Here is a 55,920-nt window from a genome sequence, read left to right on the forward strand (position 1 = left end):
CCCTCCGCCACCGACATCGAACCTACATTCGACAATACCCGCGCCGGCGCACTAGCACAAGGGTTCGATCACGTTCGATCATTCACCCCAACCTGTAACCCACCCACTGCGCCAGGATCCGCGCGCAGGCGTCGACGCCCTCGACCCACGTGGTGCCCGCGGACTCGTCGGCGGCATCCGAGACGTGCTTGACCAGCCGCGTGGGCACGCCCACCATCGCGCCCGCCGCGGCCACCGCATACCCCTCCATGTCCACCAGGTCGGCGATCCCGGCCAGGCGGTCCCGCACCGGGCCGCCCGCGACGAAACTGTCGCCGGTCGCGAGCAATGGCGCTGCCGATCCCCCGGGCCCCGACGGCGCGGCGGCGTGCTCGGGGGTCACCGCACGCAGGGCGGACAGCGCCAGCGGCGGGCCGTCGTGCCGGCCGGTGACGGCGTGCAGGGCGGGGTCGTCGAAGTCGTGCTGGAACACGGTCGCGATCTCGTGCGTGCCCTCCATGCCCGGGTGCAACCCGCCCGCGGTGCCCACGTTGACCAGCTCACGCGGCCGTGCCCCGCCACCGAGCGCGTGCGCGACGGCCACGGCCGCGCGCACCTTGCCGACGCCGGTGACGAGCACTGGGAAGTCGGTGACGAAGTGCCGTGCCTCCTGCTCCAGCGCGACGACGACGAGAGGGTGAGCCGGATCGACGGTCCCGATGAGTTCCACGCGCCATACGGTAGCCGTCGCGGGGCCCACCCGAGTCCGCCGCCGGGCCTACGGTGGAGTCGAACCACCCCGAGGGAAGAGGTCGTCCGCGATGTCCGTCCATGCCGCGCCCGTCACCACAGCACCCGTCACTACAGCGACCGCCGACCGGCGCCGCGCCCTGCTCGCCCTGCCCGCCGCGGCACTGCTCGCCGCCGCCGGCTGCTCGAACGGCACCGAGGACGCGCAGGCGCCCGAGACCGTCACGGCCACGGTCAGTGCCCCCGTCGAGGTCAGCTCCCCGGCCACCGAGCAACCCGCCGGCGACCGCCGGGACCAGGCCACCGACTTCGACCGCGCCAACTGCGACACCGAAGTCTCCGGGCAGGACGTCACCGGCGATGTCACCGTCCGCGACGGGCAGACGTGCGTACTGTCCGACCTCACCGTCACCGGCGACATCGACGTCCTCGGCGGCGGTCGACTCGAGGCGACCACCATCCGCGTCACCGGGGACATCGAGGCCGAGGGGCACGCCTTCGTCCTGGTATCCGGCGGCGAGGTAGCCGGGTCGATCGAGCTGGACCGCGGTGGCGAGGCGATCGTGGAGAACGTCCGCATCGGTGGCGACCTGGAGTCGGAGGAGAACACCGATTCGCAGCGGTTCGAGGGCAACACGATCGGCGGCGATCTCGAGTGCGAGGCCAACGCCCAGACCCCGACAGGTGGCGCGAACCAGGTCGGCGGCGGGCGCGAAGGCCAGTGCGCGATGCTCTGACCGGCTGCCCGATTCACCCCACGGGCGGGTCCCACCAGCGTCGCTCGCCCGCACCCAGCGGCAATCGGGCGACGACCTCGTGGCGGGCCCGGCCCCGCGGCCCCTCGCCGAGGAACGAGTCGACGAGTGCGATCTCGGAGACCTCCCACCGGCTGCTCGTGAAGGTGTCGAGCACCCGCAGCCAGGCGGTCGCATCGTCACGGCCGCCGAGCCGGGCGAGCGTGAGGTGGGGACGGAACCGGGCGCCGTCCGGGGCGCAGCCCGCCGCGTTGACGGCCGAACGGGCGCCCGCGGCGAGCGCGTGGAGCGGCCGCCCCTCGGGCTGGTCGATCCCCGCCCACAACACCTTGGCCCGCTCGACGGACGGGAACGCCCCCGCGCCGGCCAGGCGTAGCGTGAACGGCTCGTGCTTCCGGGCGACCGCCTCCACACGCTCGGTCAGCTCGTCGAGGCGCCAGTCGTCGACGTCGGGACAGAACGTCAGGGTGAGGTGCCACTGGGCGGGGTTGGTCCACGCCAGACCCGGCCGCGGTTCGAGGAACCGTTCCAGTTCCTCGCGAACCTCGTCGGGCGGCGCGACCGCGACGAACATCCGATGCCCCATCACTACACCGTGCCCATCACTACACAGTGGCCCACCACTCGCCCAGCCACAAGCCCGACGCGGCCGCGGCGATCGTCGCGGCCATCGTGCCCACCGCGTAGGCCAGCGCCATGACGACCCGCCCCTCGCGGCCGAGGCGGAGCGTGTCGTAGCTCGCGGTGGAGAACGTCGTGTACCCGCCGAGGAGACCTGTGCCGATCACGGAGACGGCCAGTGACCACCCCGGCTTCGCGGCGCCGGCGTAGAACCACCCCACGAGCAGGCCGAGGGCCAGTGAACCCGACACGTTGATGAGGAACGTCGCCAGCGGGAACGGGCGCCGCCAGCGCGACGACACCGCCACGTCCAGCACGTACCGCAGTGCCGCGCCGGCGCCCCCTCCCAGCGCGAGCCACCCGGCCAGGACGGCGTCGTCCCACGTCATGGGCACCACGGTGATGTTCACGAGGTCGCCCGCGCCCGGTCTTGTCGCCCCCGGGACGCCAGCACGATCCCGAGCATCGTCGCCACCGCGCCCAGCGCCAGCGTGGTGGCGCCGTAGAGGACGGCCACGGGGACATCGCCCCGGTCCATGAGCCTCGCGGCCTGCAGGGCGATGAGGGAGTAGGTGGTGAATCCCCCGCAAAAGCCGGTCCCGAGCAGTAGTCGCACACCTCGTCGTCGTTCCCGGCCGGGGCGAGCACCATCCCGGTCAGCACCGTCGGCGAGCCGGGTCGCCAGGTACCCGAGCGCGAACGCGCCCACCAGGTTCACGGCGAGGGTCGCCACCAGCGCCGGATCGGGGACCGCCAGTGACACCAAGACGCGCGCGTAGGTCCCGGCCGCGCCACCGAGCGCGACCAGTGCCACCGCGGCGGGGAACCTCACTGCGTCGGTCCGCTCACGTGGACAGTCCGGCCTCCAGGGCGGCGTCGAGGCCGTTGCGATCACCGGTGATCTCCAGGCCCGCGGCATCGGGGCCGACGCGGCCCCACAGCAGCAAGGCGAGCGTCTCCGGCGGCCCCGCCACCTCGACCACGCCCGTGGAGTCGGGGCCCGCACCGTCCGTACCGGGCAGCTCCCACTCCAGCGCGCCGAGGGCGCTCGCCCCGACCGGCTCGGCGCCCGCGGCGAGGCCCACCGCGGCCGGGCCCTCCGGGGCGTGGGGGACGCCGCGGAGGCGGATCGTCACCGCGAGCGGCGGGACGTGGGCGGCCATGTGCGGGCGCATGACGGTACAGAACTCGTCGACCGTGTCGACGGCGACGTCCTCCGGCACGGGCGTCGTCGCGGTGGCACCGTGCAGGGCGTTCTCGACGTCCCAGCGGTGGACGAGGGTCTCGTGGAGCTGGCGCCGCGGCCAGAAGTCGGCGCGGCCCGGGCCGGAGAAGGTCCAGACCAGGGCGTCGGGGGCCGTGTCGGTGAACGTCGCGATCATCTCGGCGGTGAGACCGGAGTACCAGTCGGCGAGCGCGGCGGCGCCCTCGGTCACCGGCGGCGCGGACTCCATGACCGCTCCCCTTCCCCCGGTCCGGGTGTCGGGCGTGGCCTCGCGGACCGTGGCGGCGCCCCACCAGTTGACCGCGCCCAGGTGGACCACCAGGTCGTGCACGGACCAGCCCGGGCACGAGGCCACCGGGGCGGTGACGTCCGCACCGGTCCCGAGCCCGTCCCCGGCCAGGGCGTACCGCACCAGCCCGACCTGCGCCTCGAGCGCGTCGAGCATCCTGGAGTAGGCGAGCCGGGAGGTCATACGCGGGTCGCCTCGTCGGACCCGGGGCGGTCGTTGCCGTCCGCCCGGCGGCGGGTGAAGTCGATCTGTCGCCCCGCGTTCGACACCGCCACCACGGTGCCGGTGCCGAAGATCCCGTCGCGGTCGAACAGCGAGGCGGTGCCCACGGCCACGCCGTCCGCGCTGACGTGCTCGTCGGCCTCGATCCCGATGTCCCCCGACCGGGGCAGCCGGGCCAGCGCCACGGTGAGGTCGGCGTTGATGAAGCCGATCCCCTCGTCGCCCCAGTGCGTCATGAGGCTCGTGGACTCGGACACGATCACGGCCCGCTGGAACGGGGAGGCCGGCTCGCCCTCCACCACGTCCAGCGGGTGGATCCAGAAGCGCTTCCGCTGGTCGTTCTGGTGCACGCCCATGTCGCGGTCCCACGAGGGGCCGGGCTGGCCGCTGCCGAAGAACACGTTGGTCCCCGGCCCGGTCTCCCCCGGATCCGCGTCGGCCGGCGCCGCGAGCTCCCGGCCGGACCGCCACACCGTCCCCGGTGGCTGTTCACCGCGGCGCAGCTGGACGAACGTGGCGCGGGCGACGGCCTTGCCCCCCTGGATCAGCCGCGCGTCGGCCACGCGGATGCGGTTGCCGCTGCGGATCTCCTCGGTCTGGACGACCAGGGGTTCGTTGCGCACCGGCGCGAACAGGTCCACCGTGAGGCGGGCGGGTTGGAACTCCTCGGCACCGAACTCGTGCTCGAGCGACCGGGCGGCCGCCACCACGACGGCCGGGCCGTTGACCATACTGTCCGACCAGGCGCTGCGGGCGTACCGGGTGGGCAGGTACGCCCCGCTGTCGTCCAGGGTGAAGAAGGCGCGTTCGCTCATCGGGCCACCCCGTCCGTGCCGGTGGCGCCGGCGTACGCGCCGAACCCGGCCGAGCCGCCCGCCGACCCCGCCGCCCACGACCGCAGGATCGCCGCGAGCTGCGTCTCGAAGTACTGCTCGGCGCTGGGCGAGGACCGCCACACACTCAGCTCCAGCGACACGACCCCGTGCAGCGACGCCCAGATCGCGGTGGCGGTCTCGTGCACGTCGGCCGACCGGAACACGCCCTCGTCGACGGCCGCGTCGACCACCTCGAGCAGCGGTTCGCGCCACAGCGCGTCGACGGCACTGTCCCCACCCCTGCCGTCCCCGGCCCCGGCGATCCCGGCTCGCGGCGACCGCACCGGCTCGCCCACGACCAGCCCGTACAGGCCCTGGTTCTCCAGTGCCCATCGCCGGTACGCGCGGCACAGCGACCGCATGTCGCCCTCGACGCTGTCGTGCCGCAGCGACTCGCGCAGGGCGGCCGCCAGTTGCCGGTCGGCCTCGTGCGCGACGGCCGCGAGCAGGCCGGACTTGCCGCCGAACATCGTGTAGATCGCCGTGGTGGAGGTGCCCTGGGAGGCGGCGAGCGGCCGCAGTCCCAGCGTCTCCGGCGCCGCGTCCCGGAGCCGTCGCGTGGCCTCGTCGAGGATCCCCCGGCGCAGCGCCTCGTCGTACTGAGCGTGGTGTGGGGCGCGGGTCGCGGCCTGGGTCGAGGCGCGGGTGGCCGCGCGCGGCGAGGAAGGGGTCACCCCGGCAGGGTACGACGACGACGACGACATCGGCGTCATAGCGGCGTGGCGTGTCGCGGCGGACGCCGTGATGCCGATGTCGTGGCACCGCCATCACGCCCGCGCCCCGCGCCGGGCCGGCGCCGCCGAGCACGCCGTGGCAACGGTGTCCCACCTGCTGTGACGGTGTTCCGATCCACGCATGGCTGCGCGCCGTCTTCGGTCCGTTCCGGACGCACGACCCGGCTGAACCAGGACAAGGGAATTCGGCGCCGGGCCGGGCAACTCGAGAGAGTCGGCGGGCCCCGAGCGGTCAGCGTGCGAAAAGGTCAGCGTGCGAAAAGAAAGGCCCGCAGCCCCTCGCGGGGACTGCGGGCCTTACCTTTGTGCGCGATTCCAGCTCGCCGCCTCGTCGAGTGGCGACAGGGTTAGTCCGCGTCCGGGTGTTGTTCGTACAGACCGGTGTCCGTATCAGTTGGCCGCGGCGTAGGCGTCCATGATGTCGGACGGAATTCGGCCGCGGTCGGAGACCTCGTAACCGTTGCTGCGGGCCCATTCGCGAATCGCCTTGGTATCGCCCGACGACGACGACTTGGCCGCGGCCCGGCGTGCAGGCTTGGCCTTGCCACTGGACGAGACACGATGGCCGTTCTCCACGTACGGAGCCATTACCTCGCGGAATTTCTCAGCATTCTCGTCGCTGAGGTCGATCGTGTATTCCTTACCGTCAAATGCGAACGTGATCGTATTGGCGTCGCTGCCGAGATCCGTTCCGTCGAGGTCGTCGATGTACTGCACCTGGAACTGCTGTGCCATGTGTTCTTCTCCCTTGGCCGACTCTGCTCTCTATATGAAGACATTATGCACAGGGAAGTCGACATACGCACACGTATGTTTTGGATAACGCTTCTCGACAATGTTTTCAGTGCTGAACTTTTCGGGGATATTCCACAGTTGTTCAGTGGCCGAAAGAGTCGGAATTCTCGCGATATCTCCGCACGATGAGATCGACGATCTCCGGGTGTGCGCCGAGTGGCGGAGAGACGATATCCCCGCCTGCCGCGGCCATTCGATCGGCGAAGAAACCGGGGGCGAGAAGGTGGGTCGCGACCGCCACCCGACGTCGCCCCCCGGTGCGGAACTGTTCGACCGCCTCGGCGACGGTCGGGACCGCCGCGGAGGCGAAACCCGAGGTCACCGGCACGCCCATGAGGTCGGAGAGCCTGTCGGCGAGCGCCCTCGTCTCCGCGATCGACGACGCGTTCTTACTCCCCGCCGCGCCCAGGACCACGGCGTCCGCGCCGAACGCGCCCACCGCGCCGGCCTCGGCGAGCCGCTGCATCAGCGCCCGCACGACCTCCGGTTCCGCACCGAGGTGCGGCGTCTGGACGACCGGGCCGGGGGCGTCGCGGCAGGCCTGCCCGACGTCGTGGGTGACGTGGTAACCGCGGGCAAGGAAGGCCGGGACCACGACCGTCGGTGCGCCGTCGGTGAGGATCCGGCCCGGGCCGGGTGACTGGACGTCCACCCAGGAGAGTCGGCAGTCCACGCCGGCCAGCTGCTTACGCGCTTCCAGCAGGACCCGACCCAGCACGCGGCGGCCGGCCGCCGCCCGGGTGCCGTGGGCGACCAGCAGGAGGCGGGGGCTCATGACGTCATCCCGGGAGCGTTCACCCTTCGAGCATGCCGCAATCCGGGTGCGGGGCGGCAGCTGCTCGGCGACACTGGGGGGATGAACGCAGGCGGCAGGCGGGGTGCGCGGCCAGAGGTGACCGTGGCCAACTGGGAGGCCGTGTACGACTTCTACGGCCCCGGTCGGCGGCGCGACGGCTTCACCCACCCGCTGCTGGCCCTCGTCGGGGCCGTTTATGCCCCCGAGCTGCGGATCGCGCCGGAGACCGTGTCCGAGCTGGACCGTCTCCACGACGCCGGGGTGGGGATCGTCGTCGCCGCCAACCACCCGTCCAAGCACGACCCGTTCGTCCTGGCCTCGGGCGTGTTCGACAAGCGGGTCCGGTTCCTGTCGAGCGGCACCGGCCTGACCAAGGACCCGCTCTTCCGGGGCCCGCTGCGCCCGGTCTTCGAGTACACGGGGACGGTCCCGGTGTTCCGGGCCAAGAACTACCAGGGCACGGCTCGCGAGGTGCACGACGCGGCGGCGGCCCGGCTCATCGGTCTCTGCGTGGATCGTCTCACCTCGGGCGGCGTGGTCCTGACTTTCGTCGAGGGGACCAACTCCTCGGCCGACGACCTCCGCACGCTCCGTCTCGACTCGGTCAAGAAGGGGGTGGGCCAGATGGTCCGCGGTGTCCGCGAGGGGGGCGGCCGGGTGGCGGTCCTACCGGTCGGGATCGTCTACCACGGGCGGGAGCACGCCAGGACACCTCCGCGACGCCCCGTGCTGGCCGCGGGCCGGCCCATCGTGTGGGAGGACCCGGGGGCCCCGCCGGCGATCGACGAGGTGCGAAGCGCGGTGCGGGACGGCATCGACGACGCCCTCACCGCCGCCTGGGGCTAGACGGCCGCCCTGCCCGGACTGCCCTGCTCAGACCACGCCGGGGACGACCTCGAACTCCACCCCGACGGCGTCGAGTTCGCGGGCCCGCGCGGCCAGGCTGGCCGCCGCCGCGATCCGCACGACCCCGTGTCCCGCGGCGAACCGCGTCGCCACCAGTTCGGCGACGCGGGCGGCGGGCAGGCCGGGTCCGGTCTCGAGCACCTCGACGTCGTCGTCGAGTTCCGTCAGCAGCGCGGCGTCGGCCGCGCCGTCGGTGACCAGGACGTCCGCGGCGTGGACGAGGCGTCGGGCGCGCACGGTGAGCAGGTCACCGTCGCCGGAGCCACCCACGAGCGCGACCCACCCGGTGGCCGGGCGGCGCCGGGCGCGGAGGCCGGCCGGCGCGGTGGCCAGCGAGCGCGCCACGTGGCGTCCCACGCGCACCGACCGCCGGGGGTCGCCGGAGTCGACCGCGATGCGCACGAGGCCGGCGGGCGTCGCGACGGCCGTCCGCGCGGGTACCCGCGCCGAGCCGAGCCCGGCGTCCCCCGCGGTGACACACCAGATGCGGCGCTGCTCGCACAGGGCGGCGATCTCCGCGTCGACAAGGGGGTCGCCGGTGGCGACGTGCACCATCCAGGGACTGTCCAGGTCGGATGGGGTGAACGACCTGGTGACGACGACGAGGTGGTCGGATGCCCGCTCCGCGAGGTCGGCCATGGCCGGGTCGACGCGCGGGGCCACCACGCGCAGGACCGCGCCGGCCTCGAGGAAGGTCTCCGCCCGGCGGGCCGAGACGGGCCCGGCACCGACGAGCAGCACCTCGCGACCGGCGAGGCCGACGGTGAGCGGGAGCCCGTCCAGCGCCGGCGTCGGTGCCGGGCCGGCGGGCGGCGCCGAGAGCGCACTGGTCACAGGTGGATGCCGCACTCGGTCTTGGACGATCCCGCCCAGCGGCCCGAGCGGGGATCCGCTCCGGCCTCGACACGGCGGGTGCACGGCTCGCAGCCGATCGACGGGTAGCCGTCGTCGAGCAGCGGGTTGAGCAGGCAGCCGTGCTCGGCCGCGTAGTCGTGGACACGCTCGAGGGTCCACGCGACCAGCGGGTTGATCTTGACCATGGAGTGCTTCTCGTCCCACTCGACCATGGCCGCGCCGGCCCGGTGGTCGGTGTCCACGCGGCGCAGGCCGGTGATCCAGGCCTCGTAGCCGGACAGGGCGGCGTCCAGCGGCTCCACCTTGCGCAGGCGGCAGCACAGCTCGGGGTCGGTCTCGAAGGGGCGCGGGCCGAGGGCGGCCTCGTGCTCTTCGCGGGTCGCCGGGCTGCGGACGTCCACCACGTTGAGGCCGGGCGTGGCCGCGAGCGCGTCGCGGACGCCGACGGTCTCGGAGAAGTGGTAGCTCGTGTCGAGGAACAGCACGTCCACGCCGGGGGCGTGGGGTGCGGTCATCTCCGGCACGACCGTGTTGGCCATGGAGCAGGCCACCGCGAGCGCGTCACCGAAGGTCTCGCCCGCCCAGGCCAGGACCTCGGCGGGGTCGATCTCGGAGTGGTTGCCGTAGAGGCCGCGGTCGTCGAAGCGACGGCCGGCCTCCTCGGCGATCGCCTTGAGCTCGGAGGTGGTGCGCTTCCGGCCGGGGCCGGGGGTGAGGACCGTGCTGCGGGGCAGCAGGTCCAGAGCTACAGCCGTCATACGAGGGCCTCCTCATCCACCCGGTGCGCCCACTCGGCGAAGGTCTCGCCGCCGGCACCGGTGTCCATGTACTTGCGGATCACGCGCTCGACGTAGTTGGGCAGCTCTGCCGACGGCACGCGGAGGCCGCGGACCGTGCGCCCGAGCCCACCCGACTCCTGGTCCTGGGAGGCCAGCCCGCCACCCAGGTGGACCTGGAATCCGGGGGTGTCGCCGTCGAGCAGCTGGCCCTTGAGCCCGATGTCGGCGGTCTGGATCCGGGCGCAACTGTTGGGGCAGCCGTTGAGGTGGATCGACAGCGGCGTGCGCAGGGGCGCGTCGTCGGCGAAGCGCCGCTCCAGCTCGTCGACCAGCGCGGTGGCCGTGTCCTTGGTGTCGACAAAGGCGAGCTTGCAGAACTCGATGCCGGTGCACGCCATGGTGGCGCGGCGGAACGAACTCGGGCGGGCGTACATGCCGATCTCGGCCAGTCCGTCGACCAGCTGGTCGACCTTGTCCGGCTCGACGTCCAGCACGAGCAGCTTCTGGTGCGGGGTGAAGCGGACGCGCTTCGATCCCGCCGCCTCGGCGAGGTCGGCGACCTGCGCCAGCTTCTCGCCGCCCACGCGGCCGACGGTCGGGGCGGCGCCCACGTAGTAGCGGCCGTCCTTCTGCTCGAAGACGCCCACGTGGTCACCCGAGCCGACACCGCGGCGGGGTGCCGGGCCGTCCGGCAGCTCGCGGCCCAGGTACTCGTCCTGCATGACCTGGCGGAACTTCTCGGCGCCCCAGTCCTTGATGAGGAACTTGAGCCGGGCGCGCGTGCGCATGCGGCGGTAGCCGTAGTCGCGGAAGATGCCCACGACGGCGGCCCAGACCTCGGCGGCCTCCTCCTGGCGGACGAACACGCCGATGCGGGTCGCGAGCTGCGGGTTCGTGGACAGGCCGCCGCCCACCCACAGGTCGTAACCGGGTCCGAGCTCGGGATGCTCGACGCCCACCAGCGAGATGTCGTTGATCTCGTGGACCACGTCCAGGCTCGGGTGGCCGGTGATGGCGGACTTGAACTTGCGCGGGAGGTTGGAGAACTCGGGGGTGCCGATGTACTTGGCCTTGATCTCGGCGATCACCGGGGTGGGGTCGAGGATCTCGTTCTCGGCGACGCCCGCCACTGGGCTGCCGAGGATGACGCGCGGGCAGTCGCCGCAGGCCTCGACGGTGTCGATCCCCACGTCCTCGAGCCGCTGCCAGACGGTGGGGACGTCCTCGATGGCGATCCAGTGGTATTGGATGTTCTGCCGGTCGGAGATGTCGGCGGTGCCGCGGGCGAAGTCGGTCGAGATCCCCGCGAGTACGCGCAGCTGGTCGGTGGTGACCGCGCCGCCGTCGGTACGGACGCGCATCATGAAGTACTCGTCCTGCAGCTCGTCGGCCTCCAGCTTGGAGGTGCGGGAGCCGTCGAGGCCCTGCCTACGCTGGGTGTACAGGCCCCACCAGCGCATACGGCCGGAGAGGTCGTCCGACGGGATCGAGGCGAAGCCCTCCTTGGAGTACGTGTCCAGGATCCGCTGGCGCACGTTGAGCGCGTCGTCGGTGAGCTTGAACTCCTCGTTGTGGTTCAGCGTCAGCTTGCCGTCGATCTTCCACTGCCCCTGCGGCTTGGGCGCCCGCGCGGGACGAGCAGGGCGGGGGGCGGCTGCAGTATCGGTCATGCCCGCGACAATAGTCAGAACAGACTGGTCTGTCTATCCAGGGTGACCTAACCGACCCCCGCCCGCCCGTCGTCACTCAGGTGACGTCGAGTTCAGGCCCCCGGCAAGGTCGAGCCGAGATCCCCGGCGATGCCGAACAGGGTCCCCCAGAGGATCTGGACGATGTGGAACGGGAGGAACGTCGCCGAATCCACGAGGGTCGAGCCGGACTCCTGTACGAGACTGCCGGCCGCCGCCATCGACGACCCGGCGAGCTCTACGAGACTTCCCATGATGCACTCCTTCCGGAGCTGATCTGACGACCCATCCCTGTGGTGGATCCGCACCCCAGACGCCCCGCCGTCAGCCTAGGCATTTCCTCATAAAGTGGGAACCGTGCAGCATAACGGTTAGGCAATTAGTTAAGGAGCGGAAAGTTCACGATTCGGCGGTGGCGTCGGCCCCGCGACCGACCGTACTGTCTGAGACATAGCCCACAGCTGGTGGGTACCACATCGAAAGGACACACCATGTTCTCTGATTTCTGGGCAGGACTTGCAGCGGGCTCGGCCGAGCTCATCCCCGCGCCGTTCGGTTCGGCGGCCATCGACGGCCTGCTGCGCCTCCCGGCCTACGTACTCGGCACCCTCAGTGGTGGCGCGGAGCTGTTCGGCTCCTGATCTGATTCGACACGCCCCGGTGGTCCGCCACCGGGGCGTGTCGCGATTTCGGAAGCTTTACATCCCGCAGAAGTCGAGCCAGGTGTCGACCTCACGCCTGGCCTGCTCCCGCCCGAGGACATACGCCTCGGCGAGACGGTCGACGCGCCGCTCGTAGCTGCGGATCATCACCCGGTGCGGGCGGAAGACCAGTGCTTCGCCCGACTCCTCCAACGCCTCGATCTCGTCGAGGGTCTCGTTGTAGAGGGCCCAGCGGTGCATCAGCGCCTCCCCCACCGCCGGGAACCGGCGGAAGTAGGAGCGGTAGAACGGCGTCAGCCGCCGTGGCGGGATCTTCCGATACCCGTGCGGCTGGGTGAGCACCACCAGGAACTTGTCGTACCCCGCGTCGCGAGCCGCCGACAGCGGGATCCCGCCGTCGTGGCCCAGCGCCCCGTCGACGTAGTACTCGCCGTCGATGAGCACGGGCGGCATCCACACCGGCATCGTCGACGACGACCGGACCATCCTCATGAGGTCGCTCATCGACGTGATGTCGTCCTCGCCCCAGAAGACGGTCTCTCCGTCGGAGCAGCGGAACGTCCCGATCCGCGCCTCGGTACCGCTGGCGTCGAACGTCTCGAAGTCGTACGGGAGCACCTCGTCCGGCAGTCCGGCCTGCTCGTAGATGTACTCGGCGTTGAACAGACCCTTGCCGCGGGCGAAGCTTCGCCAGTCGCCGAAGTTCGGGTCCGCCGCCATCTCCACGAAACTCTTGCGGGCCCGGACCGCGTCGCGTGACACGTAGTTCGCCAGGTGGGAGGCACCCGCCGAGATCCCCGCGACCAACCCGGTGTGGATGCCCGCCTCGATCAACGTCTCCACGACTCCGGCGGTGTGCACCGCCCGCATACCGCCGCCCTCGAAGAGCAGGGCGACGTCCGGGGCGGTCGGTGCGAAGTCGGTCACGACTCCCAGGGTAGGTCGGATCGCCTCCGCGGCCGTGATCCGATACCGTCACCGTGTGAGCGCTGTCACCGACTTCATCGTGTCCATCAACGACGTCTACTGGTACGCGGTGATCGCGCTACTCGTCGTCGCCGGTCTCTACTTCTCCGTCACCACCCTCATCGTCCAGATCCGGATGTTCCCGGAGATGATCAGGGCGATCTTCGAGAAGCCGTCGGACATCGAGGAGGACAAGAAGGGCATCTCCGCCTTCCGGGCCTTCACCATCTCCGCCGCCTCCCGCGTGGGTACCGGGAACGTCGCCGGCGTCGCGATCGCGATCACGGTCGGCGGGCCGGGCGCGGTGTTCTGGATGTGGCTCCTCGCCATCATCGGCGGCGCCACCGCGTTCGTCGAGTCCACCCTGGCGCAGCTGTACAAGGTCAAGGGCAAGGACTCCTACGTGGGCGGGCCCGCCTATTACATCCGCGACGGGCTGGGCTGGAAGCCGCTGGCCATCGCCTTCGCCGTGATCATCACCGTCACCTACGGGTTCGTGTTCAACGCCGTCCAGGCCAACTCGATCGCGCAGTCCGTCCGCAACCAGTTCTCCCTCGAGGGCTTCACCCCGGGCCTGATCATCGGCATCGCCCTCGCCCTCCTCGTGGGCGCCGTAATCTTCGGTGGCGTCCGCCGGTTGTCCGCGGTCACCGAGATCCTGGTCCCCGTGATGGCCGTGGCATACATCGTCGTCGCCCTCGTCGTCGTCGCCCTCAACATCACCGAGGTCCCGGGGATGATCTCCCTCATCGTCGGCCACGCGCTCGGGCTCCGCGAGGTCGCCGGCGCCGCGGTCGGCGCGGCCATCATGCAGGGCATGCGCCGCGGACTGTTCTCCAACGAGGCCGGCATGGGCTCGGTGCCCAACGCCGCCGCCACCGCATCGGTCTCCCACCCCGTCAAGCAGGGCCTCGTCCAGGCGCTCGGCGTCTACTTCGACACCATCATCGTGTGTTCGGCCACCGCCTTCATCATCCTGCTGACCAACCCGGAGTTCGGCGGTGACCGCGAGGGCATCACGCTCACCCAGGACTCGCTGGCCGCCTCGGTCGGCGACTGGGGCGTCCCCTTCCTCATGGTCGTCATCTTCTTCCTCGCGTTCTCCTCCATCCTGGGCAACTCGTACTACGGCGAGGCCAACATCACCTTCCTGCGCGGCAACCCCGCCGCACTGCGTACCTTCCGCATCCTCGTGGTGCTCGCCGTCCTCGGTGGCAGCCTGGGCTCGGTCGACCTCATCTGGAACCTCGCCGACCTGTTCATGGGCGTCATGGCCACCATCAACCTCATCGCGATCATCCCGCTCGGCGGTCTCGCGGTGGCGCTCCTCCAGCACTACCTGCAGCAGCGGGCCAAGGGCCACAACCCGGTGTTCCACCGCGACGACCTTCCCAAGGCGCGGAACGTCTCCTCGTGGGACGGCACCGACCCCATGACCCACCAGCACGTCGCCGACGATGCCCGCGAGGTCAAGGCCGAGAAATGACCCCCCGCACGAGCGCCCGCGACCGCTTCACCGCGCTACCCAAGGCGCACCTGCACGTGCACCTCGAGGCAGCGATGCGAGAGGCCACCCTGAGGCAGTGGTGCGCGGAGGACGGCATCGAGGTGCCGCCCCTCGTGGAATATGCGGACTTCACCGCGTTCCTCGGCGCGTACGGCCTGCTCATCGATCTGCTCCACACCCCGGAGCGGGTCGGACGGCTACTGGACGAGGTGGTCGCCGACGCCGCCGCGCAGGGTGTGGTGGCGCTGGAGTTCGCGTCGATCCCCGAGAAGGCGGTGGCGTTCGGCTCCGCGGAGGAGGCGCTCGAGTTCATCCTCCCGGCCGCGTCCGACGCCGGGCGCCGTCACGGCGTGTGGACCGGGTCCATCGTGAGCATCGACCGCGGCGCCGGCCGCGAGCACGCACTGGAGGCCGCCCGGCTGGCCGCGCGGTTCGGCGACCGCGGCGTGGTCGCGGTGGGTCTGGTCGCCGACGAGCGCGGTAACCCCGTGGCCGACGCGGCCGGGGCGTTCGCGATCGCCCGCGACGCCGGGCTCGGGGTGGTGCCCCATGCCGGCGAACTGGCCGGCCCGGACGAGGTGCGCTCCGCGATCGAGCTGGGCGTGGACCGGATCCAGCACGGCGTCCGCGCGGTGGAGGACCCCCGGGTGCTGGAGCTGCTGGCCGAGCGCGGGACCTGCCTCGACGTGTGCCCCACCTCGAACGTCGTGCTGGACGTGTACCCCTCGCTGGAGGAGCACCCGCTGCCGCGGCTGCTCGAGGCCGGGGTGCGCTGCTCACTCGGCGCCGACGACCCGCTGCTGTTCGGCGTGGACGTAGTCGACGAGTACGTGGCCGCCCACGAACGGATGGGCGTGTCGGTGGCGCGGCTGGTCGGGGTGGCGCGGGCGTCGATCGAGGCGTCGTTCGCGCCGGACGACGTCAAGCGGGACGCGCTCGCCCGGATCGAGGCCTGGCGCCTCGACTGAGCGCGGGGCGCGCCCCGGGGCGGGGTCAGGCACCCGCCTCGGGGTCAGGCGCCGCGGCGGATGCTGTCGGCGGCGAGGATCATCGGCACCTGGAGCGGGAGCCGGCCCCACGCGATCACCTGATACGGCCACACGGGCTTGCGACGCCAGGCGCGGACCATCTGCAGGTTTCCCGGGAAGACGCCGATGAACAGTGCGGTCGCGACCGCGCCGCCCAGCCTCCGGGTGGCGGGCGCGGCCAGCAGCCCGGCGACCGCCACCTCCACGACGCCCGAGCCGTAGGTCCACGCGCGCCGACTGCCCGGCAGCTCCGGCGGGATGAGTCCGTCGAACGGCCGGGGCGCCACGAAGTGCAGCGCCCCCATCGTGCCGAGGGCGGCGGGCATGGCCCAGTAGCGGACGGTCTGAGAAAGGGGGCCGCGGGTGGTCGCGTTGCTCATTCGCCCGAGACTACGGGGGCGGCGGGCCCCTCACCGGACCTCGGGTAGGACCCGCTCGCCGAGCAGGCGGAGCGACTCCCAGCCCGCCTCGACCGGGATCCCCCCGCACAGCGGGTGGGTGGTGATGAGTCCCAGATCGCCGTCACGCACGAGTCGTACCAGCTGGTCGGGGGTCGCCACCACGTAGACACCCTCGTCGCGCAGTTCGTCGACGGTGCGGGCGTCGGAGTGCACGAAGGAGTTGCGGGTGCCGCCGGCGTCGCCGGCGCCGGTCTGCCAGGCGCGGTACCCGAGGGCGTCGGCGAGGAGGTGGTGGCCGTACCGCGCCCAGAACTGGTCGGGGTCCTCGGCGCAGAACACCGTCGCGGGGCCGGGAACGGGTTCGACGACGAGGCCGGGCCGATGCCCGTGGGCGAGGCATTCCGCCCGGTACAGCGCGGTGAGCTCGGGATCGTCGACCTGCGGCTGGAAGTGCATGCCGAGTCGCCCGGCCCGCCGGGCGGCCGCCCTGCCACCGCCGAGGAAGATGAGGGGGTGGGGGCCGGAGAACGGCCGCGGGGTGGGCGAGGACCGCGGGGAGCCGTCCGCCGGGTCGTCTCCGACCGGCTCGCCCCGCCAGGCGGCCAGAATGGTCTCCAGCTGGGCGTCGAGACGAGCGCCCCGGGTTCTCCACTCGCGTGAGTGCAGCGCGTACTCGACCGGGCGGTAGCCGAGCCCGAAGGTGAAGCTGACCCGGCCCGAGGCGAGGTGGTCGAGGACCGAGATGTCCTCGGCGAGACGGACCGGGTCGTACAGCGGCGCGATGAGCGCCCACAGCGTGATGGGGACGCGGCTGGTCACGGCCGCGACCGCCGACGCCGCGATGAGCGGGGACGGCAGATAGCCGTCCTCCGAGGCGTGGTGTTCGGAGAGGTTGACGGCGTCGTGGCCGGTCTCCTCGGCGTAGCGGGCCATGTCGAGGGCCGCGCGGTAGCGGTCCCGGCGCTCCTCCGGCCCGGCGCCCGGCGCGCGGAAGTCGAACCGCGTGACGACGTAGACCACTACACCCGCGCCCCGGCCAGCTCGGTGTACGCGGTGCCCCGCTCGTCGCGCTCCCACCAGGTGTCCGCCGGCGCGGCGCCTGCCCCGGTGCCGTCCGCGCCGGCGGCCCCCACGCCCTGCCTGACGAGCTCCCGCTTGAGGATCTTGTTGGTCGCCGTGGTGGGCAGGTCCACGGAGATCCGGACCCAGCGCGGCCATGCCTTGGGCGACAGGTCCGGCTGCGAGGCGAGGAACTGCTCGAACGCGGCCGGCTCCAACTCCGAGTCGTGGCGGGGGACGATCGCCGCGGCGAGCTGGTCACCCACCCCGCGCGGATCGGGCAGACCGTAGACGGCGACCCGCGAGACCGCCGGGTTGCGCAGCAGGATCTCCTCGACGATGCCGGTGGCCATGTTCTCGCCGTCGACGCGCAGCCAGTCCCCGCTGCGCCCGGCCAGGTAGACGAAGCCGTCCGCGTCGCGGTAGGCCAGATCGCCCGACCAGTACATCCCGTCCCTCATGCGGTCGGAGGTCGACGTGTCGTCGTTGTAGTAGCCGGCGAAGAACCCCGCCCCCTCGGTGTTGACGAGTTCGCCCACACACTCGTCGAGGTTGGTCACGGCGCCGTCGTCGTCGAACACCGCGCGGGGACACTCCTGACCGGTCGCGGGGTCATACACGGCGACCCCCGGGAACGGTTCCCCGATCGACGCCAGCGGCGAGTTCTCGGTCCGCACGATGATCACCGCGAGTTCGGTGGAGCCGTAGGCGTCGCGGACCTCGCACCCGAACCGCTGCGCGAAGGCGGGGATGTCCTTGGCCGCGGCCTCGTTGCCGAACGCGGCGCGGAGCGTGGTCTGGGCGTCGTCGGGGCGGGCCGGGGTGTCGAGGATGTAGGCCAGCGGCTTGCCCACGTAGTTCATGTACGTCACGCCGTAGCGACGGATGTCGTCCCCGAACCGGGTCGCACTGAACCGGCGGGCCAGCGCCATGGTGGCGCCCGCCGCGATCGCCGGGGAGAAGCCGCTCATGATGGCGTTCGAGTGGAACAACGGCATGGACAGGTACAGCACGTCCTCGGAGGTCAGTCCGAACGACGGCGCGAGGTTCTCCCCGGACATCGTCACCGTGAAGTTGCCGACCTGCACCGCCTTCGGATCACCCGACGTGCCCGAGGTGAAGATGAGCATGAACGGGTCCATGGCCTCCACAGGCGGCGGGTCCTGGGGGGCGGACGACGACGCCACCAGCGCCGCCCACTCGTCGGAGTCGGTGTCGATCACGCTGACCTCACCCAGATCGAGGCCGTCCAGCAGCGGCTTGAGTTCGCAGTCCGTGAGGATGACCTGGCACTCGGACTTGCGGATGTCGCGGGCCAGCCCCTCCCCCCGGCGGGTGGCGTTGAGGCCGACCGTGACGTATCCGCCGAGCGCGCCGGCCGCCAACGCGTAGAGCATCTCCGGGGTGTTCTCCAGGAGCGTGGCCACGTGGAGCGGCCGCGCGGGATCCAACATCCCCGTGACGGCGCCGGCCCGGGCGTCGGCGCCCGCCAGGTAGTCACGCCAGGTGATCGAGGTGTCGTCGTAGCGGATCGCGACGGAATCGGAGTCGGCGTGGCGGCGGAGTTGCTCACGGACGGTGTCGGCCATGTGGGAATTCCTTCACAGGAAGCGGTGTGATCTGGATCATAACCACGGCGCTGACATGCGTTAGGGAATCGCGGACGGGAACCGCCCCGGCACTCGGTTTTCTGCAGCGGAACGCGCGCGCCTCTACTGTGGCGAGCACTCCGACTGGACAGTTCGCACCACGAATCCGACTCGATCAACGGGAGACCACACATGGACGTCGCCGCCGTCGCAGCCACCGCACCGGACGCACCCCTGGAGAAGACCACGATCCGGCGTCGGGACACCGGCCCGGACGACGTGCTCATCGAGATCGAGTACGCCGGCATCTGTCACTCCGACATCCACCACGTGCGCGGCGAGTGGGGGAAGACCACCTACCCCGTGGCGCCCGGGCACGAGATCGTCGGCATTGTCCGCGAGGTCGGTTCCGAGGTCACCCGGCACGCGGTGGGCGACCGCGTGGGCGTCGGGTGCCTGGTCGGCGCCTGCCACGAGTGCGCCTCCTGCCAGGCCGGCCAGGAACAGGAGTGTGAGCGCGGGTCGGTCGCGACCTACGGCTCCCCGCTGCCCGAGGGCGACCCCGAGGGCCCGGTGACGAACGGCGGCTACTCGACCCACATCGTGGTCGAGGAGCCCATGGTGGTGTCCGTACCGGACGGGCTCGACCCGGCCGCGGCGGCGCCGCTGCTGTGCGCGGGGATCACCATGTTCTCGCCGCTGAAGCAGTGGAATGTCGGCCCGGGCACAAAGGTCGCGGTGATCGGCATGGGCGGACTCGGACACGTCGGGGTGAAGCTCGCGGTGGCGATGGGTGCCGAGGTGACGGTCCTGTCGCAGACCACCTCCAAGCGGGACGACTCGCTGAAGTACGGCGCCGTGGAGCACTACGCGACCGCCGGAGACGAGGGCAAGGCCACCCTCCGGGAGCTCCGCGGCACCTTCGACGTCATCCTCAACACCGTCTCCGCGAGCCTGCCGATGGACCGGTTCCTCGCCACGCTCAAGCCGCGCGGGGCGCTGGTCAACATCGGCATCCCGACCGAGCCGATGTCGGTGCGGGCAGGGTCCGTCGCCGCTGGGCGCAGGATCCTGACCGGATCCATGATCGGGGGGATCCCGGAGACCCAGGAGATGCTCGACTTCTGCGCCGAGCACGGGATCACGGCCGACATCGAGCTCATCTCGGCAGACAAGATCAACGAGGCGTACGACCGTGTTGTGAGCTCGGACGTCCGGTACCGGTTCGTGATCGACGCCAAGACGTTCTAGGGGTGAGCGTCAGGTTTCACCGGTGAACCACATCCAGATGAATGTCGCCACGAATCCCACCGTCGAGAGGATGAGGACGGTCCGGCTGTAGTGATCCTCCCAGGCCATCTGGATGAACCGCCGCTTGAACTCTTCCCACTTGCCGTCCCAGAATCCGGGTTCCGGTTCCAGGGCGGGGTGTTCGTAGGGGTGCGGGTCGCGTTCCGACGGGTCGTCCCATCTCTGCCCATACCTCATGGTCGTGTCACCTCTCTGCCGTGTGGGCCCGGTACCGGTCGTGAGCCATATCGCCCGCCTGCTGTCCCAGGTACGTCCCGACGGCCGCACCGATGCCGGCGCCGATGAACGTGCCGAGGGGACCGAACATCGTTCCTGCGACGGCGCCGGCTGCGGCGCCTCCGAGCGCGCCGCCACCCAGAGCCCCGAGGGTCTCCGCGACGGCCTCGCCGGTCGACGTCTTCCCCTGGGCGTGGGCCTTCACGCCGTCGTACACCGTAAGCCCGCCACCGACCGGACCGGCGACCCTACCGAGTCCCCGCAGTCCTGTCGCCGCGGCTCTGCCGAAGTCGTCAGGGGCCGGGTTGAGCATGTGCTTCCCCCGCGTCAGTGGATCGAGTTCATCGGCGACGTCCGGATAGCCCCGAGACGCGGCCCCAGTCATCGCGTCCACACCGCGACCGGGCCACGGGTCGTCCGGGCCCGGGATCGGCGACCGGTCGACCTCAGGTGGGATCGCGGCGTGCAGCCGGGCGGCGATCCCGTCTATCTGGCGCCCGTAGTGATCATCGAGGGAGCGCACGGTGTCGACCGCGGAGCTGATCGCCTCCGCATGCTCATCTACCGTCGATTGATCGATGTCGTCGCGACCAGACAACGGACGCACCGACGATTCGCCCACCTGCAGTCCGGCTGCCTCGGCATCGGCGATCCGATCTCGAACCGTCTGAACTGCCGGCCCCAGCGCAGCGTGCGAGTTCCGGAGAGCATCAGCCAGATCCTCTAGTCCGTCAGCCAGCGTGCTGACGTGCGACTTCTCACGTTCCACGGTGTCGAGAACGGCGTCAGCGGCCTCCCCGTCCCAGCCATCATCCAGCTCCACCGCACCGTCGACCAGGTCCCTCCGGATGCCCTCCGCCACCGAGCCCCGCCGCCCGACCTCGCCGCCGGCGCCCGCCACTGCGGACACGTCCCAACGACGAATGTCGCCGACTGTCCAGCTCACCGCCGGGCCACCGCTGCGAGGAGAGCCGCGAAGTCCTCATCCTCGGCCTCGAGGAACCGGTGCGCCTCGGCAGCGAAGTCGGCCAGGCCCCCGAGCCGACCCGCGATTCTCGAGGCGCACACCGCGGCAGCACCGCACGCCCGGTCCACCGCCTGCTCGATCGCCGACCCGCCCGGAAGACCGCCGCCCAGACGTGCCGTGACCTCGGGAAATGTCACCTCCGCGGCCGCCTCCCCGCAGTCGCGGAACACCGAGACCGCGCTCGCGATCTTCCCGGCATCCGCCCTGATCGTCCCGTCGGGCACGAGCCCTCCTCGTCGTCGTTCCGGTCTACTACCGGGACGCCCCCGTGGCGTCCTCACCATGTACGACGCGCGCCCCACGCCGATCGGTTCCCCCGTGTCGTACCCGTGGTGTGTACTCGGGAGTGTGGAAGGGACACCGGTCACCGCCGGTTCCACCCACGACCCGGCGGCGTCGCCCGGCGTCGGGACCTCTCCCCTCGAGGAGTGCACCATGTCGCTCACCTGGACCCCCACCCTCGACCGCGCGCTCGCGGTCGCCGCCCGTTGCCACGCCGGCCAGACCCGCAAGGACGACCCGACGCCCTACATCGCCCACCCGGTCGCGGTGGCGCTGATCGTCTCGGACTTCACCTCCGACGAGGACGTGGCGGTCGCGGCGCTGCTGCACGACGTCCTGGAGGACGTGCCGCCAACGGTGTACTCGGCCGACGACATGACCGCCGAGTTCGGCGAGCGGGTCACGGAACTCGTCCGCGGCGTGTCGGAGGAGAAGACCGCCGGTGTCCAGACCCCGCCGTGGCGGGTGCGCAAGGAGGGCTACCTCGCGCGACTGGCCGAGGACTCCCACGAGTGCCTGCTCATCTCGGCCGCCGACAAGATTCACAACCTGCGCTCGATGGTCACCGCGCACGAGCGGCTGGGCGGTGACATGTGGGGCCTGTTCAACGCCGGGCCGGAGGAGAAACTGTGGTTCTACCGCGCGATCGCCGACGCCGTCGCCGAACGGCTCGGTGACTGCACCGCCTCGCGAGAACTCCGCCGGGCGGTCGACGACGTGGCCGCCCTCGCACCGGTGGGATGACGCCGTGCGTGACCAGCTCTCCGGCCCGGGCAGCGCGCCGCTGCGTCCCGCGGAGGACCCCTGGGACGGTTTCGAGACCACACTGGCCGGGCATCTCCGCAGGCCGGGGGCGGTCGGCGCGATGGAGTTCACCCCGCCGTCCGACGCGTCCGGAACGCGGGGGCGGTGCATCGTCCACCTCGCGCCCGGCGGCGAGCGCGCCTGGGTGACCGTGCGCCTCGCCGGTCACCCCCTCGTGGAGGAGATGATCGCCCACACCGCCCCCGCCGCGCCCGCCACCATCGCCCGGGCGGTCGTCGATGCCTGCCGCGACCGGCTCGGGGTACCGCACCCCCAACTGCTGACCCTGCGCTGCCAGGGCACGGTCGGGCGGCACACCGGACCGCTGCGTCTGCTCCGCTGGGACTCGATCCCCATCGGCAACGACCCCGCCGACCACCCGAACCCCATCGACGTGGCGGTGGAGGTGGCCGACCACGAGGACGCCCGGGAACGGTTCGAGGCGATCGTCGAGAGAGTCACGGGACGGGCCTGCGTGGTCGACGACCACGGGGCCATCGTCTTCGACCACGTCGGCCACCGGATGCACGTCTCATTCGACGAGGACGAGCCGTACGCACGCATCTGGGCGTGGGTCGTGCGGGGAGTGCGCTCCAGGTCCGACGCGGCGCTCGAGCTGGCTCGACTCAATCTCGACGACGACCGCACGTCGTGGATCCTCGACGGCCGGCACGTCCTGCAGCGGACCACCGTGCCGGTCGCCCCGCTGCTCCCCCGCCACGCCCAGGTAGCGCTCGAACACTTCCTGTTCACGTTCTCCTCGACGCGGGACGCGATCGCGGCGAGGCTGGGGCCGCGGTAGCAGCACAGACGAGAGCCGGTGCATTCGATGACCTGAATGCACCGGCTCTCTCCGGCGACCCTGACGGGACTCGAACCCGCGACCTCCGCCGTGACAGGGCGGCGCGCTAACCAACTGCGCCACAGGGCCGTGCTCGTGGCACGGGGTAGGACATTAGCGGAACTCATGGACTCGCCCTCCACCGCCCCCGGCAGATCTGCCGTCCGGTGAAATCAGGCATCGAACCGTTCCTCACCCGATCGGCCACTCCCCGCGCTCGGTGAGGTCGTCGGCCTCCGGGGTGACGGCCGTGGGCTCGCAACCGAAGCCGACCATCTCCGTGCCGTCCTCGAGCGTCACCCGACCGAGTTGCATCGGCCTGGGCAGCTCGTCGAGGAAGCTTCCCAACGCGGCCGGGGACATCATCCACCGCTCCCCGAGCAGTTCGGCGCCGTCCGGGTGACGCAGGACCCCCGGCTTGGGTGGCTCGGTGCCGAGCCGGTACATCCGGTAGTCGGCGCTGGAGCGGACCGGTCCACGCCACGCGGCGCCGCGGGAGGTGAGCTGGTGTTCGAGCGGGCCCCCGCGGCGGTGTGCGCCGAACACCACCAGATCGACCGCCGGCGCCCCCGCGCGCAGCGGCCACGGAGCGAACGGTTCCGCCTCGGACCCGGCGTCGCCGGCGAGGTCGGCCGCGATGTCGGCCACCGGACCGTCGTGGAAGGGCCGCCCCACCACGGTCACGCCGAACGATGCCCTCCCGCGATCCCCCTCGTCGATCTCACCCGTGGGCACCGCCACCGCGCAGAGGTCGAAGAGATTGCAGAAATTCGTATAGGTACCCATCCGGCTGTTGAGGGCGATCGGGTCGGAGTCGACCTCGGCGATCGTCGGGTGGAACGGCGCGGTGGGCACGAGCAGGGCGGCCGCACCCAGTCGGTCGAGCTCGGCGAGAGCCTCGCGTCGCAGCCCCTCGACTCTCCGCCGGTCCCGCAGCAGATCCACCGCGGCGATATCGCGAGCGGGTGCGATGATGCCGTCGACGATCGGATCGACGCCCGCGTCCGCGCCCCGGGCGGAATCGAGAAATCCGCCGACAGCCTCGTATCGTTCCGCGACGAGCGCACCGTCGTAGAGCAACCGCGCTGCCGCCAGGAACGGCGCGAGGTCGATCTCCACCACCCGGTATCCGAGCGACCGGGCCCGGTCGACGGCGGCCGCGAAGGCCTCGGCCCAACCCGGGGCCATCGCCACCAACTCACGGGGGACGGCGAGCGTCGCCCCCGGTCCGGCCGCGAGTGGTGTGTCCGTCGGCCACCTCCGGGTGCCCTCTCCGCCGGCCATCACCGCGGTCGCCCGCCCGGCGGTATGGACGTCGCGCGCGAACACCGTCACGCAGTCATAGCTGGCGCAGGCCGGGATGACCCCGTCGGTGGAGACCACGCCGAGAGTGGGCTTGATCCCCACGATCCCGTTGAGTGCGGCCGGGATCCGGCCCGACCCGGCGGTGTCCGTGCCGATGGCCAGGTCGCAGATCCCCAGCGCCACCGCCACGGCCGAACCCGAACTGGAGCCCCCTGAGATGTGGCCGGGGCGGTGAGCTGCCCGCACGGCCCCGTACGGGCTACGGGTGCCCACGAGACCGGTGGCGAACTGGTCGAGATTCGTCGCCCCCAGCACCACCGCTCCTGCCGCGCGCAGTCGTGCGACGGCCACCGCGTCCCGCTCCGGGAGGTAGGCGTAACCCGGGCAAGCGGCGGTCGTGGGCAGTCCCGCCACGTCGACGTTGTTCTTGACCGCCAGGGTCATGCCCGCGAGGGGCCCGCCGCCGGCGAGAGAGGCCGCCATGTCGGCCACCAGGTCCTCCCGATCGCGGACCTGCAGGAACACCTCCGGCCGGTCGGCCTCGGCCAGCCGGGCCAAGACGTCGTCGACCAGCGCCTCAGCGGCAGCGCCTGCGTGGACCCCCGTCGTCGTGGCGCTCATGCGCTGAGCTCCCCACTGGCGGCCCAGCGCGCGAACTCCTCGGCGCGGGCGTGCTCCATCCGGCGCCTCGCGGACGCGATGGACTCGCCCTCCCGCGCGCAGAAGGCATTGTGCTCGGCCAGGGAGAACGTGTCGTCGGTGATGTCGACGAGACCGCGGCCGGCAGCGGTATCCGCCCGGAGGTCCGCCAGCTCCTCGGACGAGACGGGATACCAGGAGATGCGGTCGAAGTGCCGCAACAACCACGGGTGCTCGGCGTCGAAGCCCGGCGCGGGTTCAGGGTGCCGGTGGTTCCAGACCTGCGTGGTGCGGCCGACGAACTGGTAGCCGCCGGGCCCCTCCATCCCGTAGATGCAGAGATAGGCGCCGCCGATCCCGACCGAGTTCTCCGCTGTCCACGTCCGGGCGGGGTTGTACTTGGTCGTCACGAGGCGGTGGCGCGGGTCCAGGGGCGTGGCCACCGGGGCTCCGAGGTAGACGTCCCCGAGCCCGAGCACCATGTACTCGGCGTCGAAGACGGTGCGGTAGACGTCGTCGGCGCTCTCCAGGCCGTTCATCCGGCGGATGAACTCGATGTTCCACGGGCACCACGGGGCGTCGTCTCGCACGCCGTACATGTACCGCTCGATGGCCTCCTTGGTGGCGGGGTCGTCCCAGCTCAGCGGAAGCCGGACGCGCCTGCTCGACACCACCAGATCCTCGGCGGCCGGCAGGGCGGCCTCGGCCTCACGCAGGGCGTCCAGCGTGGCGGCCACCGAGCTGCGACCGGGAGTGATCTTTACCTGCAACGACCGGATGCCGGGCGTGAGGTCCTGTTGGCCGGGCACGGGATTCGAGAGCAGGTGCAGGTAGAGGGCGTGGGCGCGGGCGCGCAGCTCGAGATCGAGTTCCATTCGCCCGTATTCGACCAGGACGTTGTCGTCACCGCCGCGGCGGTACGTCACCTCGGTGACGCCGTCGGCGGTGTGCCCGCGGCCCAGCACGCCGTCGTCGCGGTCCCCGCCGTCACCGAGGACGTAGGGCCGGCCGGCACTCCCCGCGCCGCCGATACCGGCGCGCTCGGGTGTTGCGTCCACCCGCACGCGGACGAACCGCACCGTGTCGCCGGGAGCGAGTTGCCCGAGCTTCCACCGGTCGCTGCTGACCACCGTCACCGGGCAGACGAAACCTCCCAGACTCGGCCCGTCCGGACCCAGCAGGATAGGGGTGTCGCCGGTGAAGTCCAGTGCCCCCACCGAGTAGGCGTTGTCGTGCAGGTTGGACGGGTGGAGTCCGGCTTCGCCTCCGTCGGGCCGGGCCCATTTCGGTCGCGGCCCCTCGAGACGGACGCCCGTGCGGTCGGAGTTGAAGTGCACCGAGTAGGTGGACGCGTACAGCTCGTCCATCCCGGCGCGGGTGAGGAAGTCGGGAGCGCCGTGGGGCCCCTCGGCCACGGCGACGTGCCAGTGATGCCCGATGGCAGGGATCTCCTCGGCGAGGATCCGGCGGGGTACACCCGGTCCGGGCTCTCCGACCGACAATGTGTCCCCCGCGACCAGAGAGCGCCCCTCGTGTCCGCCGAACCGTCCCAGGGTGAAGGTCGCCGACGACCCCAGGTACGGCTCGACGTCGATCCCACCCCGGACCGCGACGTAGACCCGCATGCCCGGCCCCGTGATCACCGGGACGTCGAGCACGGATCCGGCCTCGAGCCGCACCGGCTTCCACTGGGCAACCGGCTGGCCGTCCACCGTGGGCCGCACGTGGGCGCCGCCCACGCACACCGTGACCGCGGAGTCCGGCCGGACCCTCAGACCACCGCGCGTGCACTCCAGCCCGGCGGCGCCCTCCGCGTTGCCCACGGCGATATTGGCCAACCGGAGGGACTGGCAGTCCATCGCACCGGACGGCGGAACGCCCACGCCCCAGTACCCGGTTCGGCCGGGCCAGTCCTGGACGGTGGTGATGAGCCCGGGGGCGAGGATCTCGAGGCGGGACATGGTGGTTCTCCTCTGGAGAGTGAGGGACGTGATGTGGCGGTGGGCCCGGTTCAGGCGGTGACGATCATGCGGACCGCCGTCGGATCGAAGCCGTTGCACGGGTTGTTGATCTGCGGACAGTTGGAGACCAGGACGATCACGTCACGGTCGGCGCGCAGCGACAGCCGCTTGCCGGGTGCGGAGAGCCCGTCGACGATCCCGAGCGTGCCGTCGCCGTCGACGGGGACGTTCATGAAGAAGTTGACGTTGGGGACCAGATCCCGCTTTCCGAGCCCGTACCGGGCGCCTTCCCGGAGGAAGTTCTCCACGCAGGCGTGCTGGTGGCGCGTGTGGTGGCCGTACCGCAGGGTGTTGGACTCCTGCGAACAGGCCCCGCCGAGCGTGTCGTGGTTGCCCACCTCGTCGGCCGTGATCGTCACCAGTGGGTCCCCGGCGTCGTCCCGCAGGACACTGCCGGTGGTGAGGAAGATCGACCCCTGGGCGGCAACGGTCGCCGGGGCACTGTAGCGGCGGGTGGGGTCGTGCGCGTCGTAGAACAGTGTGTCGACGGCCTGGTTGCCCTCGAGGTCCACGATGGTCAGGGTCTGCCCCTCGTGGAGGACGCGTGACCAGGCGGCCCTGGCGGCGACGATCTCATCGGCGACCACGGCCCCGTCTGCGAGCGAGAGGTCGTCGGCGGCGCCGGTCCGGGGGTCGGCGGAGACGGTCGTGGGTGTCATGGGGGTTCTCCTCAGTCGATCTGGGTGGAGGCGCGGTGGGCGGCCTCGGAGTTGGCGACGGCACGGCGGTATTCGAGGTCGTCCCCGACGCCGGGGAGGGTTCCCTCGCAGAGTGCGTCGAGGTCTTGCGGCGCGCTCCACGCCAGGAGCTCGACGGTCCCCGAGTGGTACTGCTCCGACGGATCCAGCGGATGGTCGGCGACCGCCACGGCCAGCACGACGGGCAGGTGGACGACGAGGTCGATCGTCGCGCCCGCGCCCGCGTTTCCGGTGGACACCAGCGAACCGTCCGCGTCGACCCGGATCCCGTGGAAGAACGAGACGGTGTGCGGCAGGTCCCGTTCGGCCAGTCCGTTCTTGAGCGCCGCCAGTAGCAGCAGTTCCCGTCCGGCCGGTGACTCCGATTCCGGCGCGCCGGCCCCGTAGCGGGCGACGTTGCCGGCCAGGGTCGAGGCCCCGCACAGCGCGTCGTGGTGGCCGGAGGTGTCCGCGACGATCGTCGCGAGCACGCGCCCCTGGTCCGAGAGCAGCGGATGGCCGGTCCCGAGGTAGGCCTGCCACGGGACCTTCACCGTGTCGGCCGTGTTGAGTCGCTCCCAGGGAGCGTCGGCGCGCCACATCATGAGCGAGGCGCAGGCCGTGCCCTCCCGGTCGGTGAGTCGGATCCGGGTGCCCCGGGCCAGGGTGACCGCGGTGTACCGGCCACCGGGGATGGACTCGGCCCACGTCAGTCGGTCAGCCGGGACGTCCGCCGGCGGATCGGGCCAGTCGGTGGCGGGGACGACCGGCATGGCGTCGGTGATCGTGCCTGCCTGGGCGCGGGCGTGCCGGCGGGCACCCGAGGTGGTGGATGTTCCTGCGGGGCCGGGTGCGGTGGTGCTGGTCATGACTGGTCACTCTCCGATCTGGACGGGGTTGGGGTGGGTCTTGCCGCGGGGGAAGCACAGGATGCCGACGCCCACCACGGCGACGACGGTCGCCACGCCCGCCCACCGCAGCCACGGTGTCTCACCAGACGGGTCGAAGATCTCGGCCCGTGGCCAGGCGAGGTTGATGGTCATGAGCAGTCCGTACGCCACGGCGAGGACGTTGACGGGGATCCCCCAGCGGCCGAGCGAGAACAGGGGCCTGCCCTCGGCGTCGGTGAGCCGGGGGCCGTTCGGCCACCCCTTGAGTCGACGCATGAGCAGCGGTCCGGTCACGCAGAGGTAGGCCAGGTAGATGAGGATGATGCACACCGAGGCGAGCGTGGCGAAGATCGCGGAGTTGCCGACGTTGACCAGCAGGATGCCCATGCAGGCCAGTCCGATCAGAACGGACGGCGCGATCGGGGTCCCGGTCCGCGGGTGGACGCGCGAGAGAGTCGTCGAGAACGGGAGCCTGCCGTCGCGTGCCATGGAGAACATGAGCCGGGTGGCGGCGGTCTGGATGGCGAGGGTGCAGATGAAGATCGCGACGACGACGTCGGCGAGGAGCACCTTCCCCCAGAAGTTCCCGAGGACCGAGTTAAGTACGTAGGGAAGGCCCTCGGTCGCCAGACGCCCGTCGGTGAGGCTGGGCGCGGCCATGAGCGCTCCCAGGATCATCAGTCCACCGCCGATGGCGGAGACGGTCAGTGCCATCCGGATCGTCCGGGGCGCGATGCGGCGGGGATTGACCGTCTCCTCCGCGAGCTCGCCGGCCGAGCCGAACCCCACCATGACATAGGCCGCCATCAGTCCCGAGACCACCCAGGCCCAGATGTACCCGGGTTGATCCCCCATGCCCGCGGTGTCGAAGACGACCTGGGGGCCGCGGACCGCGTGGGTGAACAACGCGAGGACCACGGCGATCACACCGACGATCTCGCACGTCACGCCGATGTTGTTGACGTAGGCCATCCACCGGACGCCGATGGAGTTGATCACCGTGGTGATGACGAGCAGGACCGATCCCAGCAGGACGGCGTTCGTCGATCCGGATGGTGAGGTCAGCGCCGGGTCGTCGCCGATGATCTGGAAGCCGGACCAGATGCTCGGAAGGACGACCTGCAGGGCGATGGCCGCCGCCGAGGCGGTGACGATCTGGGCGAGGATCATGAACCACCCGCCGAACCACCCCACGATCTCCCCGCCCATCCGGCGGGACCACTGATAGATCGCGCCCGAGATCGGGTACCTGGCCGCCAGTTCGGCGAAGCACAACGCCACGAGGAACTGGCCGGCGAAGACGATCGGCCAGGTCCAGAAGAAGGCGGGGCCTCCGAACCCGTACCCGAGGCCGAAGAGCTGGAAGATCGTCGTGAGGATGGAGACGAACGAGAACCCGGCCGCGAATGACGCGAACGTGCCGAGACTCCGATGGAGTTGCTGTTCGTAGCCGAAGTCTGCGAGGTCGTCGTGATCACCCCGGCGTTCGGGAACCGGGGTGGTGAGACCGGGTGAGTCGCTCATGTCCGGTGCTCCTCTCGGGGCGGGCCGATGAACCCGATCTCGGCGACCGCGGTTCCTGTCGTGTGACAGTTTTGCTCGGACGCATGACACCCGGGTTGCACCATGTTTCGATCGGATTAACAGGCACTCGCGCCCGCTCCCGGCTGACGCACGGGCCGTCTGACGTGGTCGAATGACCCCATGACACCTCCCCGGGCCGGCGACGATGATCGCACTCGCGCGTGGTCGGACGACCTGCGACGAGAACTGGAATCGAGGCTCGGCCCGACCGTGGCGGACACCGTGTGGGTCACCGGTTCGGTGGGCCGCGGGGAGGCGGTCCCCGGCAGTGACCTGGAATCCCTCGCCGTCGTCGACCACCGGGACCCCCGCGCGGTCCGGCGCGCCGTCGCGGCCACCGATCTCTCGACACCACCGTGGTACGCCGAGACCTCCGCGGCCTCGGCCGCCGATCCCCGCTTCGTCCGGACGCGCGCCGGATGGTCCACGGCCGCCGAGGGCTGGGCGGACGCGCCCGCGCGGAACCTGGGGGTCGTGCACCTGGGCCTGCTCGCCGACGCCCGCCCCCTCACCGACGACCGACGCGACCCGGACCTCCTGCCGCGCATGGCCGTCGATGCCGTTCGTGCTCATCCGGCCGTGCTCGCAGACGTTCTCGCGGACGCGCTCTCGACCCGGGCCTCCGTGCCGTCCAGACTCGGCCGGACGTTCCGCGGAGACCCCGTGGTCGACCTCAAGACAGCGGTCATCACCCCGGTCGTCAAGATCGCGCGGTGGTCCGCCCTGCGCGCCGGGGTGGCCACCACCAGCACGGGCTCGCGCCTCGAACTGGCCGCCGACCCGGATCTCCTTCCGCCGGACCGGTGGGAGTCCCTGCGCGTGGCCGCCCGATTCGTCACCGGTCTACGGTGGGACGTCCGTCTGCGGGCGGACCCCGACGGCCCCGGAACCGACCGGGTCCCGCTCTCCGTGCTCACCACGGCCGAACGCGCCGGACTCCGGTCCGTCGCGCGGGAGATCTCCGGCGTCCAGCGCGCCCTCGACTACCTCCGGTCAGCGGGCCAGATCCGAGATCCGGGGTGACCCGCCACCCGTGCACCGCCGCGATGCTCGCCATCTCGGCGTTGGAGGGATGGGCACCGGGGGTCGACGACGACGAGGTCCTCGATCTCGTCGACCGGGGCGCCTCCGATCGGCTCATACGCCTCCACGTCCTCGAGTCGATACCGCCGGAGGCCGTACGACGGCCCCGGCCCGGGATCCTGGCCCGCCGCGTCCCGTACTACCTCAGGGGAACGCGGGTACTGGAGAATTCCCTCGGCATCACCACGGAGAGGCCCCTGGCCCGGGCGGAAGCCCTCCTGGCGGTCGCCGCGGGGGCCCGTCTCCTCCGTGAGCCGGCGTCCGCTCCGACGACCGTCTCCGGCATCCATGCCGCACTGTTCGGCGATGTCTACGCCTGGGCGGGCCTCCCCCGGATGGTCGGCCTGTCCAAGCAGGGTTCCGTGTTCGCCGCGGCAGACCGCGTCCCCGCCCTCGTCGCCCCGCTGGAACGACCGGCCGACCTCGTCGCCGGAGCGCTGGACTCCGCACGTGCACCCGCACCCCGGAGGGCGACCATCGCCCTGGCCCTGGCCGACTGGTACGCCCGCTTCAACCACGTGCACCCGTTCCGCGAGGGAAACGGGCGCGCCGCAGCCGTCGCCGCCCTGCTCGCGGCACGCGCGCATGGCGCGGACCTCGACTTCACCCGTACCTCCCGCGCGACGTGGGTGCAGGCCGCCGTATCCTCCTTGCCGACTCCTCCCCGCAGGACCGTCGATCCCACGGCGCACCGGTTCGAATTCCTCCGTGTCACGATGGACCGGTCCGTCGACCCCCACGCCACCTGACGGCCGGGACGAGAAACATCGCCGGACCGGCGTGGCGAAAGGACCTCCGTGGACACACCCGGCCGACCCCGACTCGTGGACCGCAGGCGCCCCGGAGCCACTCCGGCCGACGAAATCCTCGATGCCGCGGCGGAACTGTTCACCACCCGCGGATACACCGCCACCTCAACCCGCGCCATCGCCGACGCCGTCGGGGTGCGCCAGGCGTCGCTCTACACGCACTTCCCGACGAAAGCCGCGATCCTCGGCTCCCTCCTCGACACGACGGTCGGGCCGACCCTGGAGATGGCCCGCCGGTTGCGCGCCGAGGGGCGGGACCCCCGGGAGACGCTGCTGACGCTGGCGACAGTCGACGTCGAGGGCCTGCTCGCCTCACGTTGGAACATCGGGATGTTGTACGTGCTCCCGGAGGTCACAGGGGAGGACTTCGCCGGTTTCCGCGGCGCGCGCTCGGAACTCAGAGGGATCTACCGGGAACTCGTCGCACTGTGTCGACCCGACCTCGATCCCGCCGACCCCGCCCTCGACCTGCCGTTCCGGGTGGTCGAGGCGGTGATTCCGCACCGGCAGGATCATCCCGGGGTCACCATCGACCCGGTGCGATGGGCGACGGCCGCGACCCGCGCGATCGGCATCAGCTGAACGGTCTTGTCGTACCGGTGGGGCACCATGGCGGTGTGACCGGATCCCAGGCTCATCCCAGCGCCCTCGTCGCCGAGGTCCGCCGTCTCCGCGGCACCGACCCGCTCGGCCGGATCACCGTCCTGGTGCCGTCGTTCGGTGCGGCCAGGGACGTGGTCCGGGCGCTCGCGCTCGACGGCGGGGCGGTCAACGTGGCGGTGAGAACCGCCGACCAGGTGATCAGCGAACTCTCGGCTCCTGCACTGGCCCCACGGGCTGCGCTCCCCTTCCCCCTCCTCGCCGCCGCGGTCGAGAAGGCGCTGGACAGCGATCCCGGACATCTGGAGGCAGTGGCCTCCGAACCCGTCACGGGACAGGCCGTGGCCCAGGCGTGCCTGCGTCTGGGGACCGTCGAGCCGGGTTCGGTCACCGCGGAGACCCGGCTGCACTCGGAGGTCCTCCGGCTGGCCGACGAGGCCCGCGCGATGACGGGTGACGCCTACTACACGCAGTTCGAGGCGGTGAGTACCGCGCTGGAGCGTTTGGATGTGCTGGGGCGGATCGTCCTGGCGGCCCCGCTGCGCGGAACGCGGGCCGAGCGCAGGCTGCGGTCAGCGCTGGAACAGCGCGGCATATCTCCCCTCCCCGGTACCGGATCGGAGCACCTCGCCTCCGCCGCCGAGCCCGGCAGCGCGAAGGCGATCACCGGCACCCACGTCCTCCACGCGTCGGACTCCGATGACGAGGTGCGCGCGGTGGTCCGTTTCGTCCGCTCGCGCCTGGCGGACGGGGTCCCCGGCCACCGGATCGGTGTCTACTACCCGTCACCGGACCCCTACCTGCGGCTTCTCCACCGAGCATTCGGGGAGGCCGGGATCGCCGTCTACGGCCCCTCCGACGCCGGGCCGGGTCGCTCTCCGGCCGGCCGCACGTTGGTGAGGCTACTGGGACTCGACGCCGGCCGGATGCCCCGCGCCGACCTGCTGTCGATCATCGCCGAGGGCGCGATCGTCCCGTTCGACGAGGAGGGTGCTGCCGTCTCGTCCAGGCGCCTGGAGATCCTCACCCGAACGCGTTTCCCCGTCATCGGCGCCGGCGACTGGGACCGACTGGCCGATCACCTGCGGCTGCGGGGGGAGCCCGGGGCCCTCGGCGAGAACGAACGGGCCGCGGCGGCTGCTCTCCTACGCCTGATCGGGACCATCCGCTCCGAGCTCGCCGCCGTCGACGCCGCGCGTTCCTGGGCCGAGGCGGCGGAGGCCGTCACCGGACTGATCACCTCACTGTTCCGTCAGAGTCCCGCCCGGGCAGCCGCACTGGTGGTGGTCGGTTCTCTCGGGGATCTCGACACCATCGCGCCCGCCATCACCCGGGATCGAGTGGTCGGTGCGCTCGCCACGCGGCTGGACGGAATCGTCGACCGCGTGGGCGAGGAGGGCGCCGGGGTCGCGCTGGGTCCGATCGACGACGCCGTGGGGCGCGACCTGGACACCGTCTGCGTGGTGGGCATGGCGGAGGGACTCCTTCCGGTCCTGCACAAGCCCGACCCTCTCGTTCCCGAAGGCGCAGTCGAGCCCCCCTCCTCCGAGCGGCTCGACGAGCGGTACCGGGTTCTCCAGCTTGCGCTGAGCGCCGGCTCCCAGCACCGAACGTGCTCATTCCCCCGCGGATCGATGCGAGGCGGCGGCAACAGGATCCCGTCGCGCTGGCTCCTGCCCACCCTGTCCGAACTCACCGGGAAACCGGTTCGTGCCACCAAGTGGCAGGAGGACGTCGCCGGGTGTCCGGCCGTCACCGCCGTGCCCTCGTTCGTCGACGGCGTGCTGACCCCGCCGGCCGCCCTCGGTTCGGACCCGGCCACTGTCTCCGAACTGCGGATCCGGCAACTCTCCGCCAACGGCTGGCTGGCCCGGCCAGGTGCCCCTGGTCTGCTGGTTCGAGCACACGAGATGCGTCAGGATCGCCGGCGAGGACGATTCACGCGGTTCACCGGTGATGTCTCGGCAGCTGCGCGCCTGCTGACCGTCCTCGACCATCCGCTCTCTCCCACGAGGCTGGAGGACTGGGCCCAGAGCCCGTATCTGTTCTTCCTCTCCACGGTCCTGAGGGTCCGGACGCTCGACGACCCGGCCGCGGAAATCGAGATGGACCTGCGCGACTACGGCGACCTGGTCCACTCGATCCTCCAGCGCTACGTCTCCGATCGCCTCCAGACCGGGGCCGGCCCGGACCGCGAGCTGCTCATGACCGCGTTGCGCGCCGAATGCGAGGCGGCGATCGCGACGTCACCGGGACTCGTCGCCTCACTGTGGCGACGGCGGGAGATCCTGCTCGCGGCCGAACTCGACCGGTGGTACTCGGAGGACGAGACGGACTTCCGAGCGGGGTGGGAGCCGGCCGCGACCGAACTCGGGTTCGGCCGAGGGGCCCCCGACGGTTCCGTGATCGAGATCCCCTTCGAGGTGACCACCTCCCACGGCACGACCACGGTGTTCCTCGCAGGGTCCATCGACCGGCTCGACGAGCGCGGAGAGTCCCAGCGGGTCACCGACTACAAGACCGGGACGCCGCCCGCGGTGGAGGAGCGGCCGAGCGAGGAGGACCCCACCATCTCGGGGACACGATTCCAGTTGCCGCTCTACGCAGCGGCCGCCGAGTCCGCTCGCGATCTGCCGGTCCGCGAAGTCCGCTACTGGTACTGCACCGAACGGGGCGAGTTCGAGCAGATATCCCTCGACGTCACCGTCGACCTCATGGACAAGGTCCGCGCTGACGTGGGCAACCTGGTGGACGCCCTCCAGCGTGGATGGTTCCCCCTCAAGGGCGGGCGCGGCTCGTCCCGTGATCTTGCGAAGCTCATCGGCGGCTCCGAGCTCGACCGCGCCTGGGAGCTGTTGTCCCAACAGGACCCGCTCGCATCCCACCCCGCGTTCGCCGGCCTCGTCGCCGCCGATCCGACCGAGCACGAATCGGAGACGTCCTGATGAGTACCCTCCCCGACCAGGCCGCCCGGCTCCGGGTGGAAACGGACACCTCCGTCACGCTCTTCGTGGAAGCCGGTGCAGGGACCGGTAAGACCCATGCCCTCGTCAGCCGCCTCAGCACTCTGCTGTTGGACGACGCCGTGCCCGTCGACCGCATCGCCGCGATCACCTTCACCGAGAAGGCGGCCGCCGAGCTCCGCGATCGCCTCCGCGTGACACTCGTGGACAAGCGCGCCGAGGGCGACCACCGGGCGGATGCCGCTCTCGCGGGGCTCGACACCGCCGCCATCGGCACGCTGCACTCCTTCGCCCTGCGGCTGCTCTCGGAGAACCCCCTGGAGGCGGGAATTCCCCCGAAGGTCACCGTGCAGCAGGACACCGCCGAGTCCAGCGCCGTCGACGCCCTGTGGCAGGAATGCGCAACTCTCCTGTTCGGCAGCGGCCCGACCGCCACCCGGTCGGGCAACCTGGCGCGGGCCGTCGACGACATGCTCGATGCCGGTGTGACGGCCTCCGCGTTCCGCGAGGTCGTCGAGGCGCTCCACCGCGACTGGGACCGCCTGCCCACCGACCTCCTGTACCCCGACACAGCCGACCTGCCCGTGTCGCCGGATCTCGCCGAGATCATCGCTGCCGTGGGATCGATCGTCGGGTGGCGGGATTCCTGCCAGGACGAGACGGACAAGCTCTATGCGGTCCTCGACGCACATGAAGCCTGGGGGGCGACACTGCAGGACGCTTCGTCCGACCCGTCCGCGTCGCCCTCCTGGATGGAACTCCTGGGCAAGCCGATCACCGCGGGAAACGGCGGTAAGGGCGCGAATTGGGGCGGGACGGACGTCGTGAAGGAGATAAAGGCGGAGATCAAGCAGCTCTCCTCGATGTGCGAGGCGATCCTCGTCGAGCACTGGCGCCCACGTATCGCCGTGGTGCTCGACGCTCTCATCCCGGTGGTGCGGAGGCACGCCGCCGACCGGCGCCGCCACGGCACCCTGCAGTTCCACGACCAGCTCGTTCTCGCGCGCGAACTACTGCAGGACCCGACGGTCCGCGAACGGGTCCGGGCACGCTACCAACGAATTCTCATCGACGAGTTCCAGGACACCGACCCCATACAGTTGGACATCGCCGAACTACTGACGTCCGCGGCCGCCGGATCCGGGCCCGAACCGGGCCGACTCTTCACCGTCGGCGATCCCAAACAGTCCATCTACCGATTCCGCCGCGCCGACATCGCCACCTATCTCCGGGCCCGGGGCGGAGCCGACAGTACGGGCGGTGCGACGGGCGGGGCCGCCATCGAGAGACTGAGCACGAACTTCCGCTGCTCACGTCCGGTCCTCCGCTGGGTCAACGAGGTGTTCTCCGAGGTACTCATCGCCTCCGACGGCATCCAACCCGAGTACCGGGACCTCGAACCGGCACCGAACCGGCCCGAACACGACCCCACCCACGGACCCCGGCCGTTCGTCTTCCGCACCGAAGACGTCCCCCATCACTGCCCGCCCGACTCGAAGGAGGCCACCGAACGCCACTGGACCGAGGCCGCCGACGTGGCAAGGGTGATCGCCACCGCCATCCGGGAAAGGTGGACCCACGAGTCCAAGGATGGTGAGCAGACCCCACTGCGGCTGGCGGACATCGCGATCCTCCTGCCGTCGCGCGGTTCTCTGCCGATGCTCGAGACCTGCCTCGACCACGCGGGGATCGACTACCGCACCGAGGCGTCCTCGATCGTCTACGGGACGCCGGAGATCCGCGACCTCCTCCTGGCCGTCCGCGCCGTCGCCACCACCGCCGACGAGGCGTCCCTCGTGGGCGCGCTGCGGTCACCGTTGTTCGCCTGCGGGGACGACGACCTCCTGCGCTGGCGCGCCGCCGGCGGCACCTGGGCCCCCGGCGCGCCGGCACCCACGGAGCTCGCGGCGTCCCCCGTCGCAGACGCGATGGGATACCTCTCCTCCCTGTCGCGGCACACGCGGCGCCCAGGCGAACTCCTGGAGAAACTCGTCCACGATCGCATGGTCTTCGAGTCCGTGGCCGAATCGCCGCGGCGGCGCGACCTGTGGCGACGGATCCGGTTCGTGATCGAGCACGCGTGGCAGTGGGAGGAGTCCGCCAGCGACCCAGCGCGTGCCGACCTCCGTGACTACGCGGACTGGGCGCTGACGCTGACCGCGGAGGACGCCCGCGTCCCCGAAGCCGCCATCCCCGAGATCGGGGTGGACGCTGTCCGCATCAACACCATCCACGCGTCGAAGGGCCTCGAGTACCCGATGGTCATCGTGGCCGGGATGAGCCGGGGCTGGCCCACCAGCCGGGACCGGCTCCTGTGGACCGACGACGAGCCTCCCCGGCCGGCGGTGTCGTTCTCCGCCACCGTCCGTGACCCCGCCTTCACGGCGGCAGCCGAACGCGAAAAGCAACACGCGCTCGCGGAACGCATCCGCCTCCTCTACGTCGCCACGACCCGAGCGGAGAGCCGCCTCGCGGTCTCCGGCCACGGATACGCCCTCACCAAGAGCGGAAAGCCCCGGGCAGGACTGTGGGGGACCCTCCTCGGCTCCGTCATCGAGGACGCCGACGCGCCCGATCTGGTCGAGTACGGTGAGAACCTGCTCGACGCCGCCGCCGTGCCCGACGTCGACGTTCCCGACGAAGCGGAATGGGCCCGACGCAGCCAGCAGATCGCGGCCAGGTCCGCAGAGCGCGCGGGCTGGTCCGCGACCCGGATCGTGCACCCGGAGGTCGCCGACGGTTCCGCCGCCGCAGGTGCAGACCAGCGGCGCGACGAGGCGGCCGAGCCGCGGCCCCTCCCCGAACGACTGGCCGCCGCGTTGCGCGATCGGTTCCGCCCGGCCCCGACGCGATCGGACGAATTGCCGCCCGCCCCGCGGGGCACCCCACTGGCCTCGGGACCCGACGTCGGTACGGCGGTCCACCACCTGGCCGAGCACACGGACCTGACCCGGCTGCACGGACCGACAGCCGACCCCGTCTCCGCGGTCGCGGAGTGGGAGCGGTGGGCGGCAGACCAGTTGATCGCTCTCGGGCTGGGAGGTGAGCTGCGCGGGAGCCGCAACCCGGAAGCCGTCGCCGAGATGGTCTCCGTCGCGAGGACTGCCCTGACCTCCGAGCCCGTCCGGCGGGCGGCGACCCGGACCCACTGGGCCGAGCTACCCGTGGCAGGGCCGCTGGCCACCGCGGACGGGACGACGGTGGCGGTGGACGGGGTGGTCGACCTCGTGATGGAGGAAGCCGACGGCTCGCTGACGATCATCGACTACAAGACCGACGTCGCCGTCACTACCGACACCGTCGACGAGTACCTGCTCCAGCTGTGCGCCTACGCCGAGCTGCTCGGTGGCCCCACCGGCAGACCGGTGGGGCGGATCGAGCTGGTCTTCTGCCGCGGGGCCCGCCCGACCGTGGTCGCCCGCGACCTGGGCTGACGACACGGCCCTGCGGGGGCGAGCCCCGCCGCGGTCGGCCCAGGTGCCTCCGCACCGGGCAACCGCCCGCGACCGGGACGAACGCCTGGTAGAGCTCGACCAGCAGATCCACGTCGGAATCCCGCGTCCGGCGCAAGGGCAGAGGTTCCGTGCAGCAGCCCTCATGTGACCCATCTCTCGGTCGGCTCGCGACGCCCTGACCAGTGCCTATACCGGGAGAACCGAACCCACAGGATTGACCGAAGTTCCCGCCCGGATCAGTACGTAGGGTCCGAGGTATGCGCAACACCCTCATGCTCGAGGAACGTCGGCCAGACGACACCGGCGCGCCTCACCCGGACGTCGACACCACGCCCGGCGTCAGCCGAGTCGACGCCAGCAGTGTCGACGCCCCCCATGCCACCGTCCTCCCGGCGCCACTGACGACGATCATCGCCGTCCTAGCGGGCGGACTGCTCGGCGTCGCCGCGGTCTACGGGGTGGCGTCCAGACTGGCCGGCTCGCTCACCGCGGTCGCGGCCATCGTCATGGTCTTCGCGGTCACGCTGGCCGGCCCCCGGGTCCACGCGGCGGCCCGCACCGAACTCGGGCGGACGATCGCGGTCACGCTCCAGGCGATCGGGTTCGGCGGCGTCGTCGGCGCGCTGGTCATCGCCGCCTGAACCAGCGCCGACTGAGCCATCCCTATCCTGGTCAGCCCCGCCTGAACCGCGCGGACAACTCGTCGACAGCCGCCTCCTCCACCCCCGCGCCCTCCACGAGATACCGCCGCGCGTCACCGAACTCTCGCGCCAATGCGTCCAGGGACCGGCGGAGATTGGCCTCCTCGACGCCGATGAGCACCTCTATCGCCTCGAGCTTGTCGGGCATCTCCGCCTGCACGTAGGTACGGATGGAGGAGACGAAGTCCGCGGACATCTCCCGCGTGAGCAGGTAATCCGCGATCACATCCTCCTCCCGGACACCGGCGACCAACTGCACCAGCGCCGAGACCCACCCGGTGCGGTCCTTGCCCGCCGTGCAGTGCACGATCGCCGGGCCCGACGACACGGCCAGGGCGTGGACGGCCCGACCGAACGCCCGCCGCTCGTGATCACCCACCACGAACCGTTCGTAGGTCATGGCCATCTCGCGCCGCGCCTCCTCGGCCCCGGCCAGGCCGGACGCACTGAGGGTCGCCGCCGAGGTGTGCCCGCCCAGCACGTCGATCGGCAGGTACTCGGCCCCGGCGGGGACGACGTCGGGCTGCTTGTCGATCTCGGCGCCGGTGCGCAGGTCGACGACGGTCGAGACGCCGAGTTTCTCGAGCACCGCGAGGTCGTCGTCGCCCACCGCGAGGGTCGTGGACCGGTAGACGAGACCGCGGGCCATCGACCCGGACGGACGGAGTGCGTAGCCCGGGCCGGCCACGTCCCGGAAATTGTGGACGCTGGTGAGTCGGACATCGCTGACGACGAATCCGTCCCGGTCGAGGCCGACCTCGTCGTCGTCGGATCCCCGGACGACACCCTCGTCCACGTCGACGTTCCCGCCGTGTTCGCCGACCATCCCACGCCCCTGTTCGATCCCCGCGCGCCCACGTGGCGCGCCGACGCCTCGTTCCTACCCGATGCCGGCCGGACACGCCCACCGAGTGGGCCGGTGACCACCGAGGCTGACACCTGTCAATGTTGCTGGCCGTTTCCCCTGTGCGACGGGGCCCGGTCGCCTAGTGTCCGATCTCATGACCACAGCAGACTTCAATCCCGGGCACGACATGCAGCACGCCACGTTCGGCGACATCCTCATCGAGCGTTCCACCGACGACCACCCGGGACTGCTGTTCGAGGACGCCGCGTGGACCTGGCGCGAGTTCGTGGCCGAGGCCGCCGTCCGCGCGGAGATCCTGCGCGGCTGGGCGGAGGAGCACTCCGGCTCGTACGCGGACCGACCCGACCCCTACAAGCACCTCCACGTGGGCATCCTCCTGGAGAACGTGCCCGAGTACCTGTTCACCCTGTGCGGGGCGGCGCTCGCGAGCGTGACCATCGTCGGCATCAACCCCACCCGGCGCGGCGCCGAACTCGCCTCCGACATCCGGGGCGTGGACTGCGACGTGATCGTCACCGACGCCGACGGCACCGCCCTGCTCGAGGGCCTCGACACCGGCGTCGCCGCGCAGTTCGACATCGACTCCGACAAGTGGCGCGGCCTGCTCGCCGATCACGCCGGCGCCGAGCCCAGGCTCCACCCCGACGAGGCGCGCGACCCCCACACCCTGCTGGCACTGCTGTTCACCTCCGGCTCGACCGGCGCCCCCAAGGCCGTCATGTGCTCGACCGGCCGCATGGCGATGATGGGCACCATCAACTACCGGGGCCTCGTCCGCGACGACGTGGCCTACAGCGCGATGCCGCTGTTCCACGGCAACGCCCTCTTCGCCGCGTTCGCCCCGTCCGCGTACGTCGGCTGCACCTTCGCGATGCGCCGCAAGTTCTCCGCCTCGGGGTTCCTGCCCGACGTGCTGCGGTACAACGCCAGCTACTTCAACTACGTCGGCCGGTCACTGTCGTACATCCTCGCCCAGCCCGAGGTGCCCGAGGAGAAGCAGACGCGCCTGCGGGTCGTCTTCGGCACCGAGGCCTCCGTCCACGACCGGACCGAGTTCGAGCGCCGCTTCGGTGTGACCCCGCTCGAGTCGTACGGCAGCAGCGAGGGCGGTGTGGTGATCAGCCATACCGAGGACACCCCGCCCGGCGCGCTCGGCGTGGCCGGCGCCTACATGGACGTCGCGATCCTCGACGCGGATGAGAACGAATGCCCCAGGGCCGAGTTCGATGCCAACGGCGGCCTGGTCAACGCCGGCGAGGCGATCGGCGAGATCTGCAACGTCACCGGTGCAAAGCTGTTCGAGGGCTACTACCGCAACCCCGAGGCCACCGCCGAACGCAACGTCGGCGAGGTCTTCCACACCGGTGACCTGGGCTACCGCGACGCGGACGGGTACTTCTACTTCGCCGGCCGCTCCGGTGACAGGATCCGCGTGGACAGCGAGAACTTCTCCGCCGGGCCCGTCGAGCGCATCCTCGACCGGTTCCCCGGCGTGCTCGTCGTGGCCGTCTACCCGGTCCCGGACCCGCGCACCGGCGACCAGGTCATGGCCGCCATCCAGCTCGAACCCGGCGAGGTCTACCTGCGTGGCGGCGCGGCGGGCGACGACGACGTCTACCGGCCGCTCACCGACGCCGACCGCGAGGCCCTGCTCACCGAGTACGAGCTCCACGGGCGCCGGCCCGTGGGGGTGTGACGGCGGGTGGCGTGAGGGCTCGGCCGCTGGCCGGGGAGCGCGCTCAGCGCAGGACGCGCAGCTGGAACGGGTAGCTGATCGTCCGCCCCTGGGTCGCACGAACGGTGCCGATGACGTGGCCGATGATCTGCGCGAGGAAGGACACCGCGAGCAGGATGAGGCCGATGGGCAGGCCGATCACCGTGAGGATGAAGATCCAGCCCACGATGCTCATGATCCACAGGCCGAGGTTGAAGTTGAACGACCCGGCGGCGGCCTGGCGGACGAACGGGCTGCGGTCCTTGTAGATCAGCCACATCACGAGCGGGCCGACGAACGACAGCCACCCGGCCGAGAGCGCCATCGCGATGAGGCTGGACGCGTGCGCCAGTGCCGCGGGGGTGCGGTCGTCCGGGCCGACGGCCGGGGGCTGGTTCCCGTACCGGGGGTCGCCGTACCCGCTCTGTCCGAACTGGTGGTCGCCGTACTGGTGGTAGCCGGGCTGCTGGGTCATGCCTCCAGTGTCCTCGCCGGAAGGGATCCGCGCATCGGGGATGTCCCGGGTCTTCGGTCACGCGGATGTCACACGGCGCGCCTACTGTGGCAGCCATGGCCGATCCCATCAGATCCGACGTGCCCGCCACCGCCTCGGGCGTGACCGAGCCGGACGATTCCGAGCGGCTCGACGACGCCGTGCGGCCCCTGCGCGACGACGTGCGTTTCCTCGGAGCCGTGCTCGGCGACACGGTGCGCGACCAGGCGGGCGGGAAGATCTTCGACCTGGTGGAGACCGCCCGGCGCACCGCGTTCGCCGTCCGCCGCTCGGAGGCCGACCGCGACGAGGTGGCGGCCCTGTTCACCGATGTGCCCGCCACCGAGATGATCCCCGTCATCCGGGCGTTCTCCCTGTTCGCGCTGCTGGCCAACGTCGCCGAGGACCTCCACCAGGAGCGCCGTCGCCGCATCCACACCGCTGCGGGCGAGCCGCCGCCGGACGGGGATCTCGAGGCGACCTGGGCGCGACTGGCCGAGAACGAACCCGAGCTCGCGAGGCTGGAGGCGGTGCGCGCGACGGCCCGGGTGGCGCCCGTGCTCACGGCGCACCCCACCGAGACCCGCCGGCGCTCGGTCTTCGAGATCACCCGACGGGTGCTGGACCTCATGCGCCGCCGCGACGCCCTGCGCACGGGGTCGGACGAGGCGGGGCACCGGGACCGCGTCACTGATGCCGAGCTCGAGCAGGTGGAGCAGGACATCCGCCGGCAGGTGCTCACGCTGTGGCAGACGGCGATCATCCGCAGCCAGCGCCCCCGCATCGAGGACGAGGTCCTGGGCGGCCTGCAGTACCACGAGGCCACGCTCATCGACGTGATCCCACCGCTCAACGCGGAGATCGCCGACCGTCTCGGCTCCGGCGACCGCCCCGTCGTCCGCCCCGGCTCGTGGATCGGCGGGGACCGCGACGGCAACCCGTACGTCACCGGCGACGTGGTGCGCTTCGCCACCGAGCAGGCCGCCGCGCTACTGCACCGCCACTACACGGAGGAACTGCGGCTGCTCGAGCGGGAGCTGCCCCTCTCGCGGCGGGTCGTGGACGTGCCCCCCGGGCTCAGCGACCTCGCGGACTCGCTGGTGGAGACGGACGGGGAGCTCGCCGCCGCGCGCGAGGACGTGCCGTTCCGCCGCGCCGTGCGGGTGGTCCGCCGTCGGCTCGCCGCGCGGGTGAGGTCCTCGTCGTCGTCACCCGGATCGTCGCCGGACGCGATCGGTCACGACGACGACGAGGCCTACACCTCCCCGGCGGAGATGCTGACCGATCTGGATGTCATCGACGCCGCGCTCGGGGCCTGCGGTGGCGAGCTGGCGCGGTCGCCGCGTCTGCGGGACCTGCGGTGGGCGGTACGGACGTTCGGGTTCCACCTGCAGGCACTCGACATGCGGCAGAACTCGGAGTCGCACGAGGAGGTGCTCACCGAGCTGTTCGCCCTGGCCGGGGTGAGCGAGGACTACTCGGCGCTGGACGAGGACGCCCGTGTGGAGCTGCTGCTGCGCGAACTCTCGCACGACCGGCCGCTGCTCGGGCCGCGCGCGGAGCTGTCAGAGCTGGCGGCCAAGGAACTCGGGGTGATGCGGGCGGCCGCCGCGGCCGTGGACCTGCTCGGCCCGGAGGTGGTGCCGCACTACATCGTGTCCATGTGCGGGACGGTCTCCGACCTGCTCGAGCCGGCGGTGCTGCTGCGCGAGGTCGGATTGTTCTCGGGCGACCCGGCGGAGCCCCGCTCGAGCGTTCGGCTGATCCCGCTGCTGGAGACGATCGACGACCTGGCGGCGGGGCCGGACATCCTCGACACGGCGCTCGCGATCCCGCAGTTCCGGGCGCTGGTCCGGGCGCAGGGCGACGTGCTGGAGGTGATGCTCGGCTACTCGGACTCCAACAAGGACGGCGGGTACCTGGCCGCCAACTGGGCGCTCTACCAGGCCGAACGCGATCTCGCCGAGGCCGCGACGCGGGCGGGCGTGCACCTGCGCTACTTCCACGGCCGTGGCGGCGCCGTCGGCCGGGGCGGCGGCAACTCCTACGAGGCGATCCTCGCGCAGCCACCGGGCGCGGTGCAGGGCGCGCTGCGGATCACCGAGCAGGGCGAGGTCATCTCGGCCAAGTACTCCGAGCCGCGGCGGGCGCGCCGCAACCTCGAGGCGCTCGTGGCGGCGACGCTCGAGGCCTCGCTGCTCGACGTCGAGGGTCTGGGCGACCGGGCCGGGGAGGCGTACGGGGTGATGGCCGAGCTCGCGCGGCTCGGGCGGGCGGCGTACGCGTCCCTGGTGCACGACGACCCGGGGTTCATCGAGTACTTCACCACCTCCACCCCGGTCGCCGAGATCGGGGAACTCAACATCGGGTCCAGGCCGTCCTCCCGCAAGCAGACGTCGAGCGTCGAGGATCTGCGGGCGATCCCGTGGGTGCTGTCGTGGTCGCAGTCGCGGGTGATGCTGCCCGGCTGGTTCGGCGTGGGCACCGCACTGCGGCAGTGGGTCGACGCCGAGGGCGAGGCGGCGGCCGGGGAGAGACTGGCCACGCTCCGGCGGCTGAACGACGACTGGCCGTTCCTGCGCACGACCCTGTCCAACATGGCGCAGGTGATGGCCAAGGCGGACATGGGGCTGGCCGGTCGCTACGCCGAACTCGTCCCGGACGCCGAGGTGGGTCGGCGGATCCACGGGGTGCTCACCGACGAGTTCGACCTGACCCGCGAGATGCTGCTGGAGATCACGGGGCAGGAAACGCTGTTGGACGACAACCCGGCGCTGGCCCGCTCGGTGCGCAACCGCTTCCCCTACCTCGAACCGCTCAACGTGCTGCAGGTCGAGTTGCTGCGCCGCTATCGCGCCGGGGACTCCGACCCGGCGGTGCGAACCGGCATCCAGCTGACCATGAACGGCCTGGCCACGGCCCTGCGCAACTCGGGGTGATCCTCGACGTGCCGGCTAGCGTAGCTGTCGCTGGGTGAGCGGGATGAGCAGCGCGCACACCACCGCCAGCCCGGCGATCCACGGCACCGGACCGCCGGCGCGCGAGAGCTCGGCGAGCACGTACGGCGTGGCCATCCCGAGGTAGGCCAGGACGTAGAACACGGCCACGAGCCCGGCGTGGTCCCGCGGTCCGGACTGCAGCTCGACCTCGACCAGCCCCGCCACCAGAAGCGTGGCGTATCCCACGCCGAGCAGGACCGCGACGGGCAGCAGCCACAGGGCGCGGCCGGGGAGTGCGGGCGAGGCGGCCAGCAGCGCTCCGGCGGCCATCCCGAGCGAGGCGGCGGCGAGTCCCATGACCGGCGGCCGGGACGGCGGTGACGCGGCCGCGATCCTGCGGACGGCGGGTTGGACCAGCACCCCGGCGCCCAGCGTGACCCCCACCATGACGCCGGCGTACAGGGTGGGCCGGCCGAAGGCGTCCCCGCCCAGCAGGTCGGCGAGCACCGCGAACGACATGCTGGCGCAGCCGAACACCAGCGGGGCCCACGGCGCGACCCCGAGGAGGAACCGACGGGTGCCGGCCGTGGCGGGGATGAGCGGGGCGACCTCCGGCCCGCCGTGCGGCTCGTACGGGTCCGCGGCGCCCCACGCCGCGACCAGCGCGATCGTGCCGAGGATCAGATGCGGAAGGTACGCCGAGAAGAGCGGGGCGGGGGCGAACTCCCCGACCATGCCCGCCGCCAGGCCGCTGAGCCCGAACCCGCCGGTCAGCGCGATGGCCGCGCGCCGCGCACCGGTGCCGGGTGGCCCACCGGCGGAGAGCTCGCGGACCCAGGCGCTGCCGGCCCCGAACGCCGCCCCGGACGCCAGCCCGGCGAGGAACCGTCCCAGGTACAGCCACAGTGAATCCTGCGGCCCCAGCAGCATGAACAGGGTCGCCAGCAGCGACAGGACCAGGACGGGCCGCATGAGCACACGGCGGCCGTTGCGGTCGGACCACCGGCCGGCCACCAGCAGGGTGGGCAGGAGGCCGACGATGTAGACGCTGAAGATCGCGGTGACACTGGACTGCGACAGCCCCAGCTCGGCGCGGTACAGATGCAGCAACGGGGCGAACTGGTTGGCGCCCCAGCCCACCGCGAACACCGCGAGGGCCACGCGCACCCAGCTGCGACGGTCGACCTGAGAATCCATGGAGCAGAACCTAGCCCGCGTGCGCCCTACGCGAGCGCGGTGACCACGAACGCCACCCCCACCACCACGAACAGTGTGCTGGCCACGACGTCGACCCACGGCAGCAGCCGCCCGACCCGCTCGTTGACCACCCGGTGCGAGGCCACCAGCGCGAGCCCGCCGAACCAGGCGAGCGCGACCGCGATCATCCCGGCGACCAGGGCCACCGACCACGCCGGCGAGACCTCCTCGCGCAGGAACGGGGTGAGCACCGCGCCGAAGAACACCAGGGCCTTGGGGTTCGCGAGGTTGGTGACCAGACCGCGGGTGAAATCCGCCCGCGGCACCAGATCCGCTACTCGAAATCGGGATCCGCTATCCGAATCCGGGTAGCGGATCCCGATTGCGAGTAGCGGATCCGAGGGCGGGGCGGTGGCGGGTGCGGCGGTGGTGGCGGGTGCGGCGGTGGCCGGGGGTGGGGTCGCACCGCGCGAGCGCCACCAGCCGCGCAGACCGAGCACGCCGAGGGTCGCCAACAGGAGTCCGCCGGCGACCTGGAGACCGGTCATGACCTGCGGGTACACGCGCACGAGGGTGGCGACTCCGGCGAACGCGGCCGCGAGCCACACCGTCAGGCCGGTGACGATCCCCAGCGCGGTCGCGAGACCCTGACGCCGTCCGGCGAGGGCACGTTGGAGGACGACGACGACGTCGGGCCCCGGCGAGACCACCGCGATCGCCCAGACACCGAACAGGCCGAGGAGCTGCGCCGCGGTCACGCCGCCGATTCCATCTCGAGGAGCCGCTGCTTGGCCGCGAGCCCGCCCCGGTAGCCGCCCAGTCCGCCGTCCGAGCGCAGGATCCGGTGACACGGCCACACCAGCGGCAGCGGATTGGTCGCGCAGGCCGACCCCACCGCGCGGACGGCGCCGGGCCGGTCGAGTTCGACGGCGATCTCGCGGTAGGTCGCGGTCCGCCCGTACCCGACCCGGGCCAGATGCTGTTGGACCTCACCACGGAACCCGCGGGCGAGGCGGGTGTCGAGGGGCAGGTCGAACTCGCGGCGGCGGCCGTCGAGGTACTGGTCGATCTGGGCCGCGGCCGCGTCGAGCACCGGCGACCCCGAAGGCGCGCCGAGGATCCGGGGTCCGACCCGGTCGGCCAACATCTCAAGGACCACCCCGGAATCCTCCACCTCGAACGCCACGTACACCAACCCGGCCGGGGACGCGGCCAACAGCAGCCCACCGATCGGGGTGTCGACGCTGCGGTAGGCCACGTCGACCAGGCCCTCGCGCTCGGCGTCGCGGGCCAGGCGATCCCGCAGTCGGGTCGTGTCGGCGGGGGCGGACCGCAGGATCGACGCCGCGCCGGCCTCGGAGATCGCAGGGTCGTCCGCTGCCGGATCGGGCGCCGCCGGTTCGGGCGCCGCCGGGTCGTGCGCCGCCGGATCGTGGATCGGGTCGGTCATGACATCTCCTCCGTGGGACGGTGCGGTTCGAGAGCACGGCGCGGTTCGAGGTGACTGTGCGGTTCGAGGGGACTGTGCTGGTCGAGGTGACCGTGCGGTCCAAGCGTGGTGCGCAGGCGGGCGATCCCGTCCGCGGCCGCGCGCCGGGCCGCCGCCTCGGTGCCGCCGGCGAGTCCGGCGATCTCGGCATAGCGGAGCCCGCCCAGATACCGGTAGGCCACACAGATGCGCTGCCGGGTGGGCAGGGCGGCGACCGCATCCCAGACCCGCGGATCGCCGACCTCGTCGTCGTCGACCCCCGTCGCTCCCCGCGCGCCCCCGGGACGTGGTGTGCGGGCGTCGAGAACGGCGACGTCGTCGGCGGCCCCGCTCGGTGCGGCCTCCCGGACCGAACGCCGCACCACGTCCACCGCCCGGCGGTGCGCGACCCGGACGAGCCAGGCCTCGACGTCGGTGTCGTCGGGCAGCCTGGGCCAGGCGCGGAGTGCGGAGAGGAACGTCTCGGACCAGGCGTCGTCGGCGTCGGGGCCCGGGCCGAGCACCGCGCGGCACACCCGCAGCACGGTGGGACCGTGGCGGTCCACCGCGGCGTCGAACGCTGCCCTCATGTGTGTCGATCCTGCCCTCGTGGTCGCTGCCGGGTGCGGGCGCCCCGCAGACGGGGCATGCGATGGTCACCGGGTAGTCGCGCGGCGCGCCGGTTTCGTGAGGCGCGCCGGTTTCGTGAGGCGCGCCGGTTTCGTGAGGCGCTGCGGTTCCCCTCGCTGAGTCCGGGACGCATACTGGTCTGACCGTCACGCCCCGGGGGGTCTGAAATGCTCGGTTCCCGCACACCCTCACGCCCGGCCGGCCGTCGCCCGGCGCACCGCACGAGCCGCAGAAGCCGAGCGCGCCGCACCGGACTGGCCGGTGCGCTCGCCGCCCTCGCGCTGTCGATCCCCGTCGCCACCGGGGTGGGCCCGGTGCCGGACCGGGTCGCGGACCGGGTCACGCCGGCGGCCCGGGCGCAGGTCCAGCTCGGCCCGCTCGGCGACTACCTGCGCGACCTCGACCCCACCGGCGAGCTTGGGCCGTACGTCACCGAGGCCCTGAACGGGATCAACGGGCCGATCGGCGATCCCGGTCCGCCCGCCGCCGCGGCCGCGCCCGTGACCTGCCGACCCACCGTGGCGCATCCGCGGCCGGTGATCCTCGTCCACGGGACCTTCGACAACGGGGCCGACACGATGCCGCGCCTCGGCGATCCGCTACGCCGTCAGGGCTTCTGCGTGATCGCCCCGACCCTCGGCGCCTACGCGGGCAACCCGGCGCGCGGCGGGCTCGACTCGATCGTCGCCGCATCGGGACCGCAACTGGCCGGGGTGATCGACCACGTACGCGCGGTGACCGGGGCCGAGCAGGTGGACCTGGTCGGTTACTCGCAGGGCGCCGCGATCGCCGGGTACACCACCAAGGTGCTGCGGCCGGGCGCGGTGAACCGCGTGGTCTCCGTGGGCGGGTACTGGGGCGCCGACAACAGCGGCCTCATCCCGCACCAGCTGCCGCGCGAGGTCGCGGCTCTGGGCCTGTGGGCCGCGAACCTGCGGGGACTGGCCGAACTGTCCCCGGGCAGCCCGCTGATCGCCGCCTGGTACGGGCTCGACCGCACCCCGTTCCTGCCCGGCGTCGGCTACACGCTCATCGCCACGCGCGGCGACCACCTGCTCCCGCCCGAGCGCAGCTTCGTCCCCGGTCCGGGCGTGCGGTGGGTCGTTCCCGAGGACGCGTGCGGGGGCCGACCGAACTCGCACGGAGGGATGGCCGTCGACGCGCGCACGCACGCGATCGTCGCCGGGGCCCTCGGCGGCGCCGGGGGGTGCTGAGCGGCCGGACGCCGCAGCTGGGCCCTCCGTTCGGGCCCAGCGGCGTCAGCGCAGCTCGCGGGAGTGGTGCTGGTAGAGCTCGTAGGCGTCACGCAGCCCGAGGCCGGGGTGGGCGACCCGCAGGCGGCGCACCGCGTCGATCTCCCCGGAGGAACCGCGCATCGCCGCGGCGATCTGCTCGGGGCGGATCGACGCCGCGATCCGGCGGGAGCGTTCCTCGTTGCGCCCGCCGAGCCACCAGCGGTGCGCCGCGGCGCCGAAGAGCATGACCGCCAGCGCGAGCCACAACAGCACGTCCAACATCGCGGCCCGGCCGGAGAGCACCTGCACAACCACCACCACGAGCGCACCGAGCCCGCCGAGCACGGTGGCCGCGACGTACGCCACCGCGGTCCGGCTGCGTGACCGCGCCACGTGGTCGATGGCCGACTCCGCCCGGTCCGCGATCCAGTTCGACGGGTGGGGAGAGGTCACGCGCGGCCCCCCTCGTCGTCGGACTCCCGGCCGCCGGCGAGGTGGCGCTCCACCCGCTCCACCTTGCCCCGCAGCTCCCCCGACCGGCCGGGCCGCAGGTCCGCCTTGAGCACCAGGCTCACGCGCGGCGCCACGGCCAGCACGGCGTCCGTGGCGGCGCGGATGACGGGCATGACCTCGTCCCACTCGCCCTCGATGGTGGTGAACATCGAGGTGGTCTCGTACGGCAGGCCGGAGTCGCGGACCACGCGGACCGCTTCCGCGACCGCGCGACTCATGGATGCCGAGTCGTCCGCGGTGGACGTGGGGGCGACGGAGAACGCGAACAGCATGGCATCACCGTAATCCCGCCGGGCCCCGTCGTGCAGATCGGCGGGCCCCGGCGATACCTGGGTCACAGACCCACGTCACACGCCACCGTCACACCCTCGAGACCGTCTGCGGCACACCCGCGGTGTACCCGGCCTCGGCGAGCAACTCCCGCACGCGCGGGATGACCTTGCGGCCGTAGAGGTCGATGGAGGTCATGAGGTCGTCGTGCGGGGTCGGGCCGCTGGCGTACTTGAGGTCGAACCGGTCCAGGCCCAGCGTGCGGACGGTGGTGGCGATCTTCTGCGCGACCGTCTCGGGGGACCCGACGTACATGGCGCCCGATCGGACCTCGCGGTGGAAGTCGGCCTCGGTCGCGTCGCCCCAGCCGCGCTCGCGGCCGATCTGGTTGCGGTTGACCAGCCAGTGGCGCGCGGACAGCTCGGCGGCCCGGGCGTCGGTCTCGGCGACGAACCCGGGCGAGTGCACGGCGATCGGCAGGCGCGGCGCGGCCGCTTCCCCACCGGCCGTTCCCCCACCGGCCGACCCCGCACCCGCGAACTGGGCATTGGCCTCGCGGTACAGGTCGGCGAAGGGGGCGAACCGGCCGGCAGGGCCGCCGATGATCGCGAGCATGAGCGGCATCCGGTAGCGGGCCGCACGCACCACGGATTCCGGGCTGCCGCCGACGGCGATCCACGCGCTGAGCCCGTGCTCGGTCTTGGGGTAGACGTGCTGGTCGACCAGCGGCGGACGCAACTCACCGGACCACGTCACCGGCCCCTCGGGCAGCAGCGCGGCGAACAGGTCGAGCTTCTCGCTGAACAGCTGCTCGTACCGGGCGAGATCGAGGCCGAACAGCGGGAACGACTCGGTGAACGACCCACGGCCCAGCACGACCTCGGCCCGCCCGTTCGACAGGGCGTCGATGGTGGCGAAGCGCTGGAAGACGCGGATGGGGTCATCGCTCGACAGGACCGTGACCGCCGAACCCAGCGTGATGCGCTCGGTGCGCGTGGCGATGCCGGCCAGCAGGACGTCCGGGGCGGAGACGGCGAAGTCGGGGCGGTGGTGCTCGCCGATGCCGAACGCGTCGACCCCCACCTGGTCGGCCAGGACGGCCTGCTCCACGACGTCACGCAGGACCTGCGCGTGGTGGACGGGCCGACCGCCGCGGTCGACGGTGACGTCGCCGAAGGTGTCGAGACCGAAGGCGACATCCTGGGTGGAGGGGTCACCGTGGGTGGCGTCGTGGGTGGAGGGCGACGACGACGAGGTGGGCGTCGCGGGGTCGTGTGCGGAGGCTGACGAGTTCATGCGGTCATCATAGTTGATCCGTCATCTACATGGCGGGGTGTGCCGCCCGGGCGCGGGAGGCGCGGACGTACCGGGCGATCATCCGGTCCATCACCCCGGGCGCGAGTCGCTGCAGCCGCCACGTGGCCCGGGCGCGGGCGGGCTCGATCACGAGTGCGCGGTTGCGGGCGACGCCGTCGAGCACGCTCGCCGCCAGCCGGTCGGGGTCCAGCGGCCGGCGCACCCCCTGGCCGTCGAGGTAGAAATGCCGACCGTCGAAGCCGTCGAGTTCGCCCTTGTCCAGGATCGCGGTATCCACGGCCGCCGGGCACACCACCGTCACGCCCACCCCGTGTCCCGCGGCCTCGGCGCGCAGCGACAGCCCGAGCCCGACGACCGCGTGCTTGGTCATCGCGTAGCTGGTGATGAGCCCCGCCGGGCACAACCCGCCCATCGACGCGGTGAGCACGATCGCGCCGGCCCCGCGGTCGATCATGTGCGGGTACGCGGCGTGCACGCAGTGGACCACCCCGCGGACGTTGACGTCGATGATCGCGTTCCACTGCTCCAGGGTGAGCTTGTCGGTGTCGCCACCCCAGGTGATGCCGGCGTTGGCGAACATCAGGTCCAGCCCGCCCCGGGTGGAGACCACCTCCTCGACGAGGGCGGCCACCGCGGCGGCATCGGTGACGTCGAGGTGCGCCGGTTCGGCACTCCCGGCCCCTGCCGACCCGGCGCCGGGGCCGGACCTCGTCGTCGTCACCTCCTCGGCGACCCGACGCGCGGCGGCGAGGTCGATGTCCGCCACCACCACGTGCGCGCCGGCCGCCACGAGGGCACGGCAGAGGGCCGCGCCGATCCCGGACCCGCCGCCGGTGACGACGGCCGACGCCCCGGCCAGCCGCGGGCCGCGGAGGGCGGTCACCGACCTGGGCGCGGTCACGAGAAAGCCCTGGTCGCCAGCCCGAGCACGTCCGGGTAGCGGCGCAGCTGGGCGCCGCCGTCGATCGCCAGGTCCTCCCCCGTCATCCAGTCCGCCGCGGCGAGGTGGAGCACGGCGCGGGCGACGTCCTCGGCGGTCCCCCGGTGGGCGATCGCGGAGTTCTCGGCGTACTCCTCGGCCAGGCCGGGGATCTGCAGGACGGGCTCGGTGAGCGGGGTGACGAGGAAGCCCGGCGAGACGGTGTTGACCCGCACCCCCCGCTCGCCCAGCTCGAGGGCCGCGACCTGGGCGAGCATCACCAGGCCCGCCTTGGCGGCGCAGTAGGCCGCCATCCCCCGGCCGGGTTGCCGCGCGTTGAGGGAGGCGATCGCGACCATCGACCCGCCGTCCCGGACCGCCCGGCCGCCGTGCTTGAACACCAGGAACGCGCCGGTCAGACACACATCGACGACCCGGCGGAATTCCGCGGCGTCGTGGTCCGTCACCAGGCCCAGCGTGCTGACGCCGGCGGTCGTGACCACCAGATCCAGGGCGGTCCCGGCGAACAGCGCCTCGACCGACGCCTCGTCGGTCACGTCGACGGCGCCCGCCCGGTGCGCCGGGCCGAGCTCGGCGGCGCGGGCGGCGGCCGACTCGGCGTCGAGGTCACCGATCGTGACCTGCCACCCCCCGGCGGCGAGAGCACGGGCGGTGGCCCACCCGATCCCCGACGCCCCGCCCACCACGACGGCGGACCGGCCGCGCGCGGCCACATCGGAACCGTCCGAGGAACTGTCGCGGTCAGGGGTGGGGACGTGTGTGCGATCCGGGTCCACGGGGCCTCCAGTAGGGTTGACGGCCGGCCTCGGCGGGGTGGTCCGCCGGGCCGGAGGAAGCTGTTGACGACCGTCAACACGGGCCATAGTGTGATCCGCGCCATAGCTTTCTTGTCGGCGAGTCTGCCTCGCCGAGGGATCCGCCGAAGGGGTTCGCATGACATCGACCTGCACAATCGCCGTGATCGGCGCGGGCATCAGCGGCCTGACGACGCTGAAGATGCTCCGCGACTACGGGATTGACGCGGTGTGCTTCGAGGCGTCGGACCGGATCGGCGGGAACTGGGCGTTCGACAACCCCAACGGCAGCTCGAGTGCCTACCGCTCGCTGCACATCGACACCTCCAAGCACCAATTGAGCTTCCGGGACTTCCCGATGCCGGAGGAGTTCCCGGACTTCCCCCACCACAGCCAGATCAAGCAGTACCTGGACGACTACGCCGAGGCGTTCGGCCTGCTGCCGGCGATCGAGTTCGAGACGCGGGTCGAGCATGCCGAGCGCCTGCCGGACGGCGGGTGGGAACTGACCACGTCGCGCACCGGGTCGGCCGCACAGGCCGGGGCCGGCGGCACGGGCGGGTCCGGCGAGACCGAGACGCTCCACTTCGACGGGCTCGTGGTGGGCAACGGACACCACTGGGACCCGCGCTTCGCCGATTTCCCCGGCGAGTTCACCGGGGAGATGATCCACTCCCACGCCTACGTCGACCCGTGGGATCCGCTGCACCTCATGGACAAGAAGATCCTCGTGGTGGGCCTCGGCAACAGCGCCGCGGACATCGTGGTGGAACTGTCGTCCAAGGTCATGCGCAACGAGGTGACGCTGTCCACCCGGTCGGGTGCGTGGATCGTGCCCAAGTACATCGCCGGCAAGCCGGCCGACAAGTACTTCGCGACCTTCCCGTACATCCCGTACTCGTGGCAGCGCAAGGCCATCCAGGCGATGCAGCCGATGTCGGCCGGCCGGCCGGAGGAGTACGGCCTGCCGACCCCCAACCACAAGTTCTTCGAGGCCCACCCCACGCAGTCCGTCGAACTGCCGCTGCGGCTGGGGTCCGGGGACGTCGTCGCCAAGGGGGACATCGCCCGACTGGACGGCCGGAGGGTGCACTTCGAGGACGGGACCAGCGGCGAGTTCGACGTGATCATCCAGGCCACCGGGTACAACACCACGTTCCCGTTCTTCGACCGGGAGTTCCTCAGCGCCGACGCCCACAACCACGTCCCGCTCTACAAGCGGATGTTCACCCCAGGCATCGAGGACCTCGCCTTCGTCGGCTTCGCCCAGTCCACCCCGACCCTGTTCCCGTTCGTCGAGGCGCAGGCCCGCCTGGTGGCGGCGTGGGCGGCCGGGCTGTACCGCACCCCGCCGGTGGCGGAGATGGAGCGGGTGATCGTGGAGGACGAGAAGAAGTACATCGGCCACATGCTCGACACCCCCCGCCACCAGCAGCAGGTCGACTACTTCCTCTACGAACGCGACCTGCGCACCCGGGAGATCCCCCGCGGTCTCGAGCGCGCCCGCGAGCGCGGGGCCGCCCTCCGTGCCCGGGTGACGGCATGACGCCGGCCGCCCCCTCGGCGACCACCTCCCCGCGCGGCGACCGTCGCCGCGAGGCCCTGCTCGCCGCGCTCGACGACCGGCTGCGCACCACGGCACTGGACGACATCTCGGTGGCCGACCTCACCGTCTCCGCGGGGATCACCAGGTCCGCGTTCTACTTCTACTTCGACTCCAAGGCCGCCGCCGTGGGCGTCCTGCTGGCCGCGGTACAGGACGAGGCCCGCGCGGCGGTCGAGACGATCATCGGCGGCGAGGGAGACTTCCGCACGCGCGTGGCCGGGGCCCTCGAGAAGCTCACCGACCGCGT

The 55,920-nt window shown here is 71.8% G+C and carries 56 protein-coding genes and 1 tRNA gene (1 of these 57 only partly in view); 20 read left to right on the forward strand and 37 right to left on the reverse strand.

The features are described from left to right. Positions 1-82: 82 nt before the first annotated feature. The gene (locus AYO52_RS07425; RefSeq protein WP_067715362.1) at positions 83-709 is read right to left on the reverse strand and encodes a nucleosidase; all 627 of its coding nucleotides are present in this window, start codon (positions 707-709) and stop codon (positions 83-85) included. A gap of 91 nt (positions 710-800) precedes the next feature. On the opposite strand from AYO52_RS07425, the gene AYO52_RS07430 reads away from it, so the two are divergent. Further along, entirely contained in the window at positions 801-1,466 is a 666-nt protein-coding gene (locus tag AYO52_RS07430; RefSeq protein ID WP_067715364.1) for a hypothetical protein, read from the forward strand. A gap of 13 nt (positions 1,467-1,479) precedes the next feature. On the opposite strand, the gene thpR is transcribed toward AYO52_RS07430, so the two are convergent. Genes thpR through AYO52_RS07460 form a run of 6 tightly spaced genes read right to left on the reverse strand, consistent with a single transcriptional unit; the run spans position 1,480 to position 5,390 of the window. Further along, positions 1,480-2,070, reverse strand: coding sequence for an RNA 2',3'-cyclic phosphodiesterase (gene thpR / locus AYO52_RS07435; RefSeq protein ID WP_067715367.1), 591 nt, complete (start codon positions 2,068-2,070; stop codon positions 1,480-1,482). Between the two features lie 19 nt (positions 2,071-2,089). Further along, positions 2,090-2,515: a fluoride efflux transporter CrcB gene (gene crcB, locus AYO52_RS07440; protein WP_253701975.1), complete on the reverse strand. Its 426-nt coding sequence runs from the start codon at positions 2,513-2,515 to the stop codon at positions 2,090-2,092. Continuing rightward, positions 2,512-2,937 (reverse strand): CrcB family protein, encoded by a 426-nt coding sequence (locus tag AYO52_RS07445; RefSeq protein ID WP_067715370.1) that lies wholly within the window; start codon positions 2,935-2,937, stop codon positions 2,512-2,514. The genes crcB and AYO52_RS07445 overlap by 4 nt, the downstream gene beginning before the upstream one ends. A 13-nt stretch (positions 2,938-2,950) precedes the next feature. Further along, positions 2,951-3,802, reverse strand: a complete 852-nt coding sequence (locus AYO52_RS07450) for a maleylpyruvate isomerase family mycothiol-dependent enzyme (RefSeq protein WP_067715372.1) — start codon at positions 3,800-3,802, stop codon at positions 2,951-2,953. Continuing rightward, positions 3,799-4,656 (reverse strand): thioesterase family protein, encoded by an 858-nt coding sequence (locus AYO52_RS07455; protein WP_067715376.1) that lies wholly within the window; start codon positions 4,654-4,656, stop codon positions 3,799-3,801. Before AYO52_RS07455 ends, AYO52_RS07450 begins: the two co-directional genes overlap by 4 nt. Further along, positions 4,653-5,390 carry a TetR/AcrR family transcriptional regulator gene (locus AYO52_RS07460; RefSeq protein ID WP_253701978.1) on the reverse strand — a complete coding sequence of 246 codons (738 nt, stop codon included), beginning with the start codon at positions 5,388-5,390 and terminating at the stop codon, positions 4,653-4,655. The genes AYO52_RS07455 and AYO52_RS07460 overlap by 4 nt, the downstream gene beginning before the upstream one ends. Between AYO52_RS07460 and AYO52_RS18545 the strand changes: the two genes are divergently transcribed. Next, positions 5,362-5,553, forward strand: a complete 192-nt coding sequence (locus AYO52_RS18545) for a hypothetical protein (RefSeq protein ID WP_167492353.1) — start codon at positions 5,362-5,364, stop codon at positions 5,551-5,553. The two genes, AYO52_RS07460 and AYO52_RS18545, sit on opposite strands and share 29 nt — an antisense overlap. 287 nt (positions 5,554-5,840) lie before the next feature. Here AYO52_RS18545 and AYO52_RS07465 read toward each other — a convergent pair whose 3' ends face one another. Both AYO52_RS07465 and AYO52_RS07470 read right to left on the reverse strand, forming a co-directional pair. Continuing rightward, a complete protein-coding gene (locus tag AYO52_RS07465; protein WP_067715382.1) occupies positions 5,841-6,185 on the reverse strand; it encodes an Lsr2 family protein in 345 nt (114 codons plus the stop codon). A gap of 142 nt (positions 6,186-6,327) precedes the next feature. Further along, positions 6,328-7,020: a sirohydrochlorin chelatase gene (locus AYO52_RS07470; protein WP_067715385.1), complete on the reverse strand. Its 693-nt coding sequence runs from the start codon at positions 7,018-7,020 to the stop codon at positions 6,328-6,330. A gap of 81 nt (positions 7,021-7,101) precedes the next feature. Here AYO52_RS07470 and AYO52_RS07475 point away from each other — a divergent pair, with 81 nt between their 5' ends. Next, complete coding sequence (locus tag AYO52_RS07475) at positions 7,102-7,887, forward strand: 1-acyl-sn-glycerol-3-phosphate acyltransferase (protein ID WP_067715389.1); 786 nt, start codon at positions 7,102-7,104, stop codon at positions 7,885-7,887. Positions 7,888-7,914: 27 nt separating this feature from the next. Here AYO52_RS07475 and AYO52_RS07480 read toward each other — a convergent pair whose 3' ends face one another. The 4 genes from AYO52_RS07480 to AYO52_RS07495 all read right to left on the reverse strand — a co-directional run bounded on the left by AYO52_RS07480 (position 7,915) and on the right by AYO52_RS07495 (position 11,523). After that, on the reverse strand, positions 7,915-8,781 hold the full coding sequence (locus AYO52_RS07480; protein ID WP_067715392.1) for an NAD(P)-dependent oxidoreductase: 867 nt from the start codon (positions 8,779-8,781) through the stop codon (positions 7,915-7,917). After that, positions 8,778-9,560 carry a phosphoadenylyl-sulfate reductase gene (locus tag AYO52_RS07485; protein ID WP_067715394.1) on the reverse strand — a complete coding sequence of 261 codons (783 nt, stop codon included), beginning with the start codon at positions 9,558-9,560 and terminating at the stop codon, positions 8,778-8,780. The genes AYO52_RS07480 and AYO52_RS07485 overlap by 4 nt, the downstream gene beginning before the upstream one ends. Further along, positions 9,557-11,251, reverse strand: a complete 1,695-nt coding sequence (locus tag AYO52_RS07490; RefSeq protein ID WP_067715396.1) for a nitrite/sulfite reductase — start codon at positions 11,249-11,251, stop codon at positions 9,557-9,559. Before AYO52_RS07490 ends, AYO52_RS07485 begins: the two co-directional genes overlap by 4 nt. Before the next feature lie 92 nt (positions 11,252-11,343). Then, a complete protein-coding gene (locus AYO52_RS07495; RefSeq protein WP_143337720.1) occupies positions 11,344-11,523 on the reverse strand; it encodes a hypothetical protein in 180 nt (59 codons plus the stop codon). A 237-nt stretch (positions 11,524-11,760) separates the two neighbouring features. Here AYO52_RS07495 and AYO52_RS18550 point away from each other — a divergent pair, with 237 nt between their 5' ends. Beyond that, positions 11,761-11,910: a hypothetical protein gene (locus tag AYO52_RS18550; protein ID WP_172812132.1), complete on the forward strand. Its 150-nt coding sequence runs from the start codon at positions 11,761-11,763 to the stop codon at positions 11,908-11,910. Between the two features lie 57 nt (positions 11,911-11,967). On the opposite strand, the gene AYO52_RS07500 is transcribed toward AYO52_RS18550, so the two are convergent. Then, positions 11,968-12,858, reverse strand: a complete 891-nt coding sequence (locus AYO52_RS07500; RefSeq protein ID WP_227022125.1) for a patatin family protein — start codon at positions 12,856-12,858, stop codon at positions 11,968-11,970. Positions 12,859-12,913: 55 nt separating this feature from the next. Here AYO52_RS07500 and AYO52_RS07505 point away from each other — a divergent pair, with 55 nt between their 5' ends. Both AYO52_RS07505 and add read left to right on the forward strand, forming a co-directional pair. Then, positions 12,914-14,383, forward strand: a complete 1,470-nt coding sequence (locus tag AYO52_RS07505) for a sodium:alanine symporter family protein (RefSeq protein WP_067715503.1) — start codon at positions 12,914-12,916, stop codon at positions 14,381-14,383. After that, positions 14,380-15,372, forward strand: coding sequence for an adenosine deaminase (gene add, locus AYO52_RS07510; protein WP_067715400.1), 993 nt, complete (start codon positions 14,380-14,382; stop codon positions 15,370-15,372). Before AYO52_RS07505 ends, add begins: the two co-directional genes overlap by 4 nt. A 44-nt stretch (positions 15,373-15,416) precedes the next feature. On the opposite strand, the gene AYO52_RS07515 is transcribed toward add, so the two are convergent. From AYO52_RS07515 to AYO52_RS07525, 3 genes are read right to left on the reverse strand one after another with little or no spacing between them, the layout of a single operon-like run. Continuing rightward, the gene (locus AYO52_RS07515) at positions 15,417-15,812 is read right to left on the reverse strand and encodes a hypothetical protein (protein ID WP_216635315.1); all 396 of its coding nucleotides are present in this window, start codon (positions 15,810-15,812) and stop codon (positions 15,417-15,419) included. A 30-nt stretch (positions 15,813-15,842) separates the two neighbouring features. After that, a complete protein-coding gene (locus AYO52_RS07520) occupies positions 15,843-16,853 on the reverse strand; it encodes an LLM class flavin-dependent oxidoreductase (protein WP_067715402.1) in 1,011 nt (336 codons plus the stop codon). Beyond that, entirely contained in the window at positions 16,853-18,481 is a 1,629-nt protein-coding gene (locus AYO52_RS07525) for an AMP-binding protein (RefSeq protein ID WP_067715403.1), read from the reverse strand. Before AYO52_RS07525 ends, AYO52_RS07520 begins: the two co-directional genes overlap by 1 nt. A gap of 192 nt (positions 18,482-18,673) precedes the next feature. On the opposite strand from AYO52_RS07525, the gene AYO52_RS07530 reads away from it, so the two are divergent. Then, positions 18,674-19,732, forward strand: a complete 1,059-nt coding sequence (locus AYO52_RS07530) for an NAD(P)-dependent alcohol dehydrogenase (RefSeq protein WP_067715405.1) — start codon at positions 18,674-18,676, stop codon at positions 19,730-19,732. A gap of 9 nt (positions 19,733-19,741) precedes the next feature. Here the strand turns inward: AYO52_RS07530 and AYO52_RS07535 are convergent, their stop codons facing one another. The 3 genes from AYO52_RS07535 to AYO52_RS07545 are packed head-to-tail and all read right to left on the reverse strand — an operon-like array spanning position 19,742 to position 21,259. Beyond that, positions 19,742-19,969, reverse strand: a complete 228-nt coding sequence (locus AYO52_RS07535; RefSeq protein ID WP_007626596.1) for a hypothetical protein — start codon at positions 19,967-19,969, stop codon at positions 19,742-19,744. Positions 19,970-19,976: 7 nt separating this feature from the next. Next, a complete protein-coding gene (locus AYO52_RS07540; protein ID WP_067715407.1) occupies positions 19,977-20,954 on the reverse strand; it encodes a WXG100 family type VII secretion target in 978 nt (325 codons plus the stop codon). After that, positions 20,951-21,259 (reverse strand): hypothetical protein, encoded by a 309-nt coding sequence (locus tag AYO52_RS07545; RefSeq protein WP_067715410.1) that lies wholly within the window; start codon positions 21,257-21,259, stop codon positions 20,951-20,953. Before AYO52_RS07545 ends, AYO52_RS07540 begins: the two co-directional genes overlap by 4 nt. A gap of 124 nt (positions 21,260-21,383) precedes the next feature. On the opposite strand from AYO52_RS07545, the gene AYO52_RS07550 reads away from it, so the two are divergent. Beyond that, the gene (locus AYO52_RS07550) at positions 21,384-22,061 is read left to right on the forward strand and encodes an HD domain-containing protein (protein WP_253701980.1); all 678 of its coding nucleotides are present in this window, start codon (positions 21,384-21,386) and stop codon (positions 22,059-22,061) included. Positions 22,062-22,065: 4 nt separating this feature from the next. Then, complete coding sequence (locus tag AYO52_RS07555) at positions 22,066-22,923, forward strand: hypothetical protein (protein ID WP_067715413.1); 858 nt, start codon at positions 22,066-22,068, stop codon at positions 22,921-22,923. A 55-nt stretch (positions 22,924-22,978) separates the two neighbouring features. On the opposite strand, the gene AYO52_RS07560 is transcribed toward AYO52_RS07555, so the two are convergent. The 6 genes from AYO52_RS07560 to AYO52_RS07585 all read right to left on the reverse strand — a co-directional run bounded on the left by AYO52_RS07560 (position 22,979) and on the right by AYO52_RS07585 (position 30,018). Then, a tRNA-Asp gene (locus AYO52_RS07560) sits at positions 22,979-23,052 on the reverse strand. 102 nt (positions 23,053-23,154) lie between these two features. Further along, complete coding sequence (atzF, locus tag AYO52_RS07565; RefSeq protein ID WP_067715416.1) at positions 23,155-24,888, reverse strand: allophanate hydrolase; 1,734 nt, start codon at positions 24,886-24,888, stop codon at positions 23,155-23,157. After that, entirely contained in the window at positions 24,885-26,867 is a 1,983-nt protein-coding gene (locus AYO52_RS07570) for a 5-oxoprolinase/urea amidolyase family protein (RefSeq protein ID WP_067715418.1), read from the reverse strand. Before AYO52_RS07570 ends, atzF begins: the two co-directional genes overlap by 4 nt. A 50-nt stretch (positions 26,868-26,917) precedes the next feature. Continuing rightward, positions 26,918-27,586: an urea amidolyase associated protein UAAP2 gene (locus AYO52_RS07575; protein ID WP_067715421.1), complete on the reverse strand. Its 669-nt coding sequence runs from the start codon at positions 27,584-27,586 to the stop codon at positions 26,918-26,920. An 11-nt stretch (positions 27,587-27,597) separates the two neighbouring features. Further along, positions 27,598-28,473: an urea amidolyase associated protein UAAP1 gene (locus tag AYO52_RS07580; protein WP_067715424.1), complete on the reverse strand. Its 876-nt coding sequence runs from the start codon at positions 28,471-28,473 to the stop codon at positions 27,598-27,600. A 6-nt stretch (positions 28,474-28,479) separates the two neighbouring features. Further along, on the reverse strand, positions 28,480-30,018 hold the full coding sequence (locus AYO52_RS07585) for an amino acid permease (RefSeq protein WP_067715427.1): 1,539 nt from the start codon (positions 30,016-30,018) through the stop codon (positions 28,480-28,482). Positions 30,019-30,198: 180 nt separating this feature from the next. Between AYO52_RS07585 and AYO52_RS07590 the strand changes: the two genes are divergently transcribed. The 6 genes from AYO52_RS07590 to AYO52_RS07615 all read left to right on the forward strand — a co-directional run bounded on the left by AYO52_RS07590 (position 30,199) and on the right by AYO52_RS07615 (position 39,629). Further along, a complete protein-coding gene (locus tag AYO52_RS07590; RefSeq protein WP_082923854.1) occupies positions 30,199-31,101 on the forward strand; it encodes a putative nucleotidyltransferase substrate binding domain-containing protein in 903 nt (300 codons plus the stop codon). Then, positions 31,098-31,910: a Fic family protein gene (locus tag AYO52_RS07595; protein ID WP_067715430.1), complete on the forward strand. Its 813-nt coding sequence runs from the start codon at positions 31,098-31,100 to the stop codon at positions 31,908-31,910. Before AYO52_RS07590 ends, AYO52_RS07595 begins: the two co-directional genes overlap by 4 nt. Before the next feature lie 48 nt (positions 31,911-31,958). Beyond that, entirely contained in the window at positions 31,959-32,552 is a 594-nt protein-coding gene (locus AYO52_RS07600) for a TetR/AcrR family transcriptional regulator (RefSeq protein WP_067715435.1), read from the forward strand. A gap of 35 nt (positions 32,553-32,587) precedes the next feature. After that, positions 32,588-35,515, forward strand: a complete 2,928-nt coding sequence (locus tag AYO52_RS07605) for a PD-(D/E)XK nuclease family protein (protein WP_067715512.1) — start codon at positions 32,588-32,590, stop codon at positions 35,513-35,515. Next, positions 35,515-38,967, forward strand: a complete 3,453-nt coding sequence (locus AYO52_RS07610) for an exodeoxyribonuclease V subunit beta (protein WP_067715437.1) — start codon at positions 35,515-35,517, stop codon at positions 38,965-38,967. The genes AYO52_RS07605 and AYO52_RS07610 overlap by 1 nt, the downstream gene beginning before the upstream one ends. A gap of 278 nt (positions 38,968-39,245) precedes the next feature. Continuing rightward, positions 39,246-39,629: a hypothetical protein gene (locus AYO52_RS07615; RefSeq protein WP_082923856.1), complete on the forward strand. Its 384-nt coding sequence runs from the start codon at positions 39,246-39,248 to the stop codon at positions 39,627-39,629. Between the two features lie 31 nt (positions 39,630-39,660). Here the strand turns inward: AYO52_RS07615 and AYO52_RS07620 are convergent, their stop codons facing one another. Continuing rightward, a complete protein-coding gene (locus AYO52_RS07620) occupies positions 39,661-40,515 on the reverse strand; it encodes a tyrosine-protein phosphatase (protein WP_067715440.1) in 855 nt (284 codons plus the stop codon). Positions 40,516-40,690: 175 nt separating this feature from the next. On the opposite strand from AYO52_RS07620, the gene AYO52_RS07625 reads away from it, so the two are divergent. Then, complete coding sequence (locus tag AYO52_RS07625) at positions 40,691-42,253, forward strand: AMP-binding protein (RefSeq protein ID WP_253701982.1); 1,563 nt, start codon at positions 40,691-40,693, stop codon at positions 42,251-42,253. Between the two features lie 43 nt (positions 42,254-42,296). On the opposite strand, the gene AYO52_RS07630 is transcribed toward AYO52_RS07625, so the two are convergent. Beyond that, the gene (locus AYO52_RS07630; protein WP_067715441.1) at positions 42,297-42,746 is read right to left on the reverse strand and encodes a DUF4870 domain-containing protein; all 450 of its coding nucleotides are present in this window, start codon (positions 42,744-42,746) and stop codon (positions 42,297-42,299) included. Between the two features lie 95 nt (positions 42,747-42,841). Between AYO52_RS07630 and ppc the strand changes: the two genes are divergently transcribed. Beyond that, the gene (ppc, locus tag AYO52_RS07635; protein ID WP_253701985.1) at positions 42,842-45,703 is read left to right on the forward strand and encodes a phosphoenolpyruvate carboxylase; all 2,862 of its coding nucleotides are present in this window, start codon (positions 42,842-42,844) and stop codon (positions 45,701-45,703) included. A gap of 15 nt (positions 45,704-45,718) precedes the next feature. Here the strand turns inward: ppc and AYO52_RS07640 are convergent, their stop codons facing one another. From AYO52_RS07640 to AYO52_RS07655, 4 genes are read right to left on the reverse strand one after another with little or no spacing between them, the layout of a single operon-like run. Next, a complete protein-coding gene (locus tag AYO52_RS07640) occupies positions 45,719-46,900 on the reverse strand; it encodes an MFS transporter (RefSeq protein WP_067715443.1) in 1,182 nt (393 codons plus the stop codon). A gap of 26 nt (positions 46,901-46,926) precedes the next feature. Then, on the reverse strand, positions 46,927-47,658 hold the full coding sequence (locus AYO52_RS07645) for a LysE family translocator (protein WP_067715445.1): 732 nt from the start codon (positions 47,656-47,658) through the stop codon (positions 46,927-46,929). Then, complete coding sequence (locus tag AYO52_RS07650; protein ID WP_082923858.1) at positions 47,655-48,350, reverse strand: methylated-DNA--[protein]-cysteine S-methyltransferase; 696 nt, start codon at positions 48,348-48,350, stop codon at positions 47,655-47,657. Before AYO52_RS07650 ends, AYO52_RS07645 begins: the two co-directional genes overlap by 4 nt. Further along, positions 48,347-48,958: an RNA polymerase sigma factor gene (locus tag AYO52_RS07655; RefSeq protein ID WP_082923859.1), complete on the reverse strand. Its 612-nt coding sequence runs from the start codon at positions 48,956-48,958 to the stop codon at positions 48,347-48,349. The genes AYO52_RS07650 and AYO52_RS07655 overlap by 4 nt, the downstream gene beginning before the upstream one ends. A 207-nt stretch (positions 48,959-49,165) precedes the next feature. Between AYO52_RS07655 and AYO52_RS07660 the strand changes: the two genes are divergently transcribed. Continuing rightward, a complete protein-coding gene (locus tag AYO52_RS07660; RefSeq protein ID WP_067715447.1) occupies positions 49,166-50,212 on the forward strand; it encodes a triacylglycerol lipase in 1,047 nt (348 codons plus the stop codon). Positions 50,213-50,257: 45 nt separating this feature from the next. Here AYO52_RS07660 and AYO52_RS18225 read toward each other — a convergent pair whose 3' ends face one another. From AYO52_RS18225 to AYO52_RS07685, 5 genes are all read right to left on the reverse strand, one after another. Further along, on the reverse strand, positions 50,258-50,686 hold the full coding sequence (locus AYO52_RS18225) for a hypothetical protein (protein ID WP_067715451.1): 429 nt from the start codon (positions 50,684-50,686) through the stop codon (positions 50,258-50,260). Next, complete coding sequence (locus AYO52_RS07670; protein ID WP_067715531.1) at positions 50,683-51,018, reverse strand: MTH1187 family thiamine-binding protein; 336 nt, start codon at positions 51,016-51,018, stop codon at positions 50,683-50,685. The genes AYO52_RS18225 and AYO52_RS07670 overlap by 4 nt, the downstream gene beginning before the upstream one ends. 88 nt (positions 51,019-51,106) lie before the next feature. Continuing rightward, positions 51,107-52,312 (reverse strand): LLM class flavin-dependent oxidoreductase, encoded by a 1,206-nt coding sequence (locus AYO52_RS07675; protein ID WP_067715453.1) that lies wholly within the window; start codon positions 52,310-52,312, stop codon positions 51,107-51,109. A 25-nt stretch (positions 52,313-52,337) separates the two neighbouring features. Beyond that, positions 52,338-53,234, reverse strand: coding sequence for an SDR family oxidoreductase (locus tag AYO52_RS07680; RefSeq protein WP_253701987.1), 897 nt, complete (start codon positions 53,232-53,234; stop codon positions 52,338-52,340). After that, a complete protein-coding gene (locus AYO52_RS07685) occupies positions 53,231-53,986 on the reverse strand; it encodes an SDR family NAD(P)-dependent oxidoreductase (protein WP_067715535.1) in 756 nt (251 codons plus the stop codon). Before AYO52_RS07685 ends, AYO52_RS07680 begins: the two co-directional genes overlap by 4 nt. Positions 53,987-54,206: 220 nt before the next feature. Here AYO52_RS07685 and AYO52_RS07690 point away from each other — a divergent pair, with 220 nt between their 5' ends. Together AYO52_RS07690 and AYO52_RS07695 are read left to right on the forward strand one after the other, a co-directional pair. Beyond that, positions 54,207-55,613, forward strand: a complete 1,407-nt coding sequence (locus AYO52_RS07690; protein ID WP_067715456.1) for an NAD(P)/FAD-dependent oxidoreductase — start codon at positions 54,207-54,209, stop codon at positions 55,611-55,613. Then, a protein-coding gene (locus AYO52_RS07695; protein ID WP_067715459.1) for a TetR/AcrR family transcriptional regulator crosses the window boundary here: on the forward strand, positions 55,610-55,920 show its start. It continues 343 nt past the right edge of the window; 311 of the gene's 654 nt are visible here — the first part of the coding sequence; its start codon is at positions 55,610-55,612; its stop codon lies off the right edge, out of view. Before AYO52_RS07690 ends, AYO52_RS07695 begins: the two co-directional genes overlap by 4 nt.

The sequence above is a fragment of the Dietzia sp. 111N12-1 genome (assembly GCF_001658045.1).
Lineage (GTDB): Bacteria > Actinomycetota > Actinomycetes > Mycobacteriales > Mycobacteriaceae > Dietzia > Dietzia kunjamensis.

Excerpts from the sequence above, each read along its gene's own strand:
- AYO52_RS07430 (WP_067715364.1), top strand. The coding sequence starts at position 801 with ATGTCCGTCCATGCCGCGCCCGTCACCACAGCACCCGTCACTACAGCG.
- thpR (WP_067715367.1), bottom strand. The coding sequence starts at position 2,070 with ATGGGGCATCGGATGTTCGTCGCGGTCGCGCCGCCCGACGAGGTTCGC.
- AYO52_RS07450 (WP_067715372.1), bottom strand. The coding sequence starts at position 3,802 with ATGACCTCCCGGCTCGCCTACTCCAGGATGCTCGACGCGCTCGAGGCG.
- AYO52_RS07455 (WP_067715376.1), bottom strand. The coding sequence starts at position 4,656 with ATGAGCGAACGCGCCTTCTTCACCCTGGACGACAGCGGGGCGTACCTG.
- AYO52_RS07465 (WP_067715382.1), bottom strand. The coding sequence starts at position 6,185 with ATGGCACAGCAGTTCCAGGTGCAGTACATCGACGACCTCGACGGAACG.
- AYO52_RS07470 (WP_067715385.1), bottom strand. The coding sequence starts at position 7,020 with ATGAGCCCCCGCCTCCTGCTGGTCGCCCACGGCACCCGGGCGGCGGCC.
- AYO52_RS07475 (WP_067715389.1), top strand. The coding sequence starts at position 7,102 with ATGAACGCAGGCGGCAGGCGGGGTGCGCGGCCAGAGGTGACCGTGGCC.
- AYO52_RS07485 (WP_067715394.1), bottom strand. The coding sequence starts at position 9,560 with ATGACGGCTGTAGCTCTGGACCTGCTGCCCCGCAGCACGGTCCTCACC.
- AYO52_RS07490 (WP_067715396.1), bottom strand. The coding sequence starts at position 11,251 with ATGACCGATACTGCAGCCGCCCCCCGCCCTGCTCGTCCCGCGCGGGCG.
- AYO52_RS07495 (WP_143337720.1), bottom strand. The coding sequence starts at position 11,523 with ATGGGAAGTCTCGTAGAGCTCGCCGGGTCGTCGATGGCGGCGGCCGGC.
- AYO52_RS18550 (WP_172812132.1), top strand. The coding sequence starts at position 11,761 with ATGTTCTCTGATTTCTGGGCAGGACTTGCAGCGGGCTCGGCCGAGCTC.
- add (WP_067715400.1), top strand. The coding sequence starts at position 14,380 with ATGACCCCCCGCACGAGCGCCCGCGACCGCTTCACCGCGCTACCCAAG.
- AYO52_RS07515 (WP_216635315.1), bottom strand. The coding sequence starts at position 15,812 with ATGAGCAACGCGACCACCCGCGGCCCCCTTTCTCAGACCGTCCGCTAC.
- AYO52_RS07525 (WP_067715403.1), bottom strand. The coding sequence starts at position 18,481 with ATGGCCGACACCGTCCGTGAGCAACTCCGCCGCCACGCCGACTCCGAT.
- AYO52_RS07530 (WP_067715405.1), top strand. The coding sequence starts at position 18,674 with ATGGACGTCGCCGCCGTCGCAGCCACCGCACCGGACGCACCCCTGGAG.
- AYO52_RS07535 (WP_007626596.1), bottom strand. The coding sequence starts at position 19,969 with ATGAGGTATGGGCAGAGATGGGACGACCCGTCGGAACGCGACCCGCAC.
- atzF (WP_067715416.1), bottom strand. The coding sequence starts at position 24,888 with ATGAGCGCCACGACGACGGGGGTCCACGCAGGCGCTGCCGCTGAGGCG.
- AYO52_RS07570 (WP_067715418.1), bottom strand. The coding sequence starts at position 26,867 with ATGTCCCGCCTCGAGATCCTCGCCCCCGGGCTCATCACCACCGTCCAG.
- AYO52_RS07575 (WP_067715421.1), bottom strand. The coding sequence starts at position 27,586 with ATGACACCCACGACCGTCTCCGCCGACCCCCGGACCGGCGCCGCCGAC.
- AYO52_RS07580 (WP_067715424.1), bottom strand. The coding sequence starts at position 28,473 with ATGACCAGCACCACCGCACCCGGCCCCGCAGGAACATCCACCACCTCG.
- AYO52_RS07585 (WP_067715427.1), bottom strand. The coding sequence starts at position 30,018 with ATGAGCGACTCACCCGGTCTCACCACCCCGGTTCCCGAACGCCGGGGT.
- AYO52_RS07590 (WP_082923854.1), top strand. The coding sequence starts at position 30,199 with ATGACACCTCCCCGGGCCGGCGACGATGATCGCACTCGCGCGTGGTCG.
- AYO52_RS07610 (WP_067715437.1), top strand. The coding sequence starts at position 35,515 with ATGAGTACCCTCCCCGACCAGGCCGCCCGGCTCCGGGTGGAAACGGAC.
- AYO52_RS07615 (WP_082923856.1), top strand. The coding sequence starts at position 39,246 with ATGCGCAACACCCTCATGCTCGAGGAACGTCGGCCAGACGACACCGGC.
- AYO52_RS07620 (WP_067715440.1), bottom strand. The coding sequence starts at position 40,515 with ATGGTCGGCGAACACGGCGGGAACGTCGACGTGGACGAGGGTGTCGTC.
- AYO52_RS07625 (WP_253701982.1), top strand. The coding sequence starts at position 40,691 with ATGACCACAGCAGACTTCAATCCCGGGCACGACATGCAGCACGCCACG.
- AYO52_RS07630 (WP_067715441.1), bottom strand. The coding sequence starts at position 42,746 with ATGACCCAGCAGCCCGGCTACCACCAGTACGGCGACCACCAGTTCGGA.
- ppc (WP_253701985.1), top strand. The coding sequence starts at position 42,842 with ATGGCCGATCCCATCAGATCCGACGTGCCCGCCACCGCCTCGGGCGTG.
- AYO52_RS07640 (WP_067715443.1), bottom strand. The coding sequence starts at position 46,900 with ATGGATTCTCAGGTCGACCGTCGCAGCTGGGTGCGCGTGGCCCTCGCG.
- AYO52_RS07650 (WP_082923858.1), bottom strand. The coding sequence starts at position 48,350 with ATGACCGACCCGATCCACGATCCGGCGGCGCACGACCCGGCGGCGCCC.
- AYO52_RS07655 (WP_082923859.1), bottom strand. The coding sequence starts at position 48,958 with ATGAGGGCAGCGTTCGACGCCGCGGTGGACCGCCACGGTCCCACCGTG.
- AYO52_RS07660 (WP_067715447.1), top strand. The coding sequence starts at position 49,166 with ATGCTCGGTTCCCGCACACCCTCACGCCCGGCCGGCCGTCGCCCGGCG.
- AYO52_RS07670 (WP_067715531.1), bottom strand. The coding sequence starts at position 51,018 with ATGCTGTTCGCGTTCTCCGTCGCCCCCACGTCCACCGCGGACGACTCG.
- AYO52_RS07675 (WP_067715453.1), bottom strand. The coding sequence starts at position 52,312 with ATGAACTCGTCAGCCTCCGCACACGACCCCGCGACGCCCACCTCGTCG.
- AYO52_RS07690 (WP_067715456.1), top strand. The coding sequence starts at position 54,207 with ATGACATCGACCTGCACAATCGCCGTGATCGGCGCGGGCATCAGCGGC.